Origin of the sequence: Psychrobacter sp. Sarcosine-3u-12, assembly GCF_002836005.1 — a bacterium.
Taxonomy (GTDB): Bacteria; Pseudomonadota; Gammaproteobacteria; order Pseudomonadales; family Moraxellaceae; genus Psychrobacter; species Psychrobacter okhotskensis.
Genome location: NZ_PJBY01000106.1, coordinates 1 through 54861, shown reverse-complemented (window position 1 = coordinate 54861; position 54861 = coordinate 1). Strand labels below are relative to the sequence as shown.

Annotated in this window: 68 protein-coding genes (1 of these 68 only partly in view); 56 read left to right on the top strand and 12 right to left on the bottom strand. The window is 43.3% G+C overall.

All coding sequences use genetic code 11. From position 1 onward, the window contains the following. From rplC to rplQ, 27 genes are all read left to right on the top strand, one after another. Positions 1 to 547 carry the 3' portion of a 50S ribosomal protein L3 gene (gene rplC, locus CXF65_RS11225; protein WP_025652184.1) on the top strand. Its footprint begins 92 nt before the window's first position, so only the last 547 of its 639 coding nucleotides appear in the window; its start codon lies off the left edge, out of view; the stop codon is at positions 545 to 547. Positions 548 to 561: 14 nt separating this feature from the next. Then, entirely contained in the window at positions 562 to 1164 is a 603-nt protein-coding gene (gene rplD / locus CXF65_RS11220; RefSeq protein WP_025652185.1) for a 50S ribosomal protein L4, read from the top strand. Next, positions 1161 to 1511 (top strand): 50S ribosomal protein L23, encoded by a 351-nt coding sequence (gene rplW, locus CXF65_RS11215; RefSeq protein WP_025652186.1) that lies wholly within the window; start codon positions 1161 to 1163, stop codon positions 1509 to 1511. The genes rplD and rplW overlap by 4 nt, the downstream gene beginning before the upstream one ends. 11 nt (positions 1512 to 1522) lie before the next feature. After that, the gene (gene rplB / locus CXF65_RS11210) at positions 1523 to 2350 is read left to right on the top strand and encodes a 50S ribosomal protein L2 (protein ID WP_025652187.1); all 828 of its coding nucleotides are present in this window, start codon (positions 1523 to 1525) and stop codon (positions 2348 to 2350) included. 12 nt (positions 2351 to 2362) lie between these two features. Next, the gene (gene rpsS / locus CXF65_RS11205) at positions 2363 to 2638 is read left to right on the top strand and encodes a 30S ribosomal protein S19 (RefSeq protein WP_021813372.1); all 276 of its coding nucleotides are present in this window, start codon (positions 2363 to 2365) and stop codon (positions 2636 to 2638) included. Positions 2639 to 2648: 10 nt separating this feature from the next. Next, on the top strand, positions 2649 to 2978 hold the full coding sequence (rplV, locus tag CXF65_RS11200) for a 50S ribosomal protein L22 (RefSeq protein ID WP_010196689.1): 330 nt from the start codon (positions 2649 to 2651) through the stop codon (positions 2976 to 2978). A 3-nt stretch (positions 2979 to 2981) separates the two neighbouring features. After that, positions 2982 to 3710: a 30S ribosomal protein S3 gene (gene rpsC / locus CXF65_RS11195; protein ID WP_010196691.1), complete on the top strand. Its 729-nt coding sequence runs from the start codon at positions 2982 to 2984 to the stop codon at positions 3708 to 3710. Positions 3711 to 3713: 3 nt separating this feature from the next. Then, positions 3714 to 4127 (top strand): 50S ribosomal protein L16, encoded by a 414-nt coding sequence (gene rplP / locus CXF65_RS11190; protein WP_010196693.1) that lies wholly within the window; start codon positions 3714 to 3716, stop codon positions 4125 to 4127. Next, a complete protein-coding gene (rpmC, locus tag CXF65_RS11185) occupies positions 4127 to 4324 on the top strand; it encodes a 50S ribosomal protein L29 (RefSeq protein WP_010196696.1) in 198 nt (65 codons plus the stop codon). The genes rplP and rpmC overlap by 1 nt, the downstream gene beginning before the upstream one ends. Next, complete coding sequence (gene rpsQ, locus CXF65_RS11180; RefSeq protein ID WP_010196699.1) at positions 4321 to 4593, top strand: 30S ribosomal protein S17; 273 nt, start codon at positions 4321 to 4323, stop codon at positions 4591 to 4593. Before rpmC ends, rpsQ begins: the two co-directional genes overlap by 4 nt. Before the next feature lie 181 nt (positions 4594 to 4774). Then, positions 4775 to 5143: a 50S ribosomal protein L14 gene (rplN, locus tag CXF65_RS11175; RefSeq protein WP_010196702.1), complete on the top strand. Its 369-nt coding sequence runs from the start codon at positions 4775 to 4777 to the stop codon at positions 5141 to 5143. Between the two features lie 8 nt (positions 5144 to 5151). Further along, positions 5152 to 5469 (top strand): 50S ribosomal protein L24, encoded by a 318-nt coding sequence (gene rplX, locus CXF65_RS11170; protein ID WP_010196703.1) that lies wholly within the window; start codon positions 5152 to 5154, stop codon positions 5467 to 5469. 21 nt (positions 5470 to 5490) lie between these two features. Continuing rightward, the gene (gene rplE / locus CXF65_RS11165) at positions 5491 to 6027 is read left to right on the top strand and encodes a 50S ribosomal protein L5 (RefSeq protein ID WP_025652189.1); all 537 of its coding nucleotides are present in this window, start codon (positions 5491 to 5493) and stop codon (positions 6025 to 6027) included. Positions 6028 to 6039: 12 nt separating this feature from the next. Next, on the top strand, positions 6040 to 6345 hold the full coding sequence (gene rpsN, locus CXF65_RS11160) for a 30S ribosomal protein S14 (RefSeq protein WP_010196705.1): 306 nt from the start codon (positions 6040 to 6042) through the stop codon (positions 6343 to 6345). Positions 6346 to 6356: 11 nt separating this feature from the next. Next, on the top strand, positions 6357 to 6755 hold the full coding sequence (gene rpsH, locus CXF65_RS11155; protein WP_010196706.1) for a 30S ribosomal protein S8: 399 nt from the start codon (positions 6357 to 6359) through the stop codon (positions 6753 to 6755). Between the two features lie 175 nt (positions 6756 to 6930). Beyond that, a complete protein-coding gene (gene rplF, locus CXF65_RS11150; RefSeq protein ID WP_025652190.1) occupies positions 6931 to 7464 on the top strand; it encodes a 50S ribosomal protein L6 in 534 nt (177 codons plus the stop codon). A gap of 11 nt (positions 7465 to 7475) precedes the next feature. Beyond that, on the top strand, positions 7476 to 7826 hold the full coding sequence (gene rplR / locus CXF65_RS11145) for a 50S ribosomal protein L18 (RefSeq protein WP_025652191.1): 351 nt from the start codon (positions 7476 to 7478) through the stop codon (positions 7824 to 7826). Positions 7827 to 7828: 2 nt separating this feature from the next. Next, entirely contained in the window at positions 7829 to 8344 is a 516-nt protein-coding gene (gene rpsE, locus CXF65_RS11140; RefSeq protein WP_010196711.1) for a 30S ribosomal protein S5, read from the top strand. 20 nt (positions 8345 to 8364) lie between these two features. After that, positions 8365 to 8544, top strand: coding sequence for a 50S ribosomal protein L30 (gene rpmD / locus CXF65_RS11135; RefSeq protein ID WP_101212091.1), 180 nt, complete (start codon positions 8365 to 8367; stop codon positions 8542 to 8544). Further along, on the top strand, positions 8544 to 8984 hold the full coding sequence (gene rplO / locus CXF65_RS11130; RefSeq protein ID WP_010196716.1) for a 50S ribosomal protein L15: 441 nt from the start codon (positions 8544 to 8546) through the stop codon (positions 8982 to 8984). Before rpmD ends, rplO begins: the two co-directional genes overlap by 1 nt. Positions 8985 to 9003: 19 nt before the next feature. Continuing rightward, positions 9004 to 10335 (top strand): preprotein translocase subunit SecY, encoded by a 1332-nt coding sequence (gene secY / locus CXF65_RS11125; RefSeq protein WP_173240232.1) that lies wholly within the window; start codon positions 9004 to 9006, stop codon positions 10333 to 10335. Between the two features lie 32 nt (positions 10336 to 10367). Further along, positions 10368 to 10484, top strand: a complete 117-nt coding sequence (gene rpmJ / locus CXF65_RS11120; protein WP_010196721.1) for a 50S ribosomal protein L36 — start codon at positions 10368 to 10370, stop codon at positions 10482 to 10484. 254 nt (positions 10485 to 10738) lie between these two features. Further along, complete coding sequence (gene rpsM, locus CXF65_RS11115) at positions 10739 to 11095, top strand: 30S ribosomal protein S13 (protein WP_021813384.1); 357 nt, start codon at positions 10739 to 10741, stop codon at positions 11093 to 11095. Between the two features lie 20 nt (positions 11096 to 11115). Further along, the gene (gene rpsK, locus CXF65_RS11110) at positions 11116 to 11505 is read left to right on the top strand and encodes a 30S ribosomal protein S11 (RefSeq protein WP_010196728.1); all 390 of its coding nucleotides are present in this window, start codon (positions 11116 to 11118) and stop codon (positions 11503 to 11505) included. Between the two features lie 48 nt (positions 11506 to 11553). Further along, on the top strand, positions 11554 to 12195 hold the full coding sequence (rpsD, locus tag CXF65_RS11105) for a 30S ribosomal protein S4 (protein ID WP_010196731.1): 642 nt from the start codon (positions 11554 to 11556) through the stop codon (positions 12193 to 12195). Between the two features lie 81 nt (positions 12196 to 12276). Then, complete coding sequence (locus CXF65_RS11100) at positions 12277 to 13284, top strand: DNA-directed RNA polymerase subunit alpha (RefSeq protein ID WP_021813386.1); 1008 nt, start codon at positions 12277 to 12279, stop codon at positions 13282 to 13284. Between the two features lie 19 nt (positions 13285 to 13303). Then, positions 13304 to 13663 carry a 50S ribosomal protein L17 gene (rplQ, locus tag CXF65_RS11095; RefSeq protein ID WP_025652195.1) on the top strand — a complete coding sequence of 120 codons (360 nt, stop codon included), beginning with the start codon at positions 13304 to 13306 and terminating at the stop codon, positions 13661 to 13663. 90 nt (positions 13664 to 13753) lie between these two features. Here the strand turns inward: rplQ and CXF65_RS11090 are convergent, their stop codons facing one another. Next, positions 13754 to 14374: an L-threonylcarbamoyladenylate synthase gene (locus CXF65_RS11090; protein ID WP_025652196.1), complete on the bottom strand. Its 621-nt coding sequence runs from the start codon at positions 14372 to 14374 to the stop codon at positions 13754 to 13756. 253 nt (positions 14375 to 14627) lie between these two features. Beyond that, the gene (locus CXF65_RS11085) at positions 14628 to 15362 is read right to left on the bottom strand and encodes an elongation factor P hydroxylase (RefSeq protein WP_101212090.1); all 735 of its coding nucleotides are present in this window, start codon (positions 15360 to 15362) and stop codon (positions 14628 to 14630) included. 382 nt (positions 15363 to 15744) lie between these two features. Between CXF65_RS11085 and CXF65_RS11080 the strand changes: the two genes are divergently transcribed. The 6 genes from CXF65_RS11080 (at position 15745) to lysM (ending at position 20243) form a co-directional block, all read left to right on the top strand. Further along, positions 15745 to 16338: a YceD family protein gene (locus tag CXF65_RS11080; RefSeq protein WP_101212089.1), complete on the top strand. Its 594-nt coding sequence runs from the start codon at positions 15745 to 15747 to the stop codon at positions 16336 to 16338. A 318-nt stretch (positions 16339 to 16656) separates the two neighbouring features. Next, complete coding sequence (rpmF, locus tag CXF65_RS11075; RefSeq protein ID WP_010196743.1) at positions 16657 to 16839, top strand: 50S ribosomal protein L32; 183 nt, start codon at positions 16657 to 16659, stop codon at positions 16837 to 16839. 423 nt (positions 16840 to 17262) lie between these two features. Next, positions 17263 to 18231, top strand: coding sequence for an ACP S-malonyltransferase (gene fabD / locus CXF65_RS11070; RefSeq protein ID WP_025652199.1), 969 nt, complete (start codon positions 17263 to 17265; stop codon positions 18229 to 18231). Further along, a complete protein-coding gene (gene fabG / locus CXF65_RS11065; protein ID WP_240990841.1) occupies positions 18222 to 18956 on the top strand; it encodes a 3-oxoacyl-ACP reductase FabG in 735 nt (244 codons plus the stop codon). Before fabD ends, fabG begins: the two co-directional genes overlap by 10 nt. A gap of 272 nt (positions 18957 to 19228) precedes the next feature. Then, positions 19229 to 19465 (top strand): acyl carrier protein, encoded by a 237-nt coding sequence (acpP, locus tag CXF65_RS11060; RefSeq protein WP_025652201.1) that lies wholly within the window; start codon positions 19229 to 19231, stop codon positions 19463 to 19465. A 268-nt stretch (positions 19466 to 19733) separates the two neighbouring features. Beyond that, a complete protein-coding gene (lysM, locus tag CXF65_RS11055; protein WP_025652202.1) occupies positions 19734 to 20243 on the top strand; it encodes a peptidoglycan-binding protein LysM in 510 nt (169 codons plus the stop codon). Positions 20244 to 20388: 145 nt separating this feature from the next. Here lysM and queG read toward each other — a convergent pair whose 3' ends face one another. Further along, positions 20389 to 21615, bottom strand: a complete 1227-nt coding sequence (queG, locus tag CXF65_RS11050; protein WP_101212088.1) for a tRNA epoxyqueuosine(34) reductase QueG — start codon at positions 21613 to 21615, stop codon at positions 20389 to 20391. A gap of 190 nt (positions 21616 to 21805) precedes the next feature. Between queG and CXF65_RS11045 the strand changes: the two genes are divergently transcribed. Continuing rightward, positions 21806 to 23596: an NAD(P)H-hydrate dehydratase gene (locus tag CXF65_RS11045; protein ID WP_101212087.1), complete on the top strand. Its 1791-nt coding sequence runs from the start codon at positions 21806 to 21808 to the stop codon at positions 23594 to 23596. Between the two features lie 29 nt (positions 23597 to 23625). Here the strand turns inward: CXF65_RS11045 and CXF65_RS11040 are convergent, their stop codons facing one another. Next, positions 23626 to 24129 (bottom strand): DUF4124 domain-containing protein, encoded by a 504-nt coding sequence (locus CXF65_RS11040; RefSeq protein WP_101212086.1) that lies wholly within the window; start codon positions 24127 to 24129, stop codon positions 23626 to 23628. A 192-nt stretch (positions 24130 to 24321) separates the two neighbouring features. Here CXF65_RS11040 and CXF65_RS14960 point away from each other — a divergent pair, with 192 nt between their 5' ends. The 9 genes from CXF65_RS14960 to CXF65_RS11000 all read left to right on the top strand — a co-directional run bounded on the left by CXF65_RS14960 (position 24322) and on the right by CXF65_RS11000 (position 33085). Continuing rightward, positions 24322 to 24459: a hypothetical protein gene (locus CXF65_RS14960; protein ID WP_157824073.1), complete on the top strand. Its 138-nt coding sequence runs from the start codon at positions 24322 to 24324 to the stop codon at positions 24457 to 24459. A 647-nt stretch (positions 24460 to 25106) separates the two neighbouring features. Next, positions 25107 to 26819 (top strand): acetolactate synthase 3 large subunit, encoded by a 1713-nt coding sequence (locus CXF65_RS11035; protein ID WP_198552003.1) that lies wholly within the window; start codon positions 25107 to 25109, stop codon positions 26817 to 26819. Continuing rightward, the gene (gene ilvN / locus CXF65_RS11030) at positions 26819 to 27316 is read left to right on the top strand and encodes an acetolactate synthase small subunit (protein WP_025652207.1); all 498 of its coding nucleotides are present in this window, start codon (positions 26819 to 26821) and stop codon (positions 27314 to 27316) included. The genes CXF65_RS11035 and ilvN overlap by 1 nt, the downstream gene beginning before the upstream one ends. Positions 27317 to 27480: 164 nt before the next feature. Beyond that, positions 27481 to 28497 carry a ketol-acid reductoisomerase gene (ilvC, locus tag CXF65_RS11025; RefSeq protein WP_010196778.1) on the top strand — a complete coding sequence of 339 codons (1017 nt, stop codon included), beginning with the start codon at positions 27481 to 27483 and terminating at the stop codon, positions 28495 to 28497. A gap of 238 nt (positions 28498 to 28735) precedes the next feature. Then, positions 28736 to 29161, top strand: coding sequence for a hypothetical protein (locus tag CXF65_RS11020; RefSeq protein ID WP_101212103.1), 426 nt, complete (start codon positions 28736 to 28738; stop codon positions 29159 to 29161). 355 nt (positions 29162 to 29516) lie between these two features. Next, on the top strand, positions 29517 to 29729 hold the full coding sequence (locus CXF65_RS11015) for a cold-shock protein (protein WP_010196799.1): 213 nt from the start codon (positions 29517 to 29519) through the stop codon (positions 29727 to 29729). A 530-nt stretch (positions 29730 to 30259) separates the two neighbouring features. After that, entirely contained in the window at positions 30260 to 30820 is a 561-nt protein-coding gene (locus CXF65_RS11010) for a DUF421 domain-containing protein (RefSeq protein ID WP_025652211.1), read from the top strand. A gap of 450 nt (positions 30821 to 31270) precedes the next feature. Next, complete coding sequence (locus CXF65_RS11005; RefSeq protein WP_010196801.1) at positions 31271 to 32020, top strand: electron transfer flavoprotein subunit beta/FixA family protein; 750 nt, start codon at positions 31271 to 31273, stop codon at positions 32018 to 32020. Between the two features lie 132 nt (positions 32021 to 32152). Continuing rightward, positions 32153 to 33085, top strand: a complete 933-nt coding sequence (locus CXF65_RS11000; RefSeq protein WP_101212084.1) for an electron transfer flavoprotein subunit alpha/FixB family protein — start codon at positions 32153 to 32155, stop codon at positions 33083 to 33085. A gap of 206 nt (positions 33086 to 33291) precedes the next feature. On the opposite strand, the gene CXF65_RS10995 is transcribed toward CXF65_RS11000, so the two are convergent. Next, positions 33292 to 34086 carry a TrmH family RNA methyltransferase gene (locus tag CXF65_RS10995; RefSeq protein ID WP_101212083.1) on the bottom strand — a complete coding sequence of 265 codons (795 nt, stop codon included), beginning with the start codon at positions 34084 to 34086 and terminating at the stop codon, positions 33292 to 33294. A gap of 99 nt (positions 34087 to 34185) precedes the next feature. Beyond that, positions 34186 to 35169: a class 1 fructose-bisphosphatase gene (locus tag CXF65_RS10990; RefSeq protein ID WP_025652216.1), complete on the bottom strand. Its 984-nt coding sequence runs from the start codon at positions 35167 to 35169 to the stop codon at positions 34186 to 34188. 390 nt (positions 35170 to 35559) lie between these two features. Here CXF65_RS10990 and CXF65_RS10985 point away from each other — a divergent pair, with 390 nt between their 5' ends. From CXF65_RS10985 to CXF65_RS10975, 3 genes are read left to right on the top strand one after another with little or no spacing between them, the layout of a single operon-like run. Then, positions 35560 to 36633 carry an aspartate carbamoyltransferase catalytic subunit gene (locus tag CXF65_RS10985; protein ID WP_101212082.1) on the top strand — a complete coding sequence of 358 codons (1074 nt, stop codon included), beginning with the start codon at positions 35560 to 35562 and terminating at the stop codon, positions 36631 to 36633. Positions 36634 to 36692: 59 nt separating this feature from the next. Further along, positions 36693 to 37904, top strand: coding sequence for a dihydroorotase (locus tag CXF65_RS10980; protein WP_198552002.1), 1212 nt, complete (start codon positions 36693 to 36695; stop codon positions 37902 to 37904). Next, positions 37897 to 38445 carry a DUF2127 domain-containing protein gene (locus CXF65_RS10975; RefSeq protein ID WP_101212081.1) on the top strand — a complete coding sequence of 183 codons (549 nt, stop codon included), beginning with the start codon at positions 37897 to 37899 and terminating at the stop codon, positions 38443 to 38445. The genes CXF65_RS10980 and CXF65_RS10975 overlap by 8 nt, the downstream gene beginning before the upstream one ends. Positions 38446 to 38661: 216 nt before the next feature. On the opposite strand, the gene CXF65_RS10970 is transcribed toward CXF65_RS10975, so the two are convergent. The 3 genes from CXF65_RS10970 to CXF65_RS10960 all read right to left on the bottom strand — a co-directional run bounded on the left by CXF65_RS10970 (position 38662) and on the right by CXF65_RS10960 (position 43347). After that, positions 38662 to 39936 (bottom strand): cation:proton antiporter, encoded by a 1275-nt coding sequence (locus CXF65_RS10970; protein ID WP_101212080.1) that lies wholly within the window; start codon positions 39934 to 39936, stop codon positions 38662 to 38664. Positions 39937 to 40053: 117 nt separating this feature from the next. Further along, entirely contained in the window at positions 40054 to 41676 is a 1623-nt protein-coding gene (locus tag CXF65_RS10965) for a DUF2254 domain-containing protein (protein WP_101212079.1), read from the bottom strand. Between the two features lie 117 nt (positions 41677 to 41793). Next, on the bottom strand, positions 41794 to 43347 hold the full coding sequence (locus CXF65_RS10960) for a YihY/virulence factor BrkB family protein (RefSeq protein ID WP_101212078.1): 1554 nt from the start codon (positions 43345 to 43347) through the stop codon (positions 41794 to 41796). Between the two features lie 328 nt (positions 43348 to 43675). Between CXF65_RS10960 and wrbA the strand changes: the two genes are divergently transcribed. Both wrbA and CXF65_RS10950 read left to right on the top strand, forming a co-directional pair. Beyond that, positions 43676 to 44293 carry an NAD(P)H:quinone oxidoreductase gene (gene wrbA / locus CXF65_RS10955; protein WP_101212077.1) on the top strand — a complete coding sequence of 206 codons (618 nt, stop codon included), beginning with the start codon at positions 43676 to 43678 and terminating at the stop codon, positions 44291 to 44293. Between the two features lie 39 nt (positions 44294 to 44332). After that, a complete protein-coding gene (locus CXF65_RS10950) occupies positions 44333 to 44806 on the top strand; it encodes a hypothetical protein (RefSeq protein ID WP_101212076.1) in 474 nt (157 codons plus the stop codon). 104 nt (positions 44807 to 44910) lie between these two features. Here CXF65_RS10950 and CXF65_RS10945 read toward each other — a convergent pair whose 3' ends face one another. Then, complete coding sequence (locus CXF65_RS10945) at positions 44911 to 45681, bottom strand: DUF3108 domain-containing protein (protein ID WP_101212075.1); 771 nt, start codon at positions 45679 to 45681, stop codon at positions 44911 to 44913. 525 nt (positions 45682 to 46206) lie between these two features. On the opposite strand from CXF65_RS10945, the gene CXF65_RS10940 reads away from it, so the two are divergent. Both CXF65_RS10940 and groL read left to right on the top strand, forming a co-directional pair. Next, positions 46207 to 46500, top strand: a complete 294-nt coding sequence (locus CXF65_RS10940; RefSeq protein WP_025652227.1) for a co-chaperone GroES — start codon at positions 46207 to 46209, stop codon at positions 46498 to 46500. 110 nt (positions 46501 to 46610) lie between these two features. After that, positions 46611 to 48257: a chaperonin GroEL gene (gene groL, locus CXF65_RS10935; RefSeq protein WP_101212074.1), complete on the top strand. Its 1647-nt coding sequence runs from the start codon at positions 46611 to 46613 to the stop codon at positions 48255 to 48257. A 204-nt stretch (positions 48258 to 48461) separates the two neighbouring features. Here the strand turns inward: groL and yaaA are convergent, their stop codons facing one another. Continuing rightward, positions 48462 to 49274 (bottom strand): peroxide stress protein YaaA, encoded by an 813-nt coding sequence (yaaA, locus tag CXF65_RS10930; protein WP_101212073.1) that lies wholly within the window; start codon positions 49272 to 49274, stop codon positions 48462 to 48464. A 493-nt stretch (positions 49275 to 49767) separates the two neighbouring features. Between yaaA and CXF65_RS10925 the strand changes: the two genes are divergently transcribed. The 6 genes from CXF65_RS10925 (at position 49768) to CXF65_RS10900 (ending at position 54416) form a co-directional block, all read left to right on the top strand. After that, positions 49768 to 50925 carry an NAD(P) transhydrogenase subunit alpha gene (locus tag CXF65_RS10925; protein ID WP_101212072.1) on the top strand — a complete coding sequence of 386 codons (1158 nt, stop codon included), beginning with the start codon at positions 49768 to 49770 and terminating at the stop codon, positions 50923 to 50925. 74 nt (positions 50926 to 50999) lie between these two features. Continuing rightward, positions 51000 to 51380: a proton-translocating transhydrogenase family protein gene (locus tag CXF65_RS10920; RefSeq protein WP_025652231.1), complete on the top strand. Its 381-nt coding sequence runs from the start codon at positions 51000 to 51002 to the stop codon at positions 51378 to 51380. After that, entirely contained in the window at positions 51377 to 52774 is a 1398-nt protein-coding gene (locus CXF65_RS10915) for an NAD(P)(+) transhydrogenase (Re/Si-specific) subunit beta (protein ID WP_101212071.1), read from the top strand. The genes CXF65_RS10920 and CXF65_RS10915 overlap by 4 nt, the downstream gene beginning before the upstream one ends. Before the next feature lie 174 nt (positions 52775 to 52948). Next, on the top strand, positions 52949 to 53512 hold the full coding sequence (locus tag CXF65_RS10910) for an acyl-CoA thioesterase (protein WP_101212070.1): 564 nt from the start codon (positions 52949 to 52951) through the stop codon (positions 53510 to 53512). Positions 53513 to 53620: 108 nt separating this feature from the next. Beyond that, on the top strand, positions 53621 to 53830 hold the full coding sequence (gene iscX, locus CXF65_RS10905) for a Fe-S cluster assembly protein IscX (RefSeq protein ID WP_101212069.1): 210 nt from the start codon (positions 53621 to 53623) through the stop codon (positions 53828 to 53830). A 106-nt stretch (positions 53831 to 53936) separates the two neighbouring features. Then, entirely contained in the window at positions 53937 to 54416 is a 480-nt protein-coding gene (locus CXF65_RS10900) for a GyrI-like domain-containing protein (protein WP_101212068.1), read from the top strand. Between the two features lie 87 nt (positions 54417 to 54503). Here CXF65_RS10900 and CXF65_RS10895 read toward each other — a convergent pair. Continuing rightward, on the bottom strand, positions 54504 to 54861 hold a 358-nt coding region (locus CXF65_RS10895), incomplete at its 5' end, for a hypothetical protein (protein WP_227523258.1).

Below are 54861 nucleotides of genomic sequence, written 5' to 3'. Positions count from 1 at the left end.
TGCAAACCGCATTACTCAAGTAAAAAATACTGATGTAGATGGCTATCAAGCCATCCAAATCACCACAGGTACCCGTCGTGACAGCCGCGTAACCGCTGCACAAAAAGGTCACTTCGCTAAAGCTGGTGTTGCAGCTGGTCGTGGTGTTTGGGAATTTCGTGCCAATGACAGCGATCTTGAAGGTCGTGAGATTGGCGGTGAGATCCTAGCTGACTTGTTCGAACAAGGTCAGATGGTTGATGTCACAGGACAGAGTAAAGGTAAAGGCTTTCAAGGCGGCGTAAAGCGTCACAACTTCAGCATGCAAGATGCCACTCACGGTAACTCAGTATCACATCGTGCTATCGGTTCAACTGGTCAAAACCAGTCACCAGGTAAAGTCTTCAAAGGCAAAAAAATGCCAGGTCAGATGGGTAACAAACGCGTTACCGTTCAAGGCCTAGAAGTGATATCGGTTGATGTTGAAAATGGGTTAATTGTCATCAAGGGTGCTATCCCTGGTGCCACCGGTGGCGATGTCATCGTACGTCCGTCAGTCAAAGCCTAAGCAAGGGGATTAACGTGGATTTAAAAACAGTTACAGGTGCGGCGGTTGAGCTTTCTGATACGGCTTTTGGTCGTGAATTCAACGAAGCATTAGTGCATCAAGTCGTCACTGCATATCTTGCTGGTGCTCGCCAAGGTACACGTGCACAAAAAACCCGTGCCGAAGTTTCTGGCGGTGGCATCAAGCCATGGCGCCAAAAAGGTACTGGTCGCGCTCGTGCAGGCTCTATTCGTAGCCCTATCTGGCGTGGGGGCGGTCGTGCATTTGCGGCCAAACCACAAGATTGGTCACAGAAAGTTAACCGTAAGATGTATCGCGGTGCTATGCAGTGTATCCTAGCCGAATTGATTCGCCAAGAGCGTCTGATTTTGGTTGAAGAGTTGAGCGTTTCTGGGCCTAAGACCAAAGAGCTTATCGCCAAGTTAAATGATTTGGGCGCACCTCGTGCACTAATCGTTACCAAAGACGTTGACGAAAACTTATACTTAGCCGCTCGCAACATTCCACACGTCAATGTACTTGGTACAAACGAAGTGGACCCAGTGAGTTTGATCGCTTTTGATAAAGTGATCATGTCAGTTGAAGCTGCGAAACAATTTGAGGAAGCACTAGCATGAATAACGCAAGACTTTATCAGATCCTAAGAGGACCTGTATTCTCAGAGAAATCTCAAATGCTTGGCGACTCATTTGGTGTGCAAGTATTTAAAATTGACTCTAACGCTACTAAGCTTGAAGTTAAAAAAGCAGTTGAGATGATGTTTGAAGGTGTTGAAGTTTTAAAAGTAAACACTTTGAACGTTAAAGGTAAGACAAAGCGTTTTGGTAAAAGCATCGGCCGTCGTAATGACTACAAAAAAGCCTATGTTACCTTAAAAGCTGGTCAAGATGTACAAATGGCTGATGCTGGTGAAGAGGTCGCGAATACGACTGCTTCTACTAGTGAAACAGCGAATAACGAATAAGGATTACACTCATGCCTATCGTAAGAGCAAAGCCAACATCACCAGGCCGTCGTTTTGTTGAAAAAGTGGTGCATCCACACCTTTATAAAGGTCGTCCTTATGCAGCGCTTCTCGAATCAAAAAGTAAGTCAGGTGGTCGTAACAATAATGGTCGCATAACGACTCGTCACATCGGTGGTGGTCATAAGCAACATTATCGTATTATCGATTTTAAACGCACCAAAGACAATATCCCAGCTACTGTAGAGCGTATTGAATACGATCCTAACCGTACTGCACATATTGCCTTACTTAAGTATGCTGATGGTGAGCGTCGCTATATCATTGCTGCTAAAAAACAAGCAGTTGGTGATACCGTGATGTCAGGTGAAACTTCACCTATCCGTCCAGGTAACTGTTTACCGTTGAAAAACATCCCATTGGGTACTGTGATTCACAATATCGAGCTTAAAATCGGTAAAGGTGCACAGATGGCTCGTTCTGCGGGTGCTAGTGTTCAATTACTAGGTCGTGACGGTATTTATGCTATTCTACGTATGCGTTCTGGCGAAACTCGCCGCGTTCATGTGAATTGCCGTGCTGTTATTGGTGAAGTATCGAACACTGAAAACAACTTGAAATCACTTGGTAAAGCCGGTGCTTCACGTTGGCGCGGTATTCGTCCTTCTGTTCGTGGTGTCGCTATGAACCCGGTTGATCACCCACACGGTGGTGGTGAAGGTCGTAACAAAGGTCGCCATCCAACCAGCCCTTGGGGTCAGAAGTCTAAAGGACTTAAAACGCGTCATAATAAGCGTACTGACAATATGATCATCCGCCGTCGCGCCAAGAAGAAATAAAGGAAGAATTTCATGCCTCGTTCATTGAAAAAAGGTCCATTCATAGACGCGCACTTGTTTGCTAAAGTTGAGAATGCATTAGACACCAACTCACGCAAGCCAATTAAGACTTGGTCGCGCCGCTCGATGATTCTGCCACAAATGGTTGGCCTAACTTTATCTGTTCATAACGGCCGTACTCATGTACCGGTTATCGTGAGCGAACAGATGGTTGGTCATAAACTAGGTGAATTTGCCCCGACTCGTACGTATCGTGGTCATGGCATTGACAGAAAAGCTAAGAAATAAGGTGCTTACCATGGAAGTAACTGCAAAATTACGCGGTGCCGCCATATCGGCACAAAAAGTTAGACTCGTTGCTGATGAAGTTCGTGGCAAATCTATCGAGCGTGCTTTGGATATCCTAACGTATAGTAATAAAAAAGGCGCTGTGTTTGTTAAGAAATGTCTTAACTCAGCCATCGCCAATGCCGAAAACAACAACGGTTTAGACATTGATACGCTTAAAGTATCAACTATATACGTTGATGAAGGCATTACGCTAAAACGTATCCTACCACGTGCTAAAGGTCGCGCTGATCGTATCAGTAAGCGTACCTGTCACATCACTATAAAGGTAGGAGAATAAGTTATGGGTCAAAAAGTACATCCAATCGGAATTCGTCTTGGTGTTGTCAAAAAGCATAACGCAAACTGGTATGCTAACCCTAAACAATACTCAGAATACCTCATCAACGACATTCAAGTTCGTGAGTATCTACGCAAAAAGCTAGACAATGCTATGATCAGCAACATCATGATCGAGCGTCCTACTGGCGCCGCTAAGATTACCATCGCCACTGCGCGTCCTGGTATTGTTATCGGCAAAAAAGGCGAAGATATCGAAAGACTTCAAAAAGAATTGACCAAAATTATGGGCGTACCTGCTCAGGTCAACATTGAAGAAATCACGTCACCTGATCTTGATGCACGTTTGGTAGCAGACGGTATCGGAAGTCAGCTTGAGCGTCGTGTTATGTTCCGCCGTGCGATGAAACGCGCCGTACAGAACAGCATGCGTTCTGGTGCTAAAGGCATTAAAGTTGAGCTGTCTGGCCGCCTTGGTGGTGCTGAGATTGCTCGTAGTGAATGGTATCGTGAAGGCCGTGTGCCATTACATACACTTCGCGCTGATATTGACTATGCGTCAGTACGTGCAGAGACAACTTACGGCACCATCGGTGTAAAAGTTTGGATCTTCCGCGGAGAAATCCTTGACGGTATGAACAGTGTTTATAATCCGGTCAAAGAAGAGCAGACTCGTGCGCCAAAACGCCGTGGTCGTGGAAACGGAAACCGTCGAAACTCAGACAGAGGTTAAACTATGTTACAGCCAAAACGTACCAAGTTTCGTAAAATGCACAAAGGTCGTAACACTGGGCTAGCTCATCGTGGAAGCACCGTTGCATTCGGACAAATTGGTCTAAAATCATTGACGCGCGGTCGTATGACAGCCCGTCAAATTGAAGCGGCACGTCGTACCATCACTCGTAAGATTAAGCGTGGTGGTAAGATTTGGATTCGTGTATTCCCAGACAAACCAATTACTAATAAACCACTAGAAGTACGTATGGGTAAAGGTAAAGGTCCTGTAGAGTATTGGGTATGCGAAATCAAACCTGGTAAAGTGCTATATGAAATTGAAGGGGTACCAGAAGAGCTTGCACGTGAAGCTTTCACGCTTGCTGCAGCAAAACTGCCCTTTAAAACTACCATTGTTAAGCGGACGATAATGTAATGAAGATCAGTGAATTACGTGATAAATCATTAGAAGAACTGACCCAGTTACTTGATGAAAAGCAACTTGATGCTTTCCGTATTCGTATGGCTAAAGCAACTGGTCAGTTGGGTAATACCCATGAAGTCAGAGGCAATCGTCGCACGATTGCTCAGATTCAGACTTTGATTAACGAGAAACAACGAGGCGACTCATGAGCGATAACAATCAAACAGCTAATGCTAGCGTATTGACAGGAAGAGTTGTCAGCGACAAGATGGACAAGTCCATCACAGTTTTGATTGAACGTCTTGTACGTCATCCTTTGTATGGCAAGCAGCTTCGTCGTTCTACAAAAATCAAAGCTCATGATGAGAATAACGTTTGCCAACAAGGCGACCTTGTCCGCATCAAAGAAACGCGTCCAATCTCAAAAACCAAGTCTTGGACTTTGGTTGATGTGGTTGAAAAAGTAGAAAAAATCTAAGTAAATTGCATTAAAAGCCAGAAGCTGTTAAAATAGCCGCCTTTTTAAGGATGCTGATTGCGCCGAGCGTATATCACTCACATTAAGAGTAGCAGCGGTTATTTATATTAAAATGCCGACTACTCATACTGTGCTAGCGGCAGCAACTGGTTTTTATTGCTCATACGTGTGGAGTAACGCTATGATTCAGGTTGAGTCAATGCTGGAAGTTGCAGACAATAGCGGTGCAAGGCGAGTTCAGTGCATTAAAGTACTGGGTGGCTCTCATCGTCGTTATGCATCAGTTGGCGACATTATTAAAGTAACGGTTAAAGAAGCCATTCCTCGCGGTCGTGTTAAAAAAGGCGACGTGATGAATGCGGTAGTTGTACGTACCAAAAAAGGCGTTCGTCGTCCTGATGGTTCTGTTCTGCGTTTTGATGACAATGCTGCGGTATTGTTGAACCAAAACAAAGCACCGATTGCAACTCGTATTTTTGGACCGGTAACTCGTGAACTACGTGGTGATCAGTTTATGAAAATTGTATCCCTAGCACCAGAAGTATTGTGAGGTAATCCATGTCAAAATTACGTAAAGGCGATACAGTTATCGTGATTGCTGGTAAAGATAAAGGCAAACAAGGTACTGTACAAGCTGTAAAAAATGATCGTATTAAAGTAGAAGGCATTAATATTGTTACTAAACATCAGAAGCCAAATCAGGCGACTGGCGTTGAAGGTGGCATTCTTAAGCAAGAAGCTTTTCTGCATATTTCAAATGTCGCAATATTAAATGCGCAAACCCAAAAAGCTGATCGTATTACTTATCAGTTCGGCGAAGACGGCAATAAACAACGCGTCTATCGTTCGAACGGTGAAGTAGTGGCGACTGCGTAAGACACTAAGGGTGTAATGGTAATGGCAAGATTAAAATCTTTATATAACGATGAACTAAAGCAGCAAATCAAAGAAGACCTTGGTTTAGCGAACGTGATGCAAGTGCCTAAAATCACTAAAATCACACTTAACATGGGTGTAGGCGGCGCGTCTCAAGACAAGAAATTGCTTGAAGGTGCAGTAGCCGACATGACCGCTATTGCTGGTCAAAAACCTGTGGTCACTAAAGCGCGTAAATCAGTTGCTGGCTTTAAGATTCGTGAAGAATGGCCAATTGGCTGTAAAGTAACGCTACGCGGTGAGCAAATGTACGAATTTTTAGATCGTCTCATTGCCATTGCAATTCCTCGTATTCGTGATTTCCGTGGTTTTTCACCTAAAGCCTTTGACGGACGTGGTAACTACTCATTGGGTATCAAAGAACAAATCGTATTCCCAGAAGTAGACTTTGACAAGATTGATCGTATCCGCGGTATGGATGTAACAATCACCACGTCAGCTCAATCTGATGAAGAAGGTCGCGCGTTGCTTAAAGCATTCGGCTTCCCATTTAAATAAGGTAAAGACGTTATGGCAAAGAAGAGCATGATTAACCGCGAATTGAAGCGCGAAAAAATGGTTGCTAAATATGCTGAAAAGCGTATCAAGCTAAAAGAAACTATCAGTGATATGACTGCAAGTGACGAAACTCGTATGGAAGCGATGCTAGAGCTACAAGCTCTTCCACGTAACTCATCACCAGTACGTCTGCGCAATCGTTGTGCTATCACCGGTCGTCCTCACGGTTACTTCCGCAAGTTTGGCTTATCACGCAATATGCTGCGTGAGCGTGTCATGCAAGGCGATGTGCCCGGTGTTCGTAAAGCAAGCTGGTAAGGAGTAACTATATGAGTATGCAAGATACCGTTGGGGATATGCTAACCCGTATTCGTAACGCACAAATGGCTAACAAAGTATCGGTAGCAATGCCGAGCTCTAAACTACGTAAATCAATTGCTGATTTACTGGTTAGCGAAGGTTATGTAGCGAACGCTGTTGTCACTGAACAAGACAACAATAAAGCCACACTAACTATCGAACTAAAATACTTCGAAGGTAAAGCTGTTATCGAAACGATTCAACGTTTCAGCCGTCCTGGTTTACGCCAGCATCGCGGTAAAGACGCTATCCCTACTGTTAAACAAGGTATGGGTGTTGCTATCGTATCAACCAGTCAAGGTATCATGAGCGATCGTGCTGCACGCGCTGCTGGTATCGGTGGTGAAATCGTTGCATTTGTAGCGTAAGCTACACGACGATAAAGTCTATTTGATGCTTGTTAGACTTCTATCAATTGAGTAATTATAAATTATTTCAAATTGATAGGTGTCTAACGCCATCAATTATGCTAAACTAACACGCTTTTTAGCCTGTTAGTTTTTTCGCTAATAGAAGTAAGTTAATTTTTTAAGGAATATTCCTATGTCTCGTGTGGCTAAAGCCCCAGTAGCACTGCCTAACGGCGTAAGTGTTACTTTGAACGATCGGCAGGTCGAAGTTAAAGGCAAGAACGGCAATTTGTCTTTACGCCTGCATGAATTGGTCGAGCTGAAACAGGAAGATGATGCAATCATTTTCTCACCTACAGTCGATTCAAAAGAAGCCATGATGCACACTGGCACCATGCGCGCTTTGCTTAACAACTATGTTACAGGCGTGAATGAAGGCTTTGAAAGACGTCTTCAACTAATTGGTGTTGGTTATCGTGCTCAAGCTACTGGTAATAAAGTAACGCTAAACGTTGGTTACTCACATCCAGTAGAATATACGCTACCTGAAGGTGTGTCGGCTGAAACCCCAACGCAAACTGAAATTGTTTTGAAATCAAACAATAAACAGCAGCTTGGTCAAGCAGCGGCTAATATCCGCGCTTTCCGTCCACCAGAGCCTTATAAAGGTAAAGGTATTCGTTATAGTGACGAGCATGTGATTCGCAAAGAAGCCAAGAAAAAATAAGGTGAGTTGAAATGTTTGATAAAAAAGCAGCTCGTCTACGTCGAGCAAAGAAAACCCGCGCACATATCCGTCATTTAGGCGCACATCGTCTAACGGTTAACCGTACGCCGAAACATATTTATGCCCAGATTATCTCTCCGAACGGTGGTGAAGTGATTGCTCAGGCATCTACCTTAGACAGCAGCTTGCGTTCAGGCGCGACTGGTAATGCTGATGCAGCGACGTCTGTAGGCCAATTAATCGCAGAACGCGCAAAAGCAGCTGGTATTACTAAAGTTGCCTTTGACCGTAGTGGTTTTAAATATCATGGTCGAGTAAAAGCTTTAGCTGAAGCGGCTCGCGAAAACGGATTGGAGTTTTAATCATGGCTAGAAATGATAAAAATGATAAAAATGAACAGACTGACGGTCTAGTAGAACGCTTAGTTACCGTTGATCGCGTTGCAAAAGTAGTTAAAGGTGGTCGTATTTTCTCTTTCACTGCGTTAACCGTAGTGGGCGATGGCAATGGCCGCGTTGGCTTTGGTCGTGGTAAAGCACGTGAAGTGCCGGCTGCTATTCAAAAAGCACTAGAAGCTGCTAAACGCAATATGATTACTGTTGAGCTCAACGATGCAACTTTGTATCATCCGATCAAAGCACGTCATGGTGCTAGTAAAGTCTACATGCAGCCTGCATCTGAAGGTACTGGCGTAATCGCTGGTGGCGCAATGCGTGCTGTGTTAGAAGTTGCTGGTGTCAAAGATGTTTTGACTAAATGTTATGGTTCTACCAATACTGCTAACGTGGTTCGCGCTACGTTTAACGGTTTACGTGATATGTCAACTCCAGAGAAGATGGCAGCGAAACGTGGTAAATCTGTAGACGAAATCTTGGGTTAACTTAGACTAGGTGAGTTACGATGAAAAAAATGAAAGTCACTCAATTGAAATCGGGTGCCCATCGCCTAAAGAGCCACAAAGCATGCTTGAAAGGATTGGGTTTACGCCGTATTAATCATTCTGTTGTAGTAGAAGATACTCCTTCAACTCGTGGTATGGTCAATAGCGTTAACTACTTGGTAAAAGTGGAGGAAGCGTAATGGGTCTTAGATTAAATGAATTATCACCAGGTGTTGGCGCAAAGAAAACTGCCCAACGTCGTGGTCGTGGTATCGGTTCAGGTCTTGGTAAGACTGGTGGTCGTGGTGTAAAAGGTCAGAAATCTCGTTCAGGTTCTAGCATACGCTCAGGATTTGAAGGTGGTCAAATGCCTTTATATCGCCGTCTACCAAAATTTGGTTTTACCAGTAGAATGGCAATGACGACTGCTGAAGTTCGTCTGTCTGAATTGAACAAAATTGAAGGCGATGTTGTCAGCATTGAAACACTTAAAGCTGCCAACCTTATCCGTCATGATATGAAGCGTGCTCGTGTAATGTTATCAGGCGAAGTGACCAAAGCTTATACCTTTAAAGGTATCAAAGTGACTAAAGGCGCTAAGCAAGCAATCGAAGCTGCTGGTGGTAGCATCGAGGAGTAGTAACGTGTCAAAACAATCAATGTCATCGGCTGGTATACCGCTCAATCCATTCGCTTTTATACGTAAGTATGACGAGCTATGGACGCGTTTATTATTCTTAATCGGCGCATTGATTGTTTATCGTTTAGGGTCACACATTCCGGTACCGGGTATTAACCCCGTCAATTTGGCTGATCTGTTTTCGCGCAACGAAAATACCATTCTGAGCATGTTTAACATGTTCTCAGGTGGTGCGCTAGAGCGTATGTCCATCATGGCACTTGGCATCATGCCATATATCTCTGCATCTATTATCGTACAGATGATGTCTGCAGTGTTGCCATCGCTTGAAGCCCTCAAAAAAGAAGGTGAAGCAGGACGACGTAAGCTAAATAAGTATACCCGTCAAGGGACACTTGCTTTAGCCCTAGTACAGTCATTAGGAATGTGTGCTGGCTTAATCAGCCAAAATCTTACCCTATCTTCTGGTTTGACTTTTTATATTCCAGCCGTGACTTCATTGGTCGCAGGCGCTATGTTCTTGATGTGGCTTGGTGAGCAGATTACAGAGCGTGGTGTAGGTAATGGTATTTCAATGCTGATTTTTGCCAGTATTGTGGCTGGTACGCCAGGTATGATTTCGCAATCTATTGAACAAGTCAATCAAGGTCAAATGAACTTGATTGTACTCTTTATTTTTGTACTGCTAGGTATCGCGGTTACCGCGGGTATCGTCTATATTGAACGTGCCCAGCGTCGTGTACCAGTAAACTATGCACAGAAGCAACAGCAAGGTCGTAAGATCTATGCGCAGCAGCAATCACATTTGCCGTTGAAGCTTAACATGGCAGGGGTTATCCCAGCCATTTTTGCCAGTTCGCTATTGTTATTTCCAGCAAGTTTAGGGCAGTGGGTTGGTCAATCAACTGATCCTACCTTTGTACAAAAAATATTGCAAAATATGGCATTGGTATTGTCCCCAGGGCAACCGCTATATTTAGTACTGTTCGGTGCAATGATTATTTTCTTCTGTTATTTCTACACGGCTTTGGTATTTAGTCCGCGTGAAGTGGCAGAAAACCTTAAACGTAGTGGTGCGTATATCCCAGGTATTCGCCCAGGACAACAAACTCAGCGTTATCTCGATCATGTATTAAACCGACTGACCTTTATTGGCGCGATGTATATGACGGTTATTTGTTTAATGCCAATGGTCGTCCAGTCATCGTTTGGTGTACCGTTTCAACTTGGTGGTACGTCGCTACTGATTATGGTGGTTGTGGTAATGGACTTCATCTCGCAAATTCAAGCGCATTTGATGACCCATCAATATCATGATCAGACGTTAATTCAATCGCCCACTCAACCTTAAATGAGCGGTACGATATCTCAAAGGAGTATGCTATGAAAGTTCAAGCATCAGTTAAAAAGATTTGTGGTAGCTGTAAAGTTGTACGCCGTAAAGGCCGTGTACATATTATTTGTACAGCAGAACCGCGCCACAAGCAACGTCAAGGTTAATATTTGAGTAGGGTAAAGCAACACGCTCAACCTACTAGTTAAATTAATACTTGAAAAACAACGGCGGATGCGATATCATCCGCCACTTGCCGTAGTTTATGCAAAAACTTTTATAATAGCGTCAATGAACGGACTTGTTCACAAGTCAAAACAGCGATAATAATTATAGAAGCTTTAGTATTGACAGCAAAAAATCTGAAAATTAAAGCCTTATTGATAAATAAAGCTTATTTTTCTTTAATGGAGAGAAATCAATGGCTCGTATTGCCGGCGTAAACATTCCGGATAATAAGCATGCTGTTATTTCATTAACTTACATCTTTGGTGTAGGCCGTACCACTGCTCAGAAAATCTTAGAAGCAGTTGGCATTGCCCCTACTACTAAAGTCAGTCAGTTAGATGATACACAGTTAGATGCTATCCGTGCACAAGTTGCAAATTACATGACGGAAGGTGATCTTCGTCGTGAAGTGTCAATGAATATCAAGCGTTTAGTTGATCTCGGTTGTTACCGTGGCATCCGCCATCGTCGTAACCTACCAGTTAGAGGTCAGAACACCAAAAACAACGCTCGTACTCGTAAGGGTCCGACACGCCCTCTCAAAAGATAATTAACTTAGGAAGCTAAAAGATGGCAAAAGACACTCGCAGTCGCAAAAAGGTGGCTCGTCGTTCAGTATCGGAGGGCATAGCCCATATCCATGCGTCTTTTAATAACACCATTGTTACGATTACCGATCGTCAGGGTAATGCATTGGCTTGGGCCACTTCAGGTGGACAAGGCTTCCGTGGTTCACGTAAATCTACACCATTTGCAGCGCAGGTTGCAGCTGAAGTCGCTGGTAAAGCGGCTCAAGAATATGGTGTTAAGAATATCGACGTTTTGGTCAAAGGACCAGGACCGGGTCGTGAGTCTGCGGTAAGAGCACTAGGTGCATTGGGTTATAAAGTCAACAGCATCTCTGATGTAACCCCAATCCCACACAATGGTTGCCGTGCGCCGAAAAAGCGCCGCGTCTAATATTAAAGACGAAGCTTTTTATCCCAAAAGCTTATAGGAGACATAACAATGGCCCGCTATATTGGACCAAAACTAAAATTATCACGTCGTGAAGGTACGGACTTAGGTCTTAAGTCTGGCGTTAAACCATACGACGTTAAAACTAAGAAAGCTGGTCGTCCACCAGGTCAACATGGTGTAAGCCGTAACAAGACCTCAGAATATGCTCTACAGCTGCGTGAAAAGCAGAAAGTTAAGCGTATCTATGGTGTACTTGAGCGTCAGTTCGCTAACTACTATAAAGAAGCTGCTCGTAAGCGTGGCGCTACAGGTGAAAACCTACTAGCAATGCTTGAGAGTCGTCTAGATAACGTGGTATATCGCATGGGCTTTGGCTCAACGCGCGCTGAAGCACGTCAGCTAGTCAGTCATCGTACTGTTATGGTAAAAAAAGCTGGCCGTGATGAGTTTGTTCGTGTGAACATTCCATCAATTCAGCTACAAGATGGTGATGTCATCGCTATCCAAGAGAAGTCTCGCGAACAACTACGTATCAAAAACGCTATTGAACTGGCGACACAACGTGGTATTCCAGAATGGCTAGATGTTGATCACAGCAAACTACAAGGTACTTTTAAACAAGCACCTGATCGTATTGATCTACCTGCTGAAATCAACGAAAGCTTGATCGTTGAGCTATACTCTAAATAACTGACGTATTAATCAATGTTATAATAATAACATTGATTAAATAGCGTTAATTAAACCAGTTAAATAAATCGAGGTGACATCATGATGCTAAATGCAACTGAGTTTCTAACGCCGAATGCCATTAACGTGGACACGGTTAACGAAACGATTGCGAAAGTCACGCTCGAACCGTTAGAACGCGGCTTTGGGCATACCCTAGGTAATGCCTTACGTCGCATCTTGTTATCTTCATTACCTGGTGCTGCAGTCATTGAAGCTGAGATTGATGGTGTTGACCATGAATACTCAACGCTTGAAGGATTGCAAGAAGACGTGCTTGACCTGCTTTTGAACTTAAAAGGCTTGGCCATCACGCTTCATGACCAAAATGAAGTATTTTTGACCTTGGATAAACAAGGTCCAGGCACTATTACTGCCGCAGACATCGCGTTACCGCATAATGTAGATATTATCAATCCAGAATTGGTATTAGGTACATTAAGCGACCGTGGTCATCTTAAGATGCGTTTGCGTGTAGTAATGGGTCGTGGATATGAGCCAGCAAACCAGCGCCGTGAAGATGGTGATACGAAAGCAATTGGACGTTTAAAGCTTGATGCAAGTTTTAGTCCTGTGCTTCGTGTTGCTTATCAGGTTGAGAACGCACGTGTAGAACAACGTACTGATCTTGATCGTCTTATCATTGAGCTTGAAACTAATGGCACTATAGATCCAGAAGAAGCAATTCGTAAAGCAGCCACTATTTTACAACAACAGATTTCTATCTTTGTTGACCTAGAAGCTGAAGAAGCGCCTGAGCCTGTGAAAGAAAAAGAAGAGGTTGATCCGGTGCTATTACGCCCTGTGGACGATCTTGAACTAACGGTTCGCTCAGCCAACTGCTTGAAAGCTGAAAACATTTACTATATCGGTGATTTGGTACAGCGTTCAGAGACTGAACTACTTAAAACCCCAAATCTTGGTAAGAAATCATTAACGGAAATCAAGGACGTGTTAGCGTCTAAAGATTTGGAGCTTGGTATGCGCCTAGATAACTGGCCACCAGCTGATTTACGTGTTGATGATCGCTTTTCTTATCGTAGCCGTTAAACTTTAAGGATTTTTGACTATGCGCCATCGTAAGAGTGGAGTCAAGCTGGGTCGTACCGGCAGTCATCGTAAGGCAATGTTTCAGAACATGACCAACTCATTATTTGAGCATGAACTGATCAAAACAACTTTACCAAAAGCAAAAGAGTTACGTCGCGTTGCCGAGCCATTAATCACTATGGCTAAAGAAGACAGCGTTGCTAATCGTCGTTTAGCGTTTAGCCGTATGCGTAGCAAAGCTATGGTAGGCAAATTATTTGGCACGTTAGGTCCTCGTTACCAAGCGCGTCCAGGTGGTTATTTGCGTATCGTAAAATGCGGTCACCGTGATGGTGATAATGCGCCAATGGCTTATGTAGAATTGGTTGATCGCGACTAATTTTATACGCTACTCGTAAGATAAAAAAAGCTCCAATTAATTGGAGCTTTTTTTTATGTCTTAAATTTGGTTAATCACATTATTCATTTATTAGAGCAGTAATGAATCGACGTTGGCAGCGCCTTGTCTGATAACTTCAGGTTTGCCGCTAGTCATATCAACGATAGTGGTAAGTTTGGTCGTTTTGATACCAGCATTAATGAGACCATCTATTTGGTTGCCTAACAAATCTTCTATCTCGAATGGATCATCAAGTATGTCATCACGATTCGGTAATATTAATGAGCTGGTTAAAATAGGCTCATCCATGGCTTCTAAAAGCGCTTGAGCGATAGGGTTGCTCGGTACGCGGATACCAATGGTTTTTTTCTTCGCGTGTGCTAACTTCTTCGGCACATCTTTGGTGGCATTTAAAATGAATGTGATAGGGGCAGGGGTGTGTGCCTTGAGCTGTTTGAATTGTACATTGTCTACAGCAGCGTAATTGGCAATCTCACTTAGGTCACGACATAGCAAGGTAAATTGATGCTTTTCATCAAGCGCGCGTATTTGCTTGAGCTTTTCTAGCGCATCTTTGGCACCTAGACGACACCCAAAAGCATAGCTGGTATCGGTTGGATAGATAATCAACTGATCCTTACGCAATAAGTCAGCGGCTTGCTCAATAAGACGTGGCTGCGGATTTTCTGGATGGATATAGAGTACTTGCATAACAATTCCTTATTTTATAATTATGAGTTATAGGCTTTTAGAATGGTCGATCAATTATTTTTATTAAAATATCTTTAGTAATAAATTAAAATTTTATCAACTTAACATACTGTTGAGACTGAAATAGAAACTCTTTATCTAACAGTATAGCCTAAAGCCCATATAAGTTTATTGGCAAGGCGTTACGATGGGTAGGAAATCGTTAACGGATTAGAATTATGCCCGTAAGGGAAGGTATAGAAATTTATAGTGGCTAGGTACTGGTTGATTTATCGTTACAAACTTGCAGTAATATGCACAGTAAAGTTTTAGCATCCCGCGGTAGTGTATGAGGGTCAGTAATATAAGCTTCAACTTGTAGATAAACGTCCCGAGCAAAAGTGCTACCGCTGGTATCGAAGTCGGCAAACAAATTATCTTGAGAGACTTGAAAGCGGCGGCCACAGACAAGAGTGAATAAGCATTCAAGGGCTTGTGGTTTAATCTCTACACGCTCAAACGCTTGCTGCTGAGCGGCCGTACGTCCATCAGGTGCATACCAGTAGCCAAAGTCGCTTAAGCCTCTACGTTCTTTACCAGCGACACACCAATGGCTCATTTCATGCAGCGCACTGGCAAAAAATCCATGCGCGAATTCAATTCGTGCTGGCTGCTGGTCTTGAGCAGGGAAGTATTCTGGTTCACCATCACCGCGAGCTAATATCACTTGCTGTTCGGCAAATAAGGTATTAAATAGATCAATAAGCCAGCTAGTCGCTGCTTGTTCGCTATCTTCTGTAGAGTCAACTCTCTTAGAGATATTTTGCCATTGCACTGCCAACTCTTTTAGGTTTTCGTTTGTCTTATCATTGGGTATGCTAGTTTTTGACGTACTACAACAGGATTTTAACGCTTCATCTTCTAAATTCATCAGACACTGGAGCAGAAGATCTTTGTCAATAGACGACCATAATTCAGAAAAATTAGGATTAGTAGCAGGCGATATCATAAATAAAAGGGTGACCAAATAAGACAAAAGAGAGTACTAGGGCTCTATAGATGTAAGCGAGTAATAGGCAATATAAAGATAGACGTAAACTGAGAACTAAAGCGTGTCTTCAATTCACTCGATAGTCATTTAAATGGGTTAAAAATGGCTAAATCTTGCCAAACATCGTCAAATAGCTGGTTAATGTCCTGATATTATCTGTGCTATTTTTCTTGTTTGACGGCAATTTATCTCATTTTTACCACCATTTCTGAAATGAAGACATGCCCTAGCACTAAAATTAGTACCAAAAATCTTAACATACTAGCGCTAGCGCTATTCGGTGCTTTCCGTTAGTATGGCAGGCAATATTATACACCGTTTTTGATGAATGAGGCCGCGTATGTCAAGCACCCTAGATAGTAAACCGTCAGTGGTTAACGCTGACAATATACAAACGCCGATATCGACCAGCATGCCCGAACACATCTCCCTCAATAAATGGGAAGACACTGGCTTTGAATGGGAAGGGGAGGTAGCCCCTGCTACTTTTGAGCGTCTTTCCGCAATATTGACGACCGAGCATGAACAGGCAAACATTCAGCTTAGTATCAATCTATATCGTCGTAGCAATGTCTTACACTTAGCATTTCAATTGGCAGGTGATGTATGGCTGACTTGTCAGCGCTGCTTGCAGCCGGTAGATATTAATTTGACCGATGATTATGATATCGCTCTACTCGATGATGAGAGCCAAGTGCGTCTAATCAACGAAGAGCAAGATTATCTATTGCTTGATGAAGTGGTCACTGAGCAATCGCCTGAGCGTTTATTGCCTTTAAAGAAACTGATTGAAGATGAGATATTGCTTAAAACACCCATGGCGCCGAAGCATGATGACTGTGAAATGACTGTTGAGCAGTTTGGTGAAATACCAGAAGAGGAAGAAAATGAGAATCCTTTTGCTGCTTTAGCGTCGTTAAAAGGCAAACTATAAGTGTAAAGTTCTGCATTTAGCGGATTTAGGACACCTTTTATCGGCTTTGTGCAGAAGAGTGGCAAGCAGGGCTTTATTAATCGATGAAACATGCGTATAATGTCCCGTTTATTGCATTCTAGCAACACGTTACTTGCAGATAAAAACTGACTAGACAAATTGACTATAGATTTTAGACGTAGTTAGCATTTTAATGCACGTGGCAATCTATTTAACTAATGATGCGTAAGACTTAGGTTGTTGTGATTATATAGCCTCTGTCAGTATCGACTAAAGCTGAATTTTAAGCTTATCCCTTTTAAGTATAGGAGCTATATCATGGCTGTTCAAAAAAGTCGTAAAAGCCGTTCTCGTCGTGACATGCGCCGTTCACACCATCGTATGGAAGTGGCTGAGCTGAGCGTAGATGCTACCACTGGTGAAAAACATCGTCGTCATCACATGACTAAAGATGGTTTTTACCGTGGCCGTCAGCTGTTCAAGGTCAGTCAAGACGCTTAATTGATTGACTATTTAATCAGTGATGCAACGATACGATAGTGCTGATGGCACTCTACGATTTTTTGCACTGCTATTATTAGGCAATACATTTTGAGCTAACGAAAGCCAAGTTATTCCGCTACCCTTTATTAGGTGTTGGGATAACTTGGCTTTTTGCTATTAAATTTTTATCCTGTCGTTTTTATAAGTGGTTTTTATAAATTGGTATGCCTAAAAACTATCGAAAGTTAAACGCCAAAAGATATCTTACTTCAACGCCTCATTTTTCCATCAGCTATGATAATAGTAGTGGTCAGTGTATAGTTTACTTATATTGAGCTGTCTGAGTGCTCCAATCAAAAATATAACTCTAGACTGCCTCTAATTCTACAATACTCCCCATTTTCTTTAGGGATGTTTCCAATTACATAAGGAATATTGGTTATGGCCTCTGTACCCGATATGATAAAAAAACAGCCAGCCCGCATTGCGATACTTTTCCCCGGACAAGGCTCACAAGCCCTCGGGATGACCAGCGAGCTTGCTGAAATTTATCCAGAGATTCGTGATACTTTCGCTGAAGCTAGTGCTGCGCTTGGTGAAGACTTATGGGCAATTTGTCAGGATGAAGAAAAGCTCAACCAAACGCAATATACTCAGCCAGCCTTATTGACAGCTAGTATTGCTATTTGGCGCATTCTACAACCAAAATTCAAAAAAGCGCCTTGCTATCTGGCGGGTCATTCTTTAGGTGAGTACAGCGCCCTTTGTGCCGCTGGAGTGATATCGCTTGCTGATGCGGTGAAATTGGTACATACGCGTGGTCAACTAATGCAAGAGGCCGTAGTAGGTATCGATACAGCGATGGCAGCAGTGTTGGGACTAGAAGATCATCGCGTGGAAAACTTGTGTGAGCAGGCAACCGAGCATGTTGATGGGGCGGTTGTTGGCGCGGCAAATTTCAATAGCCCAGGACAGGTTGTGGTTTCAGGAAATGCGGCAGGCGTTACGGCTGTTATTGATAAAGTACAAAATACTGGCAAAAAAGCCATTCCGCTAAAAGTAAGCGTGCCATCGCATTGTGCATTGATGGAACCAGCGAGTAGTGCCTTAGCGGAAGCTTTAGCTGCCATTAAGTTTGATCAAGCGACGATTCCGGTCATTCAAAACCGTCATGCGCGCGTTGAAAGCAGTGCCGTGGGTATCAAGCAGGCATTAACCGAGCAGCTAAGTGAGCCAGTACTGTGGTCGAAAACCATGCAAGAGCTGGCTGATAAACAAATTAATATTTTAATCGAGTGTGGCAGCGGTAATGTACTGAGTAATTTGGCCAAGCGTCAAGCGCAACCGATTACCAGCTATCCTACTGACAAACCCGCCCGTCTTGATAAATTAATGGAGGTATTATCATGAGCCGTACGATCACTCTAGTGACTGGTGCCAGTCGTGGTATTGGCAAGGCCGTCGCCAAACGTTTTGCAAAAGAAGGACATTTTGTCATTGGCACAGCGACCACTGAAAAAGGCGCTGAACTCATTGACGGTTATCTACATGATAGTGGTGGTATTGGCCGTGTGTTAGATGTGCGTGATACCGCACAGGTTGATAAGCTATTTGAAGAGATCGAAAGCGTCTATGGTGCAGTGCAAGTATTGGTCAATAATGCTGGTATTACCCAAGATGGTTTGTTAATGCGTATGAAAGATGAAGATTGGGAAAATGTGATTGATACCAATTTGACATCAGTTTATCGCATGAGTAAACGTGCGGTACGCGGTATGATGAAAGCGCGCCGTGGTCGTATTATTAATATCACCTCTGTGGTCGCACAGATGGGTAATGCGGGTCAATCTAACTATGCTGCTACTAAAGCGGGCGTCGAAGGTTTTAGCCGTACGCTGGCACGTGAGATTGGCTCACGCCAAGTCACGATCAACTGTGTGGCGCCCGGTTTGATTGAGACCGATATGACTGATGAGTTGGATGAGCGCCTACTAAACTCGATGTTAGACGCAGTGCCAATTAGCCGTCTCGGTCAGCCAGAAGACATCGCAGCTGCTGTACATTTCTTAGCCAGTGACGAAGCCAGCTATATCACTGGTGCGGTTATTCCTGTCAACGGCGGCATGTATATGTAGTTTGCTAAACTGCGTTACATACTTATAATAAAAAACTGTGTGAACGAGTGTAAACTATAATAAAGGGTGTTATAATGACGAATACTTTTACGTCAAAGCCCTGTATGATAGCAGGGCTTTACTAGACATTAGACAGAACGTATAACGTGTCATAGAGTACTCAGACGGCAATGCTGATCTGGCAAATTCCATTTTATATACTAGGCGCTAGCGTTTAATTATCACGCTAGCGCAGTTTATTAAAAATAATAGATGATAAAGGAGTAATCTATATGAGTAATGATACCGAGCTAAGAGTAAAAGCGGCAGTAGCTGAGCAACTGGGTATGAACGTTGAAGACATCAATAACGATGCTTCGTTTATGGAAGATTTAGGCGCTGATTCATTGGATCTCGTTGAGTTGGTTATGTCATTCGAAAGCGATTTTGGCATCACTATTCCTGACGAAGATTCAGCTGAATTGACAACAGTCCAAAAAGCAATCGATTACGTACAAGCCCAGCTATAATTCGCTATTCACTTAGCAAGTTTTACAATACCGTTTATCTTGATAGATAGGCGGTTTTTTTATGGCTGTCATTTAGTATAACAAAGCCAATATACCATTAACATAAGCTTGGCTCATTTAACATTACTCAACATACTCTTACTATTCAAATGGAACATCTTTGCTATACTTAGAACGCTAGCAATAGCAAATGATGGTAATAATTAAAAAATTATCGTTAAAATAATAATGATTAATAATGAATAAAAATACTTCAAGGAGCAATTATATGGGTATGTTTAGTTTTGCAAAAGACATCGGTGATAAGATTTTTAACCGTGATGATGACAAGCATGATGCTAAATCAGAAACCAAAGCAGATGCTAGTACACCAGTCGCCAGTGGCGAGCCTTCAGCGCAATCGGTTGCCAACATTTTGCTGCGTCGCATTCAGCAGCAGAATCTCAATATTAGTAACCTAAAAATTAAATATAATGGTTCGACGGATACTGCCGAAATCAGTGGTAATGCTAAAACTCAGGCTGACCGTGAAAAAGCCATTATCGCTATTGGTAACGTTCAGAACGTCGCTAAAGTGATTGATAATATCGATATCGAAGAGGATGCCCCTGAATCTACGATGTATACCGTAAAATCTGGTGACAGCCTCTCTAAAATTGCTAAAGAAGTTTATGGTTCAGCGGGTGATTATACAAAAATCTTTGAAGCCAATAAGCCTATGCTTTCTGACCCAGACAAAATCTATCCTGGTCAAGTATTGCGTATTCCTAAGCCGTAATGATGCAGTTAAAGCTCCTAATCCATAATGCTTAAGTTTAATTAGCATTAGCATATTTAATAGACATAAAAATGCCTCTTATTAAAGAGGCATTTTTGTGTCTAGCATGAGCAAATTTAGCCCATTTAGAGGTTTATCTATTGAATTAAGGACACGCTCTAGTATTCAATTTCTCAGTTTGTTCGCTAAGTGCCCAATCAATATGTTCATCCAGCATGTCGTTATGCAAGCCTAACTTCGATCGTAGGTGAGTGACGATTTCTATACTGGGGTTAGCATTGCCAAGTCCAATGGCGATATTGCGCAAAAAGTTCACATAGCCTGTACGCCTGAGGGGACTGCCTTCAGTTTTTTTCATAAACTCTGCTTCTTGCCATTGCCATAGCTCAAGCAAACTGCTGTTATCAAGCTGATGCCGTGGTGTGAAGTCTTCTACGGTTGTAAGGTTGGCGTAGCGATTCCACGGACAAATAAGCTGACAGTCATCACAGCCAAAGACACGGTTGCCAATTGCGCGTCGATATTTGGTATCAATCACCCCATCATGCTCAATCGTTAAATAAGAGATACAGGCAGAAGCATTGAGCTCATAGGGGGCGACAATCGCTTGGGTTGGACAGATGTCAATACAGGCGCTGCAACTGCCGCAGTGCTCTTTTACTGGCTCATCATCTGGCAGCTCAAGACTCATAAACAACTCACCCAGCACAAAGAACGAGCCCGCTTGTTTGTTTAGCAGTAGCGTATGCTTGCCCGTCCAGCCAAGCCCTGCTGCATCTGCAATAGGACGCTCAAAGATAGGGGCAGAGTCACTAAAAGGTCTAAAAATAAATTCCGAGTCAGCCCCAATATCCAGATGCTGCCATTCGGCAAGCATCGCTTCTATCTTTAAAGCCAATTGCTTTAAGCGGCTGCGCATGGTTTTATGGTAATCGCGACCTCTGGCATAGCGCGCAATGATACCTTGGTTGGGATGATCGTTATCAGTGACTGCCCGCGGAGTGGGTGTCTGAGTGAGATAATCCATACGCACGCTGATGATGGTTTTTGCCCCTTCTACCAGTTGGGCAGGATGCGCACGTAGGTGGTGATTGTTATGCATAAACTGCAATTGGCCTTCATAACCTTTATCCAGCCACCGTTGCAATTGTTCAATTTGTTGAGTAAATAAAGGATGATGTACGGATAAGAAGCCACAGTCGGCAAATCCTAAAGACTGTGCTTGGGCCTTAATCCATTGCTTTACCTCTGCGGTAGTGGCAAACGTTGGGCTATTATTCACATTAATTTTTTTTTCGGGCGCAGGGTTAGGCTGAGCTGATATCTGCTGAGTTGAAGAGATAGGCAAGTTTGCTTTAGAAGGATTATTCATGTGTGATAGCAGGTGATAGAGTGAATACCGATATGATAAGCCAGTGAGCTAAGAGCGCAAGCATAAAAGCAAATAAACTCACATTTCATATTGATACATACGTCAAAGTGAGCTTTTGCTAAGCTGAGATAAGCGAGTAACCAGCAAGTTTTAATATGATCAAACACCAATAAAAATAATAGAGGACATTATGAAAGCTCAATCTAAAGTATTCTTAGCAGACACAACCAGACCGATAGCGCTCTATAGCAGCGAGCAGGTCTACGCTATGGAGCAAGCTTGGTTTGCAGAGGGTTATGATAGCTTAGGACTGATGAAGCAAGCAGCTTGGCAAATGGCGCAGCATATCGAGCGGCTCTATGAGCAAAAATATCTCCAAGCTCGTGCCTCAGCTGATCATAAAGTTTATCGACGTAATAGTTGTCAGCAACGAGCGAGTATCTGGGTAGGAAAGGGCAACAATGGCGGTGATGGTTGGCTTATTGCCTACTATCTGCAACAGGCAGGCTGGCAAGTACAACTCCTCACAGTCGGTTATACTGCCGATGATCTGGAAACAGACAATCTAATGAATGCCTTTAACAAAGCAGACAAGCACGACGTTGTATCTGATGCTAAGCAAGCGCAACAAATAGCCCTATCTGCCAAGGTGCCTTACCAACGCTTTGAGGATAGTAGGGCCAGTCAAAGTGAGATAAGAGAAACGGACTGGCCAGCTGATATTTATATCGATGCATTGTTTGGTATTGGACTTGACCGTGCACCTGAAGGTGTTTATGAGCAGGCTATTAGCGCCTTTAACAAGATAACGCAACTAAATGATGCTTTAGCAATTGCCGTTGATATCCCGAGTGGCTTAGTGGCTTCTACTGGTCAAGTATTTGAGCGTATTGCTATACATGCTGACGTAACGTTGTGTTTGATTGCTCGTAAATTTGGCTTACATACCAAAGATGGTATGGACTATAGCGGAAAAGTGATTGATATACCGTTAATACCGACTCAGCTCAGCAACTCAGCCGCCACACTGGTAACTGTGGCTCATGCTTTGAATACTCGTCGACAGAACAGCTACAAAGGTAGCTATGGTCACGTCTTGGTCATTGGTGGTAATCGAATTAATGGCTCACAAGGTATGGGCGGCGCAGCCATTCTATCTGCTAGCAGTGTCATGGCGACCGGTGCGGGCAAAATTACTGTGGCTTGTCACGACGCCTTTCATGGCGCCCTATTAACATCATTACCAGATGCAATGACAATCGATTTGCATGATAAAGAAGGGGTGAGGAAATTAATTAAGGAAGCTAGCGTCGTAACCATTGGTATGGGGCTGGGACGTGATGAGAAGGCACAAGCATTATTCATCAGCTATGTTCAGGCTGCTATAGCAGAGAAAAAGTCACTGGTCATTGATGCGGACGGTCTTTATCATCTTGCTTCATTGCAGATGGAAGGTCAGGAACACGAGCTCATCGCTCAATTGCGGCAACACAGTATAGATCATCAGGTTTGTTTGACGCCGCATAGTGGTGAAGCGGCTAGATTGCTTGATAAGAAAGTTAGTATTGTAGAAGATGATCGATTATCAGCTATAAAACAATGTGCTAACACTTATGGCGGTGATTGGGTGCTAAAGGGCGCAGGTTCATTGGTACTGGAGCAAAGCATATTAGAGCAGAAGGGTTCGCAAGCGCATGTTTATGTTTGCGGCTTGGGTAATGCAGGTATGGCAAGCGCTGGCATGGGCGATGTATTGTCAGGGGTGATTGCTGGGTTGTTGGCACAACAAGATATAGAAGACGAAGGGCGCTGCTTGCATCAAGCAGTTCTGCTACACGGGCTAGCAGGAGACATCTTGGTCAAGGATATTGGCTATCGCCAAGATAATAACACGCTACTGATTGGACAGCGCGGGCTACAAGCGCAAGATATGCCAGCAGCCATTCGTCATGTGATGCAACTGATTACCAATCAAAATTAAGTAGAGCAGTATGCCGTATTACATCAAGATTAGGTCGTAGAGCCATTACAGTACTGGGTGATGGCCTGCTGTACACGCTCACGCTTAAGCTCGATTTCACGACCATCTAAATATTGACGTTTGCCATTACTGTCCATCTCATAAATACGGCCGCCAACATTTAGATTGGTCAAGTTATTGCGTAGTGATTGGCAACGCTGCGCATTGGCTTGCGCTTCTTGATCCTTGATACGTGCTTCTAGTTGGGCCACCCGCTGTTCTTCTGCACTTTGAGTAGGCGTGTTTTGGTTAGCCTCTGTCTTTCCTGCTAACTGTCCTGCATTATTCTGTCTACCGTCACTACGAAACTCGATGACTTCAATATTTCTGCCATCTTGCGGCGAGTGCTGGCTGTACTTCACTTCGCCATGCGTACCAATCGATTTATACACTTGGATAGCATGACTGGCATTCATTGACAGCATTATCATACACACAGTACTGATACTGATAAGCAGCTTGGCAGGGGTATGTATGGTAGACGTGTATGCCATAGTAGCAATCCTCTTAAGGGGTAAAAAATGAAGGTAGACATTTATTTAAGGGTAGTATTTACATTGATAAATAACAATATGAATACAGTAGCGTTTGATTTTAGCAAATAATGCTTATGAATGTACATTATTTAATAACTAATAGTTAGGGGTGGGTTTTAGAAGTTTTTCTTGACAATAGGACTCAAACCATTGAATATAATAGCAGTTGATTGGTCAGTGAGCGGCTTTTATGATATTGCCGTGGCACTTGAGAATGAGAACTACGGGTTACTTATCGGTAGCTTACGTCGTTTTATTTTCTTTGTGATAATGATATGGCAAAAATGATGATCATAGCGATTATTATTAATAACTGTATATGTTGTCTCCGGACTTATCTGTCTACAATGACTAAGATAAACTTATTATTTGAAATACGCTAAGTGTGGATTTTTGCGGTTGTATTGCTTGCATTAAATGCAAGACAATATTCGGTTATGATATTTTTTATTAGCTTATTATAAGATCGGATGATCTTATGAAATAGTATTGGCTATTAGAATTATTTCATGACTTTAGCTATAGCAGCGCCTCTTTTATAAACACTATCGCTCATAAGTAATAAGCCTCTTTTATAGATGCACTCGCATCTTGTCATAGTATATCGATAAACTCCTGTCACAAAACTGACCCCAAATACATTGCTATGTTTGAGTATTCTCTTGCGTTGTACAATGCAATTACTTAAATATAGTGGGCACACATTCTTGATATGGACAAGGATTGGCAATCATTTTTATAAGACTTAAAATAACGCCCAAACGTGGTTGTTTTCTTTTATAAAATAACGCAAATTCTCGCCGCAAAAAAAGGTGATGACAGTGACGCAAACCACGCAAAGTCCGAATATGACGGGACATACCCAAACAGGTAATGCCGCCAAAAATTTTGAAGAAAAGCAACAACGTCTTGCCGAAGGTAGCAAGCAGCCTGTGATGCTATCTGGTGCTGAGATGCTGGTGCAATCGCTGACGGATGAGGGTGTCAAATATATTTTTGGCTATCCAGGCGGCGCAGTGCTGCACATTTATGACGCGTTGTTTCAGCAAGACAACATCGAACATATTTTAGTGCGTCATGAGCAAGCAGCTGGCCATATGGCTGATGCTTATTCGCGAGTGACCGGCAACACAGGTGTCGTGCTGGCCACGTCAGGTCCTGGTGCTACCAATACAGTAACCGCTATTGCCACCGCCTTCATGGACTCAGTGCCGATGGTCGTGATTTCAGGTCAGGTGCCAAGCAGTTTAATCGGTGAAGATGCGTTCCAAGAAACCGATATGATCGGGGTCTCTCGTCCTATCGTGAAGCATAGCTTTCAAGTACGCCATGCTAGCGAAATCCCAATGATTGTCAAAAAAGCCTTTTTTATTGCGCAGTCTGGTCGTCCAGGTCCTGTCGTCATTGACGTACCAAAAGATATGACCGCGCCTAGCGAAAAATATGCCTACGAGTACCCAGATGAGGTGTTTATACGTTCGTACCAGCCTTCAGTGAAAGGGCATGGCGGCCAAATTAAAAAAGCGGTTGAGACCTTATTATCAGCGCAGCGTCCTGTTATCTATGCTGGCGGTGGCGTGATTTGGAGTAAAGCCCACAAAGAGCTGACCGAACTTGCACATCGTCTAAACTTGCCAGTGACCAATACGCTAATGGGTTTGGGAACATTCCCTGGCTCTGATCGTCAGTTCTTGGGCATGCTTGGTATGCATGGTACTTATGAGGCCAACATGAGCATGCATCATGCAGATGTTATTTTGGCAGTGGGTGCGCGTTTTGATGACCGTGTCACTAATAATGTCAAAAAATTCTGCCCGAATGCGACCATCATTCATATCGATATCGATCCAGCTTCTATCTCCAAGACTATTTTTGCCCATATTCCTATCGTTGGTGACGTAAAATCAGTACTTACAGATATGTTGGAAATTATCGGCGAAGATAAAGAGTTGGAGCAGCATGCCTTACTAGACTGGTGGGCACAGATTAATGAATGGCGTAAGCGTCATGGTCTGCGTTATGACACCAGCACTGACAATGGCATCAAGCCACAAAGCGTCGTACAAGCGCTAGATAAAGTGACCAACAGCAACGCTATTATCACCAGTGACGTTGGTCAGCATCAGATGTTTGCCGCGCTTTACTACACCTATTTAGAGCCGGGTCAATGGCTCAATTCGGGTGGTTTAGGTACGATGGGTGTTGGCTTACCGTATGCGATGGCAGCCAAACTTGCCAATCCAGATCGCGATGTGGTTTGTATTACTGGCGAAGGCTCTATTCAGATGAATATCCAAGAGCTATCGACGTGCTTACAGTACAATCTACCGGTCAAAATCTTGAACCTAAATAACGCGCAGTTGGGTATGGTGAAACAGTGGCAAGACATGCTGTATGAGGGTCGTCATGCGTCATCTTATATGAATTCATTACCAGACTTTGTCAAGCTAGCTGAAAGTTATGGTCATGTTGGTATCAAGATTACTGATCCTGCCACCATGGAAGCACAGATTGCAGAAGCCATGGCAATGAAAGACAAGCTGGTATTTATTGACGTTTATGTCGATCGTAATGAGCATGTATATCCAATGCAAATCGCTGGACAGACAATGCGTGATATGTGGTTAACCAAAGGGGAGCGTACCTAATGCAACAACAACATCTGATTTCCGTATTGATGGAAAACGAAGCGGGTTCGTTGTCGCGGTTAGTCGGCTTGTTCTCACAACGTGGCTATAATATCGAAACCTTAAACGTCGCCCCAACGGAAGATCCGAGTATTTCGCGTCTGACGTTAACCACCATTACTTCCCCTGAAAGAATTGAGCAGATCACCAAGCAATTGCATAAATTGATTGAAGTGGTTAAAGTGCTTAATCTATCAGACACCGTTCACGTTGAGCGTGAGTTAATGCTAGTCAAAGTTCGCGCAACGGGTAGCGTACGTGAAGAGATCAAACGCAGCGCAGATATTTTCCGTGCACAAATTGTTGACGTCAATGCCAATCTCTATACGATTCAGATCGTTGGCGATACGGCTAAGCTGGATGGTTTTATCGATACTATCGGCCGAGAACGTGTCTTAGAAGTGGTACGTTCGGGTGTGATTGGTATTGCACGTGGAGAAAAAACACTGAGTATTTAATACGCTTAGTGGCTGAGCAACTGAATAGTTAATCAAAATCATTTTAGTTATAATCTATCTACCATTAACATAACGCTTATGTTAGTGACCATTTTACGATAATGGCTACTGCATAAGCGTTTACTATCCATGGCACGCCATGATTGAGGAAAAGGACTCTATTTATGAACGTTTATTATGATAAAGATTGCGATCTATCGATTATCCAAGGCAAAAAAGTTGCGATTATTGGTTACGGTTCACAAGGCCATGCACACGCACTTAACCTACAAGATTCAGACGTCGATGTGACTGTTGGTCTACGCGCGAACTCAAGCTCATGGAAAAAGGCGGAAAACGCTGGTCTAAAAGTTGCTGAAGTGGCTGATGCAGTTAAAGCTGCTGACGTGGTTATGATTTTGACCCCTGATGAGTTCCAAAAAGAGCTTTATAACAACGAGATTGAGCCTAACATCAAAGAAGGGGCTACGTTAGCTTTTGCTCATGGTTTCGCGATTCATTATAACCAAGTCGTTCCTCGCAGCGATCTTAACGTTATCATGGTTGCGCCTAAAGCACCTGGTCACACCGTTCGTAACGAATTCACCAAAGGCGGCGGTATTCCAGATTTGATCGCTATCTATCAAGATGCTTCAGGTCAAGCCAAGCAATTAGCTTTGTCTTACGCAGCTGGTGTTGGTGGTGGTCGTTCAGGTATCATCGAAACCACGTTCAAAGATGAAACTGAAACCGATCTATTTGGCGAGCAGGCCGTTCTTTGTGGTGGTGCTGTTGAGCTAGTAAAAATGGGTTTTGAAACGCTAACAGAAGCGGGCTATGCGCCAGAAATGGCTTACTTTGAGTGTTTGCACGAGCTTAAGCTTATCGTAGACCTCATGTATGAAGGCGGTATCGCTGACATGAACTACTCAATCAGTAACAACGCTGAATATGGCGAATATGTGACTGGTCCTGAAGTCATCAATGAGCAATCACGTGAAGCTATGCGTAATGCGCTAAAACGCATCCAATCTGGCGAATACGCAAAAATGTTCATCAGTGAAGGCGCAACCAACTATCCATCAATGACGGCTCGTCGTCGTAACAACGCTGAGCATCAAATCGAAGTGACTGGTGCTAAATTGCGCGGCATGATGCCTTGGATTGGCGGCAACAAAATCATCGATAAAGACAAAAACTAAGTCAATACTTATGATGGTAAGGCTTAATAAGTCTTAACAGACCCCGTGTTATCAAGTGATAGCACGGGGTTTTTATTGCTATCAGCAGTGCGTGATGGTTCGATATTACCTTTCACTCATTATAGCGGTTGAAAACCAGTAACCCACACCCAATGTATGCAAGCGTCGGTTCAGTTACCTGACTATGTCGGTGACTATTTCTCTTCTTATTTTTTCCATAGATTACAGGTTGTATGTTGTGCAAATATCTTTTCCAGACTGGCTAACGCCGCAATTCGTGTATATTACTCTTAGTGCTGTCGTGGCTGTTTTGATTTGGATCGAAGGTGAGATGCTCAAAGGCACCGATGGCAAGCTGCCACAATCTAAGTTTTTTCAAATCAGCTCACTGCTAGACACTTCATGGTTTTTTATCTCTGTGGTAATGTTATATGTGATCGATCTAACGCCTTTGGCGGTTGCAGTGCCTGCCGCATACGGGATTTATACGGTGTTTGGTTGGGTTTACGGCACCAAATTGTTAAAGCGTAAAGGTATCCCAGACTCACCCAAAGATTTGGTCATACCAACTAAATATATCGCGTATAGCCAATCGTTTTCTTTAATATTTTTTGCCCTTTGCTTACTGGTGCTAACCTCGCCTTGGCTACCCTTGACCCAATAAATGTGCGCAAAAGATAGGGAGACTTAATTTTTATTATTAAATAGATGTCAAAAGAATATTGAAATTGAAAGTAATAAACAGGGTCTAGAAGAGATAACGAGCCATTAAAGTACGGTGCTAAATGGTGATTAAAGGCTTCTTATATTGTTTACAAAACTCTGTAATTTAATATGTTGCAGTCAAAAAAAACTGTTATAATCAAGCTGTACTCAATGGATTTGAGGCAAAAAACATAAGCTATCTTCTTGATATATTATGAGTTTGAGCCGCCGCATTCAGCAAAAGATCTAGAGTATATATCAATTAATCGGTGATGACACACGTCTCGCCAACAGTTAAAGAGTCAGGAAAATTTATGTCAGATAAAGTTGAAGGCACTGTAAAGTGGTTTAATGAAGCTAAAGGTTTTGGTTTTATCGCTCAAGACAATGGCGGACAAGACGTATTCGCTCACTACAGCGCTATCCAAGGTGGTGGTTTCAAAACCCTAGCTGAAGGCCAAAAAGTATCTTTCATCTTAGGTGATGGCAAAAAAGGCCCACAAGCTGAGCAAATCGAAGCCATCTAATTTTAACGGCTGTTGAGTATCACTGTTAACAGTATTCTCGGCAATGTTAATCTTAATAAGATGTACAGATTTCTTTGTTTGTTAAAAAAATAAAAATACTGTTTAGACTTTAAAAAAAAGCAACCTCTCATCAGGTTGCTTTTTTTATACCATTTATTTCACATCGCAAATAGTGTCTGTTGAACATTCAAATATTAGGACTGCTGATTGCTAAAATCGTCCCAAACTAGGCGTAAACCGACGATAATGTCGAGACCTTAGCTAGGTTTACAACAACGTTTGGGGTGATTTTAGTATCAGCCTTTCAGGGCAGGGCTATTTTTTGCCAATACATGGCGAAATTATCTAACCTAGAATGACTAGGCGTCAAAAATTTCACTGCGTATTGTCTAAAAAATAGCCACTGCCAGTGCCACATTTGAATGTTCAACAGACCCTAATAGTCGTTAAATATTAGCAGTTTAAGCAGTCGATGATTCCAGATAATGTAATGTATTGACGTAATAAAAATGTAAGCAAGAGAGTGGTCTATGAAGTGGCAGACATGGTTTTCGATTGAGTGGCAGCAAGTGCTGGGTATTTCATTATCAGCGCTTGGGTTTTATTTAGGCTTAATGCTATTTACACGATTAATGGGGCTACGAAGTTTTTCTAAGCTCTCGAGCCATGATTTTGCCATGACAGTTGGTATTGGTAGCATACTGGCCTCAACAGTATTGTCTGATAGTCCGTCTTTGTTACAAGGCTTGTTCGCCGTTGCTGTGCTATTTGTGATTCAAGGGGTTATCTCAATTATCAGACGTAAAGTCAAACCGTTGAAATCCTTGATTGACAATCAGGCCATCATATTAATGGCGCATGGGGAATATTTTTCGGATAATTTAAAAGAAGCAAACCTGAGCACCAGTGATGTGCAAGAAGTACTACGCAAAAATGGACTCAAATCTAAGAGCGAAGTCTTTGCAGTAATTATGGAAACAACAGGGGACATGAGTGTCATTAAAAATGATAACACCCCTCCTGACTGGTCGCTGTTTGATGATATTCGTGACAGTCATTTATTAATTAAGCCTGATAACAGCCTTTCATAAGATATTTTGGACGTAAAAAGCTTTAACGTGAGTAATAATAACAAAACGTTAAATAAATAAGGCGTTGATAATGCTATAAAGGGCAAAAGGTTAAGCACCTTATTAGGATAAAACCGTGAAATAATAGGTCTATAAACTATTTTTTAAACAATAGTGACAAATTTATGACGCATTATTCACGGCACTTCCTTGACCTTAAGGCGCTGCTCGCGCAAGATAGATAGGTCTGATAATAACGGTTGGCTTAGCTTTAACAGGTTTGTAAGTAAGAAATAACAGACTAATACATTTTTGATATCGGTTTGGTGTTTCTAACTAAGAATTTGCTGTTAAGCTAGTAACAACCTTGAGTAGCATTTTGAACGACGATTTGAACCACAGTTTAAAAGATGAACCTTTGGTTCTTAACTGACAATTTTTTAATTCATAACATTAATAAACGAGGAACGTATGAAAGCATTAGTAGCGGTCAAGCGTGTCATTGATTATAACGTAAAAGTTCGTGTAAAAGCTGATAACTCTGGCGTGGATCTATCTAACACCAAGATGTCAATCAACCCTTTTGATGAAATTGCAGTAGAAGAAGCCGTTCGTCTAAAAGAAGCGGGTGTGATTGACGAAATCATTGTTGCGTCTATTGGTCCAAAAGAGTCACAAGAGCAAATCCGTGCAGCGCTAGCATTGGGTGCTGATCGTGGTGTTTTAGTATTGACTGACGCCAAGCCTTATCCACTGCAAATCGCTAAGATTCTGAAAAGCATTGCTGAGTCTGAATCTACAGATATTATCCTATTGGGTAAGCAAGCGATTGATGACGACAACAACCAAACTGGTCAGATGCTAGCCGCATTGATGGGTATTGGTCAGGGTACGTTTGCCTCAGAAGTGAAAGTTGAAGGCGATAAAGTCAACGTCACACGTGAAATCGATGGTGGTTTACAAACGCTTGCACTTGACTTGCCAGCGGTGATTACGACTGATTTGCGCTTGAATGAGCCACGTTATGCCAAACTGCCTAACATCATGAAAGCGAAGAAAAAGCCACTTGATGAAAAAACGCCAGCTGATTTTGGTGTTGATATGGCTTCTAAGCAAGAAATTATTAAAGTTGTGCCACCTGCTGAACGTAAAGCTGGTATTACAGTGAAGTCAGTTGATGAATTGGTCGATAAGCTAAGAAACGAAGCAAAAGTAATCTAGTACTTTGTTATAGCGTATTCTGCGTAAAACTATCATAACGCGGCTCACGTATTTAAAAGCTAAGCGTATGCATAATTTTATGAACAGATGACCACATGAATAGATGATACGAACAAATAAAGGATAAAAACAATGGCAATTTTGGTATATGCAGAACATGACAATGCCAGTCTAAAAAAGGCAACTTTAAACACTATCGCTGCTGCTAAACAAATGGGTAGTGATGTCCATGTATTGGTCGCTGGTAGTGGTGCACAAGCAGTTGCTGATGAAGCCGCTAAAGCTGAAGGCGTATCTAAAGTATTGCTAGCAGACAACGCAGCTTATGAGCATCAATTGGCGGGTAACGTTGCGTTGCTCGTTGCGGATGTCGCTAAAGACTACAGCCATATCATCGCACCAGCAACAACGACTGGTAAGAACTTTATGCCACGTGTTGCAGCATTACTTGATGTTAGCATGTTGTCAGAAGTTTCTGCTGTCGTAGATGCTCAAACGTTTGAGCGTCCTATCTATGCAGGTAACGCGACGGCAACAGTTAAAACTTCAGAAGACAAAGTAGTGTTGACTGTACGTACTACTGCATTTGATCCAGTGGCGAGTGAAGGTGGATCAGCAGCTGTTGAGACTATCGACAATGTACAAGAGACTGGTAAAGCAAGCTTCGTTAATGAAGAGATGGCCAAATCGGATCGTCCAGAGTTAACGTCAGCAAGTATCGTTGTATCTGGTGGTCGTGCATTAGCAAATGGTGAGAACTTCACTAAATATATTGAACCATTGGCTGACAAATTGGGCGCTGCTGTTGGTGCATCACGTGCTGCAGTAGATGCAGGCTATGTACCAAACGATATGCAGGTTGGTCAAACAGGTAAAATTGTTGCACCAGACTTATATATCGCAGCAGGTATCTCAGGCGCGATTCAGCATTTAGCGGGTATGAAAGATTCTAAAGTTATCGTTGCTATCAACAATGACCCAGAAGCACCTATCGCGAGCGTTGCTGATTACTTCCTAGAAGCGGATTTGTTTGAAGCGCTACCTGAGTTAACTAGCAAGGTTTAATATATAGTCACAGAACTGCTAAACGGCTACGGCGTTACCCTCCTTAGATGTACGACTTGTACAATTTGCAGTCGGCTGCCTTGTATCCGTTTTAGATTTCTTGGACTATATCAGTAGTAGACAAATAATAAAAAACCCACTATTAAATGATAGTGGGTTTTTTTGTACTTTACAGAAAGGTTTTTATTTGCAGTTATAAACCAAAGCTAAGCGTAATTTCTTTGACGCAAGGTTTCATATAGACATAACGAACCTGCAATCGCTACGTTTAGGCTTTCTTGACCGTTTGGCTGTGGTAGAGCAATAGGGGTGGCACACTGCATCAGTTCATCACAAACGCCTTGTCCCTCATGACCCAGAATCCAAGCGATTGGTTCTTTTAAGTCATGTTGGTAAATTACTGTATCGGTATGTGAGCTGGTTGCTAATAGGGGTACTTGGACATAATCTAATATATCTTGCACGCTGAGACCTTCATAGATAGTTAGGGCAAACTGCGCACCCATACCTGCTCTTAGCGTCTTAGGAGACCATGCTTGTGCTGTGGCATCGGTACAGAGTATGTTCTTGATGCCAACTGCTGCTGCAGTGCGTAGTAAAGTACCAACATTACCACTATCCTGGACATCATTAAGGATCAGGCAATCATCATTAATTATCGTTAAGCCATGGATTGGTATATTGATAAGCGCCATGATGTCGATACCCGTACCCAAGCTACGAATACTCTCATATAGCGAGTCTGATAACGTTAAGATAGGCGTATAAGTCGGCAGACGAGTTAAAACCTGCTGAACCTCAGAGTTATTATGGGCAGATTCGGCTAGCAAAATTTGGGTAAACGGGTAGTCACTACGCAGAGCCGCATCAATGAGATGAATCCCTTCAATGACAGTCTGACCTTGTTTTTTACGCTGGCGTGCCTGCGCCAATAGTGCCTTTACCAGCTTGACCGTCGTATTCTTATCTGAGGTAATCAGCTCGGTGGGATTTGCTACCATAATGGATCGCTTAAAAAATATAGAGAATTTGAACCATCAGTATAAAACCATATAATTAATAAAGTTTGTACTGATGGCTATCAGATTGATTCGGCTAATTTATTGACCAGCATGCTTTACATGTAAGTCTTTAATGTAGGCCACTTCGTTTTTGCTACCAAGTACCACTGGGACACGCTGATGAATATCTGTCGGTTCAATATCCAGAATGCGATTAACCGCATCCGTTGCACCGCCACCCGCCCGCTCAATCAATAAACTCATCGGGTTAGCTTCGTACATTAAGCGCAATTTGCCTGCTTTATTGGCATACTTGGTGTCAAATGGATAAGTGAAGAGCCCACCGCGACATAAGATACGGTGCACGTCACCAACCATGGCGGCAACCCAGCGGGTATTGAAGTCGCGACCACGCACACCAGCTTCGCCAGCGATTAATTCATCGATATACTGCTGCATCGGTGCGCGCCAATAGCGATAGTTTGAGGCATTGATAGCATATTCACTGGTATCGGCATTGATTTGGACATTGTCTTCAATCAGTATATAGTCATTAGTATCGGGATCTAAGCTAAACATAACGACGTTATTTGCGATGGTCAGCGCTAGTACAGTGGAGGTGCCATATAATAAATAGCCAGCTGCTAGCTGCTGATTGCCCGCTTGTAAGAAGTCGCTATTTTCACTGAGTTGACCTTGGCGCTGGTAGGGGAGAATAGAGAAAATAGTGCCAACCGCCATATTAATATCGATATTTGATGAACCATCTAGAGGATCGAACAAGACCAAGAGGCTGCCATCGGCATTGGCGGGAGTCGCATCATCAAGCTCCTCTGAAGCAACCCCTGCGCAATGAGTATTTTTTGCCAAAGCATCTAACAATAAATCATTGGCCAATACGTCTAGCTTCTTTTGCTCTTCGCCTTGGACGTTTTGATTGCCGGCTTCACCCAAAATATCTGCTAACGCCCCTTTTCTAAGTAACTGCGAAATGGTTTTGCCAACGCCTGTGACCGTCGTAATGACGTCGTTCAGTGCAGGACTGTTCGCATTGGTGTTTAAATAATGTGCTAAGGTCGTCATGAGGCTTCCTAATAAATGGCATGAAAAATTGAGAAAAGATAAGCGTTAAAGGAATTTAACAGGTAGTACGAGCTACTCTCTGAACAAGTAAATCTTCAAATAGGTGGCATAGCGTCTTTGTCCTGACCACAAAATCAGCTACACTATCGCTATTATTATTTATTGATAGTTTTACAATGCTGGTTTTCTATTGTGGTGGGTACCGGTCTATGCCTATTATTTAATAGGGTAGCTGAGTGAGTTTTATATCGCTTATATGATTACAGTAAATTGTAGCAAATAAGCGTCTAAATGTCCCCGTATCTGTGCGTATCCGCTATAAATCAACAAACAAAGATGAATAAACCCGTTATTATTGACTCTATAAACCAACGATAAAGACTTGCCATTATGTCAAATTCTACTGATAGCAGTGCAGCCCATAGCATCTCACCGACAGATTATGCCAAATTCGATCCCGATACCATTCATCAAAAATTGAATACCTCATTGAGTCGTCCACAGCTTAATGTAGATGGTGGTATCCGGCATTTTTTGGGCGTGGAAGGGTTAAATAAAGCACAGTTACAGGCAATTATTGCCAAAGCTGAGACATTTTTTGATAATAATGGACAATTGATCAATCGTCCTGAGCTGGAAGGCTACACGGTGATGAATCTGTTTTTTGAGCCTTCCACTCGTACGCGCACAACCTTTGAAGTGGCTGAAAAACGTCTGGGTGCCAATGTGCTGAATATCGATATCGAGCGCTCTAGTACCAAAAAAGGCGAGAGCTTGCGCGATACCTTGTGGAATCTGCAAGCCATGACGGCGGATATCTTTGTCGTACGCCACTCTGCCTCAGGCGCTGCCCATTTTATGGCGACGGAAGTCACACCTGATATCGCTATCATCAATGGTGGCGATGGCTGGCACGCGCATCCAACCCAAGGGATGCTTGATATGCTCACCATTCACCGCGAAGCGCCGCGCCCCTTTGAAGCGCTGTCGGTTGCGATTGTTGGGGACATTAAGCACTCACGCGTCGCGCGCTCAGATATCAGTGCCTTGCAAACGTTAGGTGTCAAAGATATTCGTGTCTGTGCGCCACGTACTTTGTTGCCTAAAGGCATTGAGCGTTTTGGCGTACAAGTTTATGAAAATATGAATGAATGCGTGACCGACTGCGATGTCATTATGGGTTTGAGAATACAAAACGAGCGTATCGGCTCGCCGCTGCTAGCATCATCGAATGAATACTATAAGCACTATGGTATTACCCCAGAGCGTGTAGCTTTAGCCAAGCCTGATGCGTTGGTGATGCACCCAGGTCCGATGAATCGCGGTGTTGAGATTGCCTCTAGCGTTGCTGATGGTGCCCAATCTGTGATTCTAAAGCAGGTTAATAACGGTATTGCGATTCGTATGGCAGTATTGTCACTCGCGATGGAAGGTCAACGCGCTCATCAAGCAGCTGGTAAATAATAGCTGCTGCACTGTCTTATTCTCACTTATTTCATTTTATTGATACGGTAATAACGCTCATGTCCACTATGCTTAATACTGATGCCCCGCTAATCGATCATCTTCCTGATACCTTTAAGGCATCACTTTCAAATACTGTGAAAGCCAAACTGGCCAGTCTTGAAGCTGGATGCGAGATGTGGTTGCTGCCACCGTTGGTTGACTTGTGCGCCCGTCTACGTGAACCAGGACAACAGCAACATGGCACGTTAGAGTCAGAAGGGCGTGCAGCCCGTGCCAATGGGTTTTTGCATGTGGTTATCCCACCCGATACCAATCCTATTTTAGAAAACGGTTCACTGTTGAAAGGTTTGCGTGAGCGCGCGCTTGAAGATGGCGGTATTTATTTACATATCTTGGGTGCATTAACCGCAGGTTTGGAAGGAGAGCGTCCGTCCAATATTGCGGGACTCAAAAAAGGGGGCTGTATTGCCGTCTCTAATGCGCGCCGACCTTTTGCCAATGATTTGGTATTACTGCGTACCTTAGAATATGCCGCGACTTTTGGGATGAAGGTATTCTTTTATCCTGATGAACCAAGTCTCTCGGGAGATGGGGTAGCGCATGAGGGTTATATTGCCTCTTATCACGGACTACAAGGTATACCGTGGATTGCTGAAACCGTTGCCTTGTCTACACAGCTATTGATGGTAGAAGAAACGGGGATTGCTGCGCATTTTAGTCAATTGTCTTGCAAGTCTTCGATAGAGCTGATGCGCTGGGCGAAAGACAAAGGCTTGCCAGTGACTTGTGATGTAGCTATGCATCAGTTGTATTTAACCGATGACAATTTAGAAGGTTTTAATGCTCAAGCCTACGTGTTACCGCCACTACGCAGTAATACCGATCAGCAAGCTATCCGTCGCGGGCTCAAAGATGGCACTATTGATGCTATTTGTAGTCATCATGAACCTTTGAATAGTACTGCTAAAAAAGCACCGTTTGCCGATTGTACGCCTGGCATCTCAAACTTTGATACTTTTATGGCGCTGGCATGTCAACTGGTCAATGATGACGTACTTACTTTAGTGCAGCTAGTCGATAAAATCTGTCTGAACCCTGCAAAAATCGCTGGTATTAATACGCAATACGAAAATGCAGGCGGTGCCGTTTTGGTCGATCCGAATATTGAGTGGCAAGTCACGGCGCAATCAATGCTATCCAATGGTAAAAACACGCCATTCTTTAACCAGCAACTGCACGGGCGCGTCGTGGAGACGTTCTTTGGCTAATTTGCCCCAACGGGATGAGCCTTTAGAGCCATCCTCGAAGGGTAGCCGTCATGCAAGGCTCGGTCGGGATAATAGGCTACGCGGTGAATCTAGCGAGTCGATCAAAGCGGTGGCCGTCTATGAAGTGGCTAAAGGCATTGGCGCGCTACTCGGGGCAGGCGCGTTATGGCTATGGCATACCGACCTTGAGCGTTGGCTTGCCACCGCCACAGCAACCTGGCAGCAGAACTTTGGTCATCTTCTTGCACCGCAAGTAGAGAGTACGGTACGAATTGCCCAACAAGCCAGTAAAAACTGGCCTCTATTTTTATTACTGATATTTATTTATGCAGCGATACGCTTTATTGAGGCTTATGGCTTGTGGCAAGATAAAACATGGGCGTATTGGTTTAGTGTCATCGGTTATGGAATATTTATTCCCATAGAGTTATATTATCTGCTTGCTCGTCCGTTTGATTGGTTTAAACTGGCTATTTTTGTTTTAAATATTATCATCGTTATTGTGGTATACCGTAATATGAAGCAAAAAGGTCTAATATAAAGTTTTATAGTCAGAGCACTTTTAAACCTCTACAGTGTTACCCGTCCTAGATGTACTTAGTGTACTATCTGCGGTCGGTCGCCTTGTAGCGATTCTGAAATTCCTTGACTATAGATACTGATTAAAAAACCCAGCATAAAGTTAATCGCTTGTGCTGGGTTTTTGTTATCCGCAAGCTTTTATAATTGATAGCTTTATTGTTTATAGTTTTACTTTTTATAGCTCAACTGTTTTCTCTTCAGTGCGAATGCTTCTAGCGACTTTACCGACGCTCAGGCCTTGCACTAAAATAGAGAAAATTACGACTGCATAAGTAAGCGCCAATAAAATGTCGCGCTCTGTGCCCATAGGCAATTGCAGTACTAGGGCGACTGAGATACCACCGCGTAATCCGCCCCATGTCAGCACCTTCCACGCACCCGTTGGCAAGTTAAGTTGACGACTGAACGTCTTGGTTGTCATACCAACCACCATCAATCTTGCTAGTAGGGCGATGATAATAGTCAGACCGCCTGCGATAAATAAGTTACCCGAATAAGCGATTATCACTACTTCAAGACCAATCAAAACAAATAAAATGGCGTTGAGAATCTCGTCTATTAACTCCCAAAATAAATCAATATAATGGCGAGTCTTATCACTCATTGCCAGCTCACGCCCACGGTTGCCGACCATTAAGCCCATCATTACCATAGCGAGTGGTCCTGATAGATGCCAATGGCTGGCCAGCGCGTAGCCGCCTATGACGCCCGCTAACGTTAACAAAACCTCTTCTTGATAGCTATCAATGCTCTTTAGTAAATAATACAAAATAGCACCTAGCACCAAGCCAAAGACAACACCGCCACCAGCCTCGACAGCCAAGGTATGTGCCACATAATTGACCGTTGGAATATCACCGCTAGATAAAATGCCAAGCAACAAGACAAAAATAACAACGCCGATACCATCGTTGAATAAGGACTCGCCAGCGATGACCGTTTCGATACTTTTTGGCGCGCCAGCTGATGCCAGAATACCCATCACGGCAATCGGATCAGTCGGTGATATCAAAGCACCAAATAATAAACACCACAGAAAAGGCAAACCAAAATCAAATAGCGGCAGCATAAAGTAGAGGGCAGTAGCAATAAGCAATGCTGACACTATCGTGCCAAGACCGGCAAGGATACCAATAGGTAGCTTGTAACGTTTTAAATCACTAATATTGACGTGCAGCGCCCCTGCAAACAGCAGCATAGAGAGCATGCCATCGAGCAATACTTCCGTAAAATCAAGCTGCTCTAAGAGGCTGACTTCATAATCAATGAGCTGATCAAAGCCTAAAAACCCCAAAAATATCGCGCCGATAGACAAAAGAATGGAGATGACCATGACGCCAATGGTGGTGGGTAACCCGACGAAGCGATGATTGACATAGGTCAACAAAGCAGTAATTGATAAAAAAATCGCGCTGATTTCAAGGATGGTCAGACTGGTAGTAGATGCCATGAAAGAAGTCTCAGGTGAATATAAAAGTATCTCTAAGCCAAAAGCTTATGAGCGTGTTATAAATAGGAGGTTTGTTCTTATTTTACTAATATTTGGTATTGCTAATAACTCAGATCGCTAGCTTGATTCTGTCTGTAACGCTTTATCGATGTGGGCGGCAAACTCACTCATGTATGCAAAATATTGATGGGTAGCATCGTCATTAAGAATAAATTGCTTTGCCTGCTGACACATGGCTTTTAAATCGTTGACCAACTCGCTATAGCTCAGATTTTCCTCGCCTGCACGCGCCACCAAGCTCAGCTCATGCAGTAAGGTTTGTTGCTGTGCGCCATTCACGCGCGCGTAGTTAAGGTCGACCATCGCCTGACAGAGTGCTTTTAATACCATCAGGTCAGCCGTCGCGTAACGGCGTATCTCGCCAAGCGAAGTATCAATAAAGTCCGATATCTTGGGTGTATGAGTGACAACAGCCAAGATAGACACTCGCTGCTGCGGCACAAAATTTTCAGAGGTTTCGTCGTTATCTTGCGTTGGTGAGTAAAAATGGTATGGACTTGGTGGCTGACGGCGCATCATGGTACTTATGCAAGTAGTCAATGATTGCACGCAATTGACAGCCGTTTTAGGATCGTTGATACCAGGAGACAGCGCCCGTACCGCTATCTCAGTCATTTGTCCTAGGCTATACGCGATGTCATTAGAGTGCGTCACCCGTTGCTCAAGGCGTATGCAAGTGGCAAAGCGCTGCCAAAATATGCCGTCGGGTGCACGCGGTATCACCGCAAGATGGTTTATCTTAGTCTTTTTCAGGTTGTTTGGATGGTCTGCTGGGCGCTGATAGAAATAGCCGATGACATTTTTATCAGTGACAAAATGGCCCAGATTGGTATGGAGTTGTACCACGCCACCGTAGTCTTGTGTCAAAGTAATCAGAGATTCTAAATAAATTTGTTGCAGGTAGCCGCAGCTTGGTGAGTAGATGGGTGTCGCTAACCAAGTGTGAAACTGCTCAACATCATGATGCTCGATATCACGCTGATGCTCGATATCGCAATGGTCGCCATACCAATAGTGAATGTTTTTAAGCGCATCGTTGCTGGCATTTTCAATGACATGCGATGCTTGAATGGCATGCACCATATGTTGCACGAAGTATACCAACAATAAGGCACAGATAATCGCCATAATAATGGCAAAGGTCACCGCCAACTGCGGCACACCAAAGTCAACGTCATACTTATGAATCGACTTTAAAACCAATAAGCTATAGCTAAAAGTACCGATAAACGCGCCTAAGACAAACTGATTCGGCGTATCTGTCAAAAAGTTACGTAATAATCGAGGGCCAAATTGTGAGGAGGCCATCGACAGTACGGCAATAGTAATCGAAAATGTAGTACCTGCGACGCCAAGTACTGCACCTGCAATCGCAGTCATAATTGCGCGCGCCGCATCATCATCACCAGTAAAGGCAAAACTCAGCTCCCTAACGGTTTCACGGTCAAAGTGCTCATCAATCGTGACTAAGATAGGGGCAAGTAAAATACCCGCAAGCACACAAGCGGTTGGGATAAACCAATAAGAGCCAATTAATTGCTCCCACAGGTTTTTCAAGCGATCAGGCAAGTCGGTTAGCGTCTTTAGCGACCATAACTGTGCGAGGTTTTTTAAGCCGTTCTGCCCTGTATCGACCGCGCGGGTAAAAAGAGTATTTTTAGTATGGTTGTCGGCTGCCATAAGTCTTAAGGTATCCAAAATAATAGTTATTCGACAATTAATAGATATTTATTAGCTAAGGCACATTAACCGCCATCACGCTCACTAATAATTTTTACTACTTATTTATTAGTTTATTTATATTGCTTTTGGGTTGTCTGCTTCAGTAATGATAGCGCTTTTACCGCCACGTCTATCAGTGTCAAGGGCTGCTGGTTGTTCGTCGGTATCTTTAGGAATCACAATTTCGTGGTTATGATTGTCGCAGTCTAGATCGCTGTCTTTATCATAAGCCGCAGGGTCAAAATGCGGGGCATCATGATGAATGCCTGAGTCGTCTTTGGCTAATTGCTGAGTTGAAGTAGTCATCGTTTTTCTAAACAGTTTGTTTTTATTCTGCGAGTGAGCGCTGGCTTTGTCATTTGCTGACTTTTTGCGCGGCTCACTGTTGGTAAAGATAGTGCCCAATGGCAAGTTCAGCTGCTGTTTGGCAAACGCTTCAGTATTCTCAAAGCGAGCCACCAATAAGCTTAGCCAAGGCTTTTGATCTTCTTGATTCATCTCATCCAGCTCATCCTTGATGGGTAGCGGATAAGGCAGCGTGCGATAAAAATCCCATAACGTCATGTTGCTCAAGTCTCTTTTGAGTACATAGTCATCATCTTCGGTCATGGTAATGAGATTGCAGTCCTGCAGATAATTAATGTAGGTATACCATTTCGGTAGCTCTTTGCGACCTAGCACATTACGCAGCGCTTGTTCGCTGACCGCTTCACCCTCTAAGTGATGGATATACACGAGATTCAACATGTCTAGCAAGCTAAGTAGTGGATGGCGCGGGTAGACTTCCTCAGTTTCAAAAATCGTCAAGGTATAGCTAATCTCGACCCCTAATAAAATTAAGTTCCAAGACAAATAGATCCATAATAAAAAGATAGGTAGCGCGGCAAAGGCACCATAAATAGCCTCGTAGCTGGTAAAGTTGGCCATTACCGTACCAAAAAGATGTTTCATCAGCTCAAAAACAATGGCGACAAAGATACCAGCAATCGCTGCATTTTTCGCTGGCACGCGGGCTTTTGGGATAAACCAATACATTCCTATAAAGCCAGCAATGGTTATGCCAATTGAGACGGCTTGTACCCAAAAAGACCAATCAATACCATAACCTGCAATTTGGCGGTTTAAGAAGCTCAGGCTTTGCACGGCACTTGAGGCGATAAAGGCTGTACCCAAAACCAGCGGCCCCATAGTAACGATGGTCCAATAGCGCAGCATGCTTTTGATGCCACCTGAACGATTTTCTACCCGCCAAATTTGGTTAAAAGCACGCTCAATGGTTGTCAAGGTCATGATGGTGGTAAAAAACAACACCATCGCACCAATGATAGTCAGATTAGATGATTTTTCAGCGAAGCTATTAATGTACTCACTGACTTGCATGCTCGATTGCGGCAGTAAGTTACTATAAATCACCTCATAAATCTGTGCTCTGACCGAAGCCAATGCTGGTACCGAGGACAGAATCATCAATAGCACCGTCAGTATCGGTACAATAGATAACATGGTGGTATAGGTAAGCGATGCTGCTTTTTGCTGGCAATTGTCTTCAAAAAAGTGCCGGGTTAAAAATCGTAAGAACTGAAACCAGCGTTGGTGTAAGAACGGGAGTTTTTTTAATAGGTTTTCCATGTCGACCATTTAGCAGCGATGAGAGTGACAATAGTGTAACAAAAATGAGTCGCAGGCATCTGCCAAATAATTGTGTCAAAATGCACAGCAGCAACCGTTACCGTGTTTGGCTCGCTATAATGTCAAGCAGGGTTTGTTTGCATGTCAGTCAATGACTCGGGCATAATGTGCACATACATTTTGCTGATAAATTCTGCAAAATGTATCGCAATGGCTGTGTAAAAATGAACAACCTGCTGGCATATTAAAACGCTGGTACACTGCCAATGCTATTAAAGATAATAATTGAAGACAATAACGTCGATGATTTTATGAGGAAGTTTTGCTAATGAGTCAGACCGCCCCTTATGTTTTGGTACTCTATTATTCTAGTTATGGTACGACTAAGACATTAGCATATGCGATTGCCCAAGGAATTGAAGATGCTGGCATAAGCGCGCGTATCCGCACTGTGCCTACCGTTGCCCCCGAAACCACGGCAAGCAAGCCTGCGATACCAGATGATGGTGATCTGTATTGCACCATGGATGATCTAAAGGACTGTAGCGGTCTGGCGCTTGGTAGCCCGACGCACTTTGGCAATATGGCCGCACCCATGAAATACTTTTGGGACAATACGGTCACCCTTTGGCTGGCAGGCAATCTACAAAACAAACCAGCTTCGGTATTTACGGCGACCGGCTCGATGCATGGCGGCCAAGAGACGACACTGCTGACCATGATGTTACCGTTGATGCATCATGGCATGATGATCGTAGGTATACCGTATGCAGAGCCCGCCCTCAATCGTACTAATCGCGGTGGTACGCCTTATGGCGTGAGTCATGTCAGCGGCGCGTTGCATGATCAACCGGTATCTGCTGATGAGCGTGAATTGGCGATCGCCCAAGGTCGTAGACTGGCTATCACAGCGACGGCTTTAGCACAGGCTAACTTTGGTCGCTAAGCTGCATTGATATATTGCTGATAAGGAAAAACCTTTCTAATGGCTACTAACCGCTCTAAGAACAAGGCCAATGCCCCAGTAGAGAATACTGCTGACACTGGCAAGCCTATTGCACCGATGCGCCAACGCTTGCTGCTAACGTGGTTAGTTTGGGTGGCATATCGGTTGCTGGCTTTGCCGATTATGATCAGTGTTTTTAATCCGACTAGCCCCGATATCATTGGTGGTATCGCTTGGCAAGCGCTGTGGTTGATTCCTGCCTTTATCCTGACACCAGTGATATTACGTGGTCGCTCGCCCTATATGTTATTGATTGGCAGTATGCTGACCCTAGTATATTTAGGGGCGAGTGGAGTCGTGTTATTCACCCGCGTCTATGGCAGCAGTATGATTGAAATTATGGTTTATTTGCTTGATTTCGTGCTGTTGTTCTTGATTAATACTTGGTTGTTTTTACTGCTCAAACGTCTGCCTTCGATGAATAACGTGGTTAAGCAGCCTCGTTCTCGCTAGTCGTTCTTTATCAATTTGAGACATCCATTTAATCCCATAAAAAAGCGGTGCTCCATGCAGAGCGCCGCTTTTTTTGTGTTAATTATTTATTGTGAAATAAGTAATTAGTTAGCTTTGGTCAACTCTAAATCCATCTTTTTACCATCGTTGATTTGGCTTACTTTTACTGGTAGATAATCTAAGCTTGGTGCGAGCCAAAAACTGGTAGAGCGGCTGTTGTCATCATGGATGCGATCGACACGCACGGTATCAAAGGTACCGGCTGGCACGGTGATTTTGGTATTGCCAGATTTTTTAAAGGGTGTTTTCTCAATTTTATCTTTCTTTGCCATATAGTAATTGCCCGAGAACTTACCGTTTAATAAGTCTTGGCGAATTTGCACCTCAAGGCTTAAATCATCAAAAGCTTGCTGCGCCATATTTAGGGTTGTTGATTTGCCTTTATAGTTACTGACGACTTTTTTACTGCTTGGGTTAAAGTCTAATTTATGCGTACGCCCAATTCCTAAAAGTTTATAAGTGGTACTGGCTTGAGTTGGAATGACATTATTACCATTGATGGTAAAGGTACTATTTTGTGCGGCGCTTGCGACACCGGCTACCCGTGCATTGACATTATATTTCCACGTATTGCCTGATTTATTAAGCGTGCGAGTAGCCGTGCCTTTGTATTTGTCTTCTACCGTAAAGCTATAATTGGCGCTTGATGGTTGAATGGTTTTTGCGCTGGCAAGGGTAGGGGCAGTCATACTCAAAGCTCCGATGGCAGCAATACTAGCGCCCGTGGTTAAGGCGGTTAAGAATTTAGATTTACTGCGCGTTGTATTATTAGCGTTAACGATTGATGGTTTTTGATTGATTGATAAAAAACTCATGGATATTCCTTAATTTCTATCTGTAGGATGGTTTATAACTATTATTATGTTATTAAGCACTATAATGGTCATACTCTGTTACATTTTCAAGGGTCACCGCAGAGTCAGACGTGTGGCTCTTGTAGCCGATGTTACTGACAGTTGACCTTATTACTAAGAGTAACTTACTGTGAGCACCTTACTATAAAGCACTTTAGAATAGGCAAAAACGGCTCTGACTTTGCTTATTATGGCAACTCGTTAAAGCTTCTATGACGGGTTATCGTTTTTATATTGAGGTCTTTATTTTAGGGCGCTTTGAGCGATTCTTGGTTATTCGTAGATAAATGCGCTACTAACTCAAAAATTCTTGTAAATTTTTGGCGTTTACACTTGAACCGAACTCACCTTGCCCCCACTTTTTGAAACAAGCTCAACACTTATCCTTATTATGCTGTTTAAAAAAATAGCGTTTGAAGATATAAGTATTGAGACACTCAAACCAAATAAACTTTTAATTCAAACAACCAACTTATTGGAGACATATTGATGAATATTCGTCCTTTACATGATCGTATTGTTGTCCGCCGCATAGAAGAAGAAACCAAAACGGCCGGTGGTATCTTGTTACCTGGTTCTGCTCAAGAAAAGCCTTCACAAGGTGAAGTGCTAGCCACTGGCAACGGTCAGATTCGTGACAACGGTGAAACTCGCGCGTTAGATGTAAAAGCTGGCGACAAAGTCTTGTTCGGTCAATATGCTGGTCAAACCGTGAAAGTTGACGGCGAAGAACTACTTATTATGAAAGAATCTGATGTATTGGGTGTGCTAGAAGGCTAGTCCTTTTTGAGTATGTTTATACTCAGCGCATTTAAGACAATTGTTCTTAACAATACTGTATCGACTCATTCAATTGTATTTCTATACTTATAATAATGGAGTAATTTAACATGGCTAAAGACGTAAAATTCGGCATAGATGCCCGTAAACAAATGATGGACGGCGTAAACGTCCTAGCAAACGCAGTACGTGTAACCTTAGGCCCTAAAGGTCGTAATGTGGTGATCGATAAATCTTTCGGCGCACCTACCATCACTAAAGATGGTGTATCGGTTGCCAAAGAAATCGAGCTTGAAAACAAATTTGAAAACATGGGCGCTCAATTAGTCCGTGAAGTCGCTAGCCGCACCAACGATGTCGCTGGTGATGGTACAACGACTGCGACCGTATTGGCTCAGTCAATCTTGCAAGAAGGCATGAAGTCTGTTGCTGCCGGCATGAACCCAATGGATCTTAAGCGCGGTATCGATAAAGCGGTTCGCGCTGCTGTTGAGCAAATCCATTTGCTATCAACCCCAGCTGACGATTCAAAAGCAATTGCTCAAGTAGGCTCTATTTCTGCCAACTCAGACACTAAAATTGGTGAATTGATTGCTCAAGCGATGGAAAAAGTCGGTAAGCAAGGCGTCATCACTGTTGAAGAAGGTTCAAGCTTTGAAGATACCTTAGAAGTTGTGGAAGGTATGCAGTTCGACCGTGGCTATATCAGCCCGTACTTTGCGAATAAGCAAGACAGCTTAACCGCTGAGTTTGAAAACCCATACATCTTGCTTGTTGACAAAAAAATCAGCAACATTCGTGAGATCGTGCCATTACTTGAGCAAGTCATGCAGCAAAGCAAGCCATTGCTAATCATTGCTGAAGACGTAGAAAACGAAGCATTAGCAACTCTAGTTGTGAACAATATGCGTGGCGGTTTAAAAACTTGTGCAGTTAAAGCACCAGGTTTTGGCGATCGTCGTAAAGCTATGCTAGAAGATATCGCCACGCTAACTGGCGGTACGGTTATCTCTGAAGAGATTGGTCTGAGCCTTGAGACTGCTACTCTAGAGCAATTGGGCACGGCTAAGAAAGTCACTGTCGGTAAAGAAAACACCGTTATCGTTGATGGCGCTGGTAACAAAGCTGACATCGAAAACCGTGTGGAGTCTATCAAACGTCAAGTAGAAGAATCAACGTCTGACTACGACAAAGAAAAGCTACAAGAGCGTATGGCAAAACTTGCTGGCGGCGTTGCCGTTATCAAAGTGGGCGCTGCGACTGAAACTGAAATGAAAGAGAAGAAAGATCGCGTTGATGATGCGCTACATGCGACTCGTGCAGCGGTCGAAGAAGGCGTTGTTCCTGGCGGCGGTGTTGCCCTAGTTCGTGCAATGAATGCATTGTCTGAGCTACGTGGTGATAACGACGATCAAAACGCGGGTATCAATATCTTACGCCGCGCAATGGAAGCCCCATTACGTCAAATCGTGACCAACTCAGGCGAAGAAGCGTCAGTGGTTGTGAACGAAGTGAAGAGCGGTAGCGGTAACTACGGTTACAACGCAGCTTCTGGCGAATACGGTGATATGCTAGACATGGGTATCCTAGATCCAGCGAAAGTTGCTCGTTCAGCACTAGAAAACGCGGCATCTGTTGCCGGTCTTATGCTTACGACTGAAGTCATGATTACTGAACTTGCTCAAGGTGATGATGGTATGGCTGGCATGGGCGCTGGTGGAATGGGCGGTATGGGTGGAATGGGCGGCATGATGTAACTCTACTTCTGCTACAAAGCGATTTCTCTTTGTTAGACGCGCTTAATTTACAATAGGTACTATTTTCGTGCGTCATCTGCGACAAATCGCTTTTCGCTAGAAGTATGACTTTGTCATAAAGTCTATTTAACCTAGTTCAAATAAAACCCCGATAGGCTTTGGCTTATCAGGGTTTTTTTATGCAAATTGGAGGGCTTTTAAAAACTATTGACTTACTTCATCTCGTCTAAACGTCCAAGTCTTATCGTCAGACAGCTCATCGACATAATAATAGCCCGCCAAATCAAATTGCTTAAGCTGCTCAGCATTGGTCAGTTTGTTATCTGCCGCATACTTCACCATCAGACCACGGGCTTTTTTGGCATAAAAGCTAATCACTTTATAGTGACCATTTTTCTCGTCTTCAAATCGTGGTGTGATAATTTCAGCATTTAGCGCCTTTTTTTTCACCGCTTTAAAATACTCATTGGAAGCCAAATTAATCAATACTTTGTCATCGCTATCAGCCATACGCGCATTGATGGTATCAGTAACTTCCTCGCCCCAAAACTCATATAAATTATCACCGCGCTCGTTTTTTAGTTTAATGCCCATCTCTAAGCGATATGGTTGAATCAAATCGAGAGGTTTCAATACCCCATAAAGCCCCGACAAAATACCTAGATGTTCATTGACATAAATGGCGGTATTTTTATCCATATGATACATATCAAGGCCCGTATAGACATCGCCATCAAATAAATAACCAGCCGGTTTAGCGGTATTACCAGACGCGTCATCGGTAAAGGGCTTGTCTTTGCTCCAACTCCATTGTTGGTTGCGCTCAGCATTTAGCTGGGCCAAATCGTCGGAGATGCTCATCAGCTCTTGCAAATCAATCGGCTCTTTCGATTTTAATGTTTTCATTAGCGCCTGTGAGTGCTCAATCAGCTCAGGCTGACTATGGTAGTTACCTAAGTTGACTGGCACCGCGTCTTTCTCATTGAGAGATTTGGCAGGGGAGAGTACAAAATACATAGTTATTCCTTATTATAGTGAATCCATGATCAATCTATGATGACCAACCTATTAAGGTGTCAAGCTTTCTCATTATACGATATACACAGGTTTAACTTGACTTACTCGGCACAGTTTTGTGTTTTTTAAGCTATACTGGCAGCTCGCAAGTATTCTATAGGTCGCAGTTAGTTCCCTCAGCCTATATATCATAAGGTCTAACGAGTTCTTTAAAAAGTAAAATTTTTTAATATAACAATAAAAGTTATGCAGATGGTGTAAATGCCTAACTTTTTATTTTACTTGTGGGTCATCATTAGGCAATGAAAGTTAGCGGACGTTATCTCTATAATAAAAAAGCATGATGGCAAATTCGCTATCATTTATTAAATTGATAATCTTTGGTGGTTAATGTTAAACCAATAGTGACCAAAGGTTTTTTTGTCCCCTGTGCTTTTTAAATGTGCGTTGAGGGTATTAAAGGTAGTCATTAAGACGTAAGTAAGGAGACGGTATGAAAATCGGTGTAATCAGTGCAGATATCGCGAGCGAGAGTCGCGTAGCGCTAACCCCAGACGCGGTCAAAAAATTGCGTAAGCTTGGGTTTGAAGTCGTCATACAGTCAGGTGCAGGTCAAGCAGCATATTATGCTGATGAGTTGTATCAGGCTGCTGGTGCCGATATTGCCAATAGCAGCGCCGAGGTAGTCACCCAGTCTCAGATTATTACCACGGTGAATGACTTGCCTGCTGCGGTGACAGAGAGCCTAACAACGGGTCAGATCGTCGTTGGTATGCTCGACCCCTATCGTAATAGCCAGCTAGATACTTATGCGGCTAAAGGCGTTACTACCTTTGCCATGGAGCTATTACCACGCACCTTGTCGCGCGCACAAAATATGGATGTATTGTCTTCACAAGCCAACCTTGCTGGTTATAAAGCAGTACTACTAGCTGCCAACGAATATTCGCGTCCGTTCCCGATGTTTATGACCTCAGCCGGTACGGTTAAACCTGCCAAAGTCGTCATTTTAGGTGTCGGTGTTGCAGGTTTGCAAGCCATTGCAACGGCGAAGCGTTTAGGCGCCGTCGTTGAAGCCAGTGATTTACGTCCGACCGCTCGCGAGCAAGTAGAGTCATTGGGGGGTAAATGGCTTGATGTGCCGATGAGTGCAGAGGAAGCTGAGACAGCTAAGTCCACAGGCGGCTATGCGTGGACACCATCGGAGCAATATGTCAAAGACCAAGCAGCAGTGGTTGACAAAGCATTAAGCAATGCTGATATTGTCATCACGACTGCGCAAATTCCTGGTCGTAACGCACCACGCTTGGTGCACGGAGCCACGCTTGCCAAAATGAAAGCCGGTTCAGTGCTGATCGATATGGCAGCTGGCACGGGCGGCAACGTCGAAGGCAGTGTGCCTGATGAAACCATCACCACGGCCAATGGCGTGCGTATTGTTGGGGCGGCCAACATCCCATCGCAACTGGCAGCACAGTCTTCAGATTTATATGCCAATAACCTTGTTAACTTTATCACAACCTTAATTGCTCCTGCCGCTACAGATGACGCTCCAGCAACTAAACTGGCACTGAACTTAGATATGGAAGATGAGATTCAGGGCGCACTGGCAGTGACGCATGAGAGTCAGGTACGCCTCGCTAAGCGCTAGGTTTTAACCGCCTGTCACTTCACTATTTGTCACCATACATTTGCCAGACACGAATAAATTTTTAGGAGGATTAGATGATTGCCACTGTTTTAGCTGCAGCGCCAGCCGGTGCGGCCATGAGTAGCACACCATTTGTAGCGATTTTTACCGTATTTGTGCTCGCTATTTTTGTCGGATATTACGTCGTTTGGGGCGTCACGCCTGCATTGCACACGCCATTAATGGCAGTGACCAATGCTTTATCTAGTATTGTCATCGTTGGTGCGATGCTACAGACTGTCAATATTGACGGCGCTATGTTTACCCCAACCAGTTTGCTAGGTGCGTTTGCCGTATTTTTAGCCAGCATTAACATATTTGGTGGTTTTGCCGTGACTGAGCGTATGCTTGCAATGTTTAAACCCAAAGCAAAAAAAGCCCCAGTGGTAACGACTGAAAGCGGAGGCGACGCATGAGTGATTTAACAAGTATGATTGCAGCCAATGCTGACTGGTTTTATCTAATCGGTGCCATTCTTTTTGTCTTGACCTTACGTGGTCTATCTAGCCCAAAAACCGCCATTCGTGGTAACCGTTTTGGTATGGTGGCCATGGCGATTGCCGTTGCAACGACATTCTTCTTAGCGGAAGGCCCTGTGCTTTGGTTGATTGTTGGTGCCATGGTGTTAGGTGCTATCGTCGGTATGTGGAAGGCAAAAACGGTCGCAATGACTCAGATGCCAGAAACGGTTGCTTTAATGCATTCATTCGTTGGTTTGGCAGCTGTTGCCATTGCTCTAGCAACGGTACTTCATACTGAACAACAACATGGTACGGTTGCCCGTTTAGAATTGTTCATCGGTTGCTTTATTGGTGCGATTACTTTCTCAGCGTCTGTCTTCGCCTTTGGTAAATTGGCAGCGAAGAGTTGGGCCAAAACATTGGTCGGCGGTTGGGTCAAACCCGTGCAAGCTATCTTGTTCATTGCGATGATTGGCTTTGGTATCGTCTACTTTATGACTGATTCATTGCCTGCTTTCTACGCGATGGCAGTACTGGCGGTGGTATTCGGTTGGATGTGGATTGCCCCAATCGGTGGCGGCGACATGCCAGTCGTTGTGTCTTTACTGAACTCGTTCTCTGGTTGGGCGGCGGCCGGTATTGGTTTTACCCTTGGCAACTCGATGCTCATTATCGCCGGTTCGCTCGTTGGTTCGTCAGGTGCAATCTTGTCTTATATCATGTGTAAAGCCATGAACCGCTCATTACTTAACGTATTGTTCGGTGGAATGGGTACGGCAGCTGTGGCAGCAGGTGGCGATGATGGTGCACCAAAGAATTATAAAGCTGGTTCAGCAGAAGATGCTGGCTTCTTGATGGCCAATGCCAGCAACGTGGTGATCGTACCGGGTTATGGTATGGCGCAAGGCCGTGCACAGAATGCGGTAAAAGAGCTATATGAGCTATTAAAAGAAGAAGGTGTCAATGTTCGCTTTGCGATTCATCCGGTCGCTGGTCGTATGCCAGGACACATGAACGTGCTATTGGCTGAAGCGGATGTGCCGTACGATGACATCCTTGAGATGGATGAGATCAACTCAGACTTCGCCAGTACGGATGTGGTCTTGGTCATCGGTGCCAATGACGTGGTCAACCCTTCTGCAAAAGAGGATCCAACCTCACCTATCTTTGGTATGCCCATCTTGGAAGTGACCAAAGCTCAAACAGTGATGGTTATCAAACGTTCGATGAGCACGGGTTATGCAGGGCTTGATAACAGCTTGTTCTACATGGACAAAACTATGATGATCTTTGGTGATGCCAAGAAAATGGTAGAAGAGATGGTACGTAGTATCAATGGTGCTCATTAATCGCTAGAATCGGTTTTTGAATACGAGCTTTCAAATATAAGATTTCAAATAAAAAAGTCACTGAGGTGGCTTTTTTTGCGTTAAGGTAGGCAGCATTTATACTCAATCATTGTTTATACCAAGTACATTTATACAAAATAGGTTTGTACAAAATAAAAGTTAAGAGGGTTATTTATGAATATGTTGATACGCTTTTTTATTATGGTCAGTTTGCTAAAACAACAACTCAATCAGCAATCAGTGAGCGAGCGCCTGAGTATTGAATCCTTGACTGCACCGACGATTCGGCATTATCGAGTATTGCCACATGACATGGGCTTTCGGGATCATCTACCCAATTATCGCTACTTGTCTTTTATTGAGCTGAACGTTACCCGTTGGCTAATGGCATGCTGTCATCAAAAAGGTATTAAAAATTTAGCTTGGGTCATCGCCATGCAAGAGATGGTCTATCTTAAAGAGATTAAGTTTCTTAGTAAGTTGACAGTCAATAGCGTGCTGGTCGGTTGGGATAAAAAATATATCTATTTTGAAACGCGTTTCTTTGTAAAAAACCAGTTGATGGGCGTTGGTATGACTAAGTTTGTATTGACCAATAAAAAAGGGAAATGTGCGCCTGAGGTATTGGATATGACAGGGGAGCGGATGACCGAGGTGATTACGACGTGGAATAAGCACCAAGTGGCGATTAAGTCTACCAAATCTGCTGAGTCGTCGAAAGTAACAGAGAGTGCTTAACGAACTTGCCTATAATCATAGGACGAATTTTGATAGGATAGGGGCTATTAAATCAACCGTTAATTCGATCACATTTTTTATTAAAATTATAAAAGTTAAGGAGCCACTATGATCCCGCAAAAACTAAAATGGACTGACAGCTTAGATATCGCTATCGAGCTTTACGAAAAATTCCCAGAGACTGATCCACAGTACATACGTTTTACTGATTTGCATCGCTGGGTGACCGAGCTTGAAGGCTTTGATGATGATCCAAAAAAATCCAATGAAGGCATCTTAGAAGCCATTCAGATGAATTGGATTGATGAAGCGGATTAGACGAACGCTGCAACGTTAAGCAAGTGATTTAAGTATGGCTTTAGATAGTAGAGTTTTAACTTTATCTCAAATAAAAATCGAATAAATACACAGCATAGGCGATATCATGACTTCACAAGTTAAAGAGCTGTCCGACGCGATAGTTTGCAAAGGCATCAGTGCTCGTACCACTAATAATGCTGAAATCAGCCATGACACGGCCAAATTGGGTCGATTATGGCAAAAGTTTTATCAGAACCATATGAAAAGCCTTTCTAAAGGTGAAGATATTTATGGCGTCTTTCATAACTACGAGAGCGATGATTTAGTGGGCGCTTTTGATGTTGTGGCGAGCTGGAAAGCCGACGGTGACGATACGACTAATGCGAGCGATGTGGTCACAGTGAATATTCCTGCCGGAAAATATTTGGTATTTTCAGAAAAAGGCAATATGCCTAACACTGTGATGAATGCATGGGAAAAGGCTTGGGAGTACTTTAATAATCCAAGCTTTGAGCATACACGCACTTATAAGGTCGATTTTGAGCATTATATTGGCGGTAATTTAGAGTATGGGCAGGTAGATCTCTATATTGGTATTGAGTAGAGTCGCAACTCTATCACGCAATATTGTATGCGATGTAGGGTGGGTTAGCTCAATCGTAACCCACCAATTAGCATAAAAATGTAATCATCAAAGCGGCTTAATACTCACACTCTTTTTAAACACGGTGACATTAAAACTCGTTAGCTGTTTTAACTCTCTTTCTAAATTTTCAAAATCAGACTTAGTCAGTTTTTTGGGATAGTAGCTAATTGAGAGGCTAAGCTCTGAATCACCTGAGTAACCGACAGATTGCAATTTAGCGCCATGCATTTCTACAATGCGTGTAACTTCGTTAACATGTTCGTCATTATAAATCGAAAAATCTGCTACCTGAGCTTGGTTAATTGCTGATAGCTCTAAAGTTTCCAAGCTTCCCATCGCATCGATGACCCTACTGTCTAAAATGTTTATTACGATAGGTGCTCCTACCAACTTTGATAATGTT

Excerpts from the sequence above, each read along its gene's own strand:
- rpsS (WP_021813372.1), top strand. The coding sequence starts at position 2,363 with ATGCCTCGTTCATTGAAAAAAGGTCCATTCATAGACGCGCACTTGTTT.
- CXF65_RS11100 (WP_021813386.1), top strand. The coding sequence starts at position 12,277 with ATGATGCTAAATGCAACTGAGTTTCTAACGCCGAATGCCATTAACGTG.
- CXF65_RS11090 (WP_025652196.1), bottom strand. The coding sequence starts at position 14,374 with ATGCAAGTACTCTATATCCATCCAGAAAATCCGCAGCCACGTCTTATT.
- CXF65_RS11080 (WP_101212089.1), top strand. The coding sequence starts at position 15,745 with ATGTCAAGCACCCTAGATAGTAAACCGTCAGTGGTTAACGCTGACAAT.
- rplP (WP_010196693.1), top strand. The coding sequence starts at position 3,714 with ATGTTACAGCCAAAACGTACCAAGTTTCGTAAAATGCACAAAGGTCGT.
- CXF65_RS11010 (WP_025652211.1), top strand. The coding sequence starts at position 30,260 with ATGAAGTGGCAGACATGGTTTTCGATTGAGTGGCAGCAAGTGCTGGGT.
- rpmF (WP_010196743.1), top strand. The coding sequence starts at position 16,657 with ATGGCTGTTCAAAAAAGTCGTAAAAGCCGTTCTCGTCGTGACATGCGC.
- rpmC (WP_010196696.1), top strand. The coding sequence starts at position 4,127 with ATGAAGATCAGTGAATTACGTGATAAATCATTAGAAGAACTGACCCAG.
- groL (WP_101212074.1), top strand. The coding sequence starts at position 46,611 with ATGGCTAAAGACGTAAAATTCGGCATAGATGCCCGTAAACAAATGATG.
- wrbA (WP_101212077.1), top strand. The coding sequence starts at position 43,676 with ATGAGTCAGACCGCCCCTTATGTTTTGGTACTCTATTATTCTAGTTAT.
- rplQ (WP_025652195.1), top strand. The coding sequence starts at position 13,304 with ATGCGCCATCGTAAGAGTGGAGTCAAGCTGGGTCGTACCGGCAGTCAT.
- iscX (WP_101212069.1), top strand. The coding sequence starts at position 53,621 with ATGATCCCGCAAAAACTAAAATGGACTGACAGCTTAGATATCGCTATC.
- CXF65_RS10925 (WP_101212072.1), top strand. The coding sequence starts at position 49,768 with ATGAAAATCGGTGTAATCAGTGCAGATATCGCGAGCGAGAGTCGCGTA.
- rplX (WP_010196703.1), top strand. The coding sequence starts at position 5,152 with ATGTCAAAATTACGTAAAGGCGATACAGTTATCGTGATTGCTGGTAAA.
- lysM (WP_025652202.1), top strand. The coding sequence starts at position 19,734 with ATGGGTATGTTTAGTTTTGCAAAAGACATCGGTGATAAGATTTTTAAC.
- rpsN (WP_010196705.1), top strand. The coding sequence starts at position 6,040 with ATGGCAAAGAAGAGCATGATTAACCGCGAATTGAAGCGCGAAAAAATG.
- rpsC (WP_010196691.1), top strand. The coding sequence starts at position 2,982 with ATGGGTCAAAAAGTACATCCAATCGGAATTCGTCTTGGTGTTGTCAAA.
- CXF65_RS10920 (WP_025652231.1), top strand. The coding sequence starts at position 51,000 with ATGATTGCCACTGTTTTAGCTGCAGCGCCAGCCGGTGCGGCCATGAGT.
- CXF65_RS10900 (WP_101212068.1), top strand. The coding sequence starts at position 53,937 with ATGACTTCACAAGTTAAAGAGCTGTCCGACGCGATAGTTTGCAAAGGC.
- rpmD (WP_101212091.1), top strand. The coding sequence starts at position 8,365 with ATGAAAAAAATGAAAGTCACTCAATTGAAATCGGGTGCCCATCGCCTA.
- CXF65_RS11040 (WP_101212086.1), bottom strand. The coding sequence starts at position 24,129 with ATGGCATACACGTCTACCATACATACCCCTGCCAAGCTGCTTATCAGT.
- CXF65_RS10990 (WP_025652216.1), bottom strand. The coding sequence starts at position 35,169 with ATGACGACCTTAGCACATTATTTAAACACCAATGCGAACAGTCCTGCA.
- CXF65_RS10950 (WP_101212076.1), top strand. The coding sequence starts at position 44,333 with ATGGCTACTAACCGCTCTAAGAACAAGGCCAATGCCCCAGTAGAGAAT.
- rplB (WP_025652187.1), top strand. The coding sequence starts at position 1,523 with ATGCCTATCGTAAGAGCAAAGCCAACATCACCAGGCCGTCGTTTTGTT.
- secY (WP_173240232.1), top strand. The coding sequence starts at position 9,004 with ATGTCATCGGCTGGTATACCGCTCAATCCATTCGCTTTTATACGTAAG.
- CXF65_RS10915 (WP_101212071.1), top strand. The coding sequence starts at position 51,377 with ATGAGTGATTTAACAAGTATGATTGCAGCCAATGCTGACTGGTTTTAT.
- rpsH (WP_010196706.1), top strand. The coding sequence starts at position 6,357 with ATGAGTATGCAAGATACCGTTGGGGATATGCTAACCCGTATTCGTAAC.
- acpP (WP_025652201.1), top strand. The coding sequence starts at position 19,229 with ATGAGTAATGATACCGAGCTAAGAGTAAAAGCGGCAGTAGCTGAGCAA.
- rpsK (WP_010196728.1), top strand. The coding sequence starts at position 11,116 with ATGGCAAAAGACACTCGCAGTCGCAAAAAGGTGGCTCGTCGTTCAGTA.
- CXF65_RS11015 (WP_010196799.1), top strand. The coding sequence starts at position 29,517 with ATGTCAGATAAAGTTGAAGGCACTGTAAAGTGGTTTAATGAAGCTAAA.
- CXF65_RS10995 (WP_101212083.1), bottom strand. The coding sequence starts at position 34,086 with ATGGTAGCAAATCCCACCGAGCTGATTACCTCAGATAAGAATACGACG.
- CXF65_RS10965 (WP_101212079.1), bottom strand. The coding sequence starts at position 41,676 with ATGGCAGCCGACAACCATACTAAAAATACTCTTTTTACCCGCGCGGTC.
- rpsD (WP_010196731.1), top strand. The coding sequence starts at position 11,554 with ATGGCCCGCTATATTGGACCAAAACTAAAATTATCACGTCGTGAAGGT.
- rpmJ (WP_010196721.1), top strand. The coding sequence starts at position 10,368 with ATGAAAGTTCAAGCATCAGTTAAAAAGATTTGTGGTAGCTGTAAAGTT.
- rplF (WP_025652190.1), top strand. The coding sequence starts at position 6,931 with ATGTCTCGTGTGGCTAAAGCCCCAGTAGCACTGCCTAACGGCGTAAGT.
- CXF65_RS10910 (WP_101212070.1), top strand. The coding sequence starts at position 52,949 with ATGAATATGTTGATACGCTTTTTTATTATGGTCAGTTTGCTAAAACAA.
- rpsE (WP_010196711.1), top strand. The coding sequence starts at position 7,829 with ATGGCTAGAAATGATAAAAATGATAAAAATGAACAGACTGACGGTCTA.
- rplW (WP_025652186.1), top strand. The coding sequence starts at position 1,161 with ATGAATAACGCAAGACTTTATCAGATCCTAAGAGGACCTGTATTCTCA.
- ilvC (WP_010196778.1), top strand. The coding sequence starts at position 27,481 with ATGAACGTTTATTATGATAAAGATTGCGATCTATCGATTATCCAAGGC.
- CXF65_RS11005 (WP_010196801.1), top strand. The coding sequence starts at position 31,271 with ATGAAAGCATTAGTAGCGGTCAAGCGTGTCATTGATTATAACGTAAAA.
- CXF65_RS11035 (WP_198552003.1), top strand. The coding sequence starts at position 25,107 with ATGCTATCTGGTGCTGAGATGCTGGTGCAATCGCTGACGGATGAGGGT.
- CXF65_RS10970 (WP_101212080.1), bottom strand. The coding sequence starts at position 39,936 with ATGGCATCTACTACCAGTCTGACCATCCTTGAAATCAGCGCGATTTTT.
- CXF65_RS10945 (WP_101212075.1), bottom strand. The coding sequence starts at position 45,681 with ATGAGTTTTTTATCAATCAATCAAAAACCATCAATCGTTAACGCTAAT.
- rplR (WP_025652191.1), top strand. The coding sequence starts at position 7,476 with ATGTTTGATAAAAAAGCAGCTCGTCTACGTCGAGCAAAGAAAACCCGC.
- queG (WP_101212088.1), bottom strand. The coding sequence starts at position 21,615 with ATGAATAATCCTTCTAAAGCAAACTTGCCTATCTCTTCAACTCAGCAG.
- rplN (WP_010196702.1), top strand. The coding sequence starts at position 4,775 with ATGATTCAGGTTGAGTCAATGCTGGAAGTTGCAGACAATAGCGGTGCA.
- CXF65_RS10985 (WP_101212082.1), top strand. The coding sequence starts at position 35,560 with ATGTCAAATTCTACTGATAGCAGTGCAGCCCATAGCATCTCACCGACA.
- CXF65_RS10960 (WP_101212078.1), bottom strand. The coding sequence starts at position 43,347 with ATGGAAAACCTATTAAAAAAACTCCCGTTCTTACACCAACGCTGGTTT.
- CXF65_RS10980 (WP_198552002.1), top strand. The coding sequence starts at position 36,693 with ATGTCCACTATGCTTAATACTGATGCCCCGCTAATCGATCATCTTCCT.
- fabD (WP_025652199.1), top strand. The coding sequence starts at position 17,263 with ATGGCCTCTGTACCCGATATGATAAAAAAACAGCCAGCCCGCATTGCG.
- ilvN (WP_025652207.1), top strand. The coding sequence starts at position 26,819 with ATGCAACAACAACATCTGATTTCCGTATTGATGGAAAACGAAGCGGGT.
- rpsQ (WP_010196699.1), top strand. The coding sequence starts at position 4,321 with ATGAGCGATAACAATCAAACAGCTAATGCTAGCGTATTGACAGGAAGA.
- CXF65_RS11000 (WP_101212084.1), top strand. The coding sequence starts at position 32,153 with ATGGCAATTTTGGTATATGCAGAACATGACAATGCCAGTCTAAAAAAG.
- yaaA (WP_101212073.1), bottom strand. The coding sequence starts at position 49,274 with ATGTATTTTGTACTCTCCCCTGCCAAATCTCTCAATGAGAAAGACGCG.
- CXF65_RS11045 (WP_101212087.1), top strand. The coding sequence starts at position 21,806 with ATGAAAGCTCAATCTAAAGTATTCTTAGCAGACACAACCAGACCGATA.
- rplO (WP_010196716.1), top strand. The coding sequence starts at position 8,544 with ATGGGTCTTAGATTAAATGAATTATCACCAGGTGTTGGCGCAAAGAAA.
- rplV (WP_010196689.1), top strand. The coding sequence starts at position 2,649 with ATGGAAGTAACTGCAAAATTACGCGGTGCCGCCATATCGGCACAAAAA.
- CXF65_RS11085 (WP_101212090.1), bottom strand. The coding sequence starts at position 15,362 with ATGATATCGCCTGCTACTAATCCTAATTTTTCTGAATTATGGTCGTCT.
- rplE (WP_025652189.1), top strand. The coding sequence starts at position 5,491 with ATGGCAAGATTAAAATCTTTATATAACGATGAACTAAAGCAGCAAATC.
- rpsM (WP_021813384.1), top strand. The coding sequence starts at position 10,739 with ATGGCTCGTATTGCCGGCGTAAACATTCCGGATAATAAGCATGCTGTT.